We start from the raw sequence: 55705 nt of genomic DNA, 5'->3' as shown, positions 1-55705 counted from the left end.
CACGCATGTGCTCGTTGTTTCATAATTCACCTAAATTCAATCACTAAACGGATGCTGACGGGCATCCAAAGGGGCGCCCCCTGCAAAAGGGCGCGTTGTTGTGCTGTACCGGAATTAATGCGTGTATTGAATCGAGGGGGTAAGGCAGAGAGCATGATCCCGGCCGAATAGCCATTCATTAGGCTTGGAAGCGCTGCTACGAATGCGGCGCATAGGCGGGATTTTTAACAGGGAAAGGCTGCCACTCAAAAAAGAGGCATAGGAACACTGCCTGGCGAGACACCAGTCGAACACATAGCGTTGACGTGTACGGAGATGGGTATGCATGGGCGGTGATTAAAAAATAAACAATAAAGGATGAGGGCGCGCGGCATTCTAGAACAAGCGGACAAGAAATAGAAGCGCTGCACAGCTAAAAGAGCGGAAAAAGCCGCTGCAATCATTGGTATCTGAGTTACAATAGCGCGCTTGGCAGGATAGGGTGCCGCTGCGATTTCAGTGGGCGGACTACCTGGTTAGCAACCCAGCAGAAGAATGAAGGCTATGAAACCTCTGGTTGGCATCATTATGGGCTCCAAGTCCGATTGGGAGACCATGTCAAACGCGGCATCGCTGCTTGAGCAACTGGGCGTGCCCCACGAAGTGCGGGTCGTATCCGCTCACCGTACTCCTGATCTGTTATTCGATTATGCCGCGAGTGCCAAAGAGCGCGGTATTGAAGTCATTATTGCGGGTGCCGGCGGCGCAGCGCACTTGCCGGGGATGGTAGCGGCCAAAACCGCATTGCCGGTGTTGGGGGTGCCTGTCCAGTCCAAAGCGCTGAGTGGGATGGACTCACTGTTGTCCATCGTACAGATGCCAGCGGGTATTCCGGTGGGAACCCTGGCCATTGGCAAGGCGGGGGCCAGCAATGCGGCTTTGCTTGCAGCCAGCATCCTGGGTAACAAGTACCCACAGTTCGCCGAGGCACTGGAACAATTCCGTCAGAATCAAACCGATACCGTCCTGGCTCAGCCAGACCCGCGGGAGGCAGTGTGAAGTTAGGTATTCTTGGTGGCGGCCAACTGGCCCGGATGTTGGCATTGGCGGGCTACCCGTTGGGACAGCGTTATGTGTTCTTTGATCCCAGTGCGGAAGCCTGTGCGGGGCAGGTGGGGGAGCTGTATTGTGCTTCCTATGATGATGAGCGTCAGTTAGAAGCCTTTGCCAATGCGGTGGATTGCGTCACCTTTGAATTTGAAAATGTGTCCTTGGATAGCGCACGCTTTTTAGAGCGTCATGTGCCGGTCTACCCCACGGCTGAAGCCTTGGCTGCTACTCAGGATCGCTTGACGGAAAAGAGTCTGTTTCAGCGTTTAGGTATCCAGACCCCTGGCTTTATGGCGGTGAGCTCGCTGGCGGATCTGCGCCAAGCCGTAGAGCAGTTGGGTTTGCCCCTGGTGCTGAAAACCCGCCGTTTTGGCTATGACGGTAAAGGTCAGTTTGTTGTTAAAGCGGTTGCTGATATTGATGCGGCCTGGAAAAGTTTGGGTGGTGTGCCTCTGATTGCGGAGGCTTTCGTGCCCTTTAGTCGTGAGGTTTCCGTGGTGGCGGTGCGGGGACGTGGCGGCGATGTGGCGTTTTACCCGCTGACTGAAAATGAACATCGGCAGGGGATTCTGCATCTTTCCCGGGCGCGGGCAGAGGATGTGATGACGGCCCAGGCGCAGGACTATGCCAAGCGCCTACTGGATGAGCTGAACTATGTCGGCGTATTGGCGCTGGAGCTGTTTCAGGTCGGCGATCAGTTGTTGGCCAATGAGTTTGCACCACGGGTGCACAACTCAGGGCACTGGACAATTGAAGGGGCTGAAACCAGTCAGTTTGAGAACCATGTACGGGCAGTGAGCGGATTACCGTTGGGCAGTACCCGGGTGCTGGGGCCGGTGGCCATGCTGAACATTATTGGGACTTTCCCGCAACGTGATGAGGTGTTGCAGGTGGCGGGCGCTCATTGGCATGACTACGGTAAGGCACCCCGTGAGGGACGTAAAATCGGCCACATTACCTTGACTGCGCCAACAGAGGCGGAGTTGGAGGCCAACATTGCTCAGGTGGCAGCATTGCTGAGCTAAGGCTTGGGCAGAAACAAAAACGGCAGCTTCGGCTGCCGTTTTTGTTGTGGTCTATTGCAGGTTGAGAGTCTGCACCATGGTGAGGCTGTCAACCGGGTTGCCGCCTGCATCCTGGCGCGGGAAGCTGGGAGGGTCAAAGGCCATGTCGCCGTCTTGGCGTGGTGTGCCGTCGGCGATCAGATTGGCAAAGTCAAAGAGTTTGGTGTCGGCCAAGTGGGAGGGCACCACATGACACATGGCGCGGAAAATGTTCTCAATCCGGCCAGGGAAGCGTTTGTCCCAGTCCTGCAACATTTCTTTGGTGGCCTGACGTTGCAGGTTGTCCTGGGAGCCGCAGAGGTTACAGGGAATAATGGGAAACTCTTTTAGCTTGGCAAACTTGCTGATGTCTTTTTCACGGCAGTATGCCAGGGGGCGAATCACCATTTGCTGGCCATCATCACTTACCAGCTTAGGGGGCATGCCTTTCATCTTGCCGCCAAAGAACATATTGAGGAACAGGGTTTCAATAATGTCGTCGCGATGGTGGCCCAGGGCGATTTTGGTGGCACCCAGCTCGGTGGCAGTGCGGTAAAGAATGCCACGGCGCAAGCGTGAACAGAGCGAACAGGTGGTTTTTCCTTCGGGGATTTTTTCTTTAACGATACTGTAGGTGTCTTCTTCAACAATGCGGTATTGGATACCCAGCCCACTGAGGTAGTCGGGGAGGATGTGCTCGGGAAAGCCGGGCTGTTTTTGATCCAGGTTGACCGCGATCAGTTCGTACTTAATCGGCGCATACTTTTGCAGGGTTAGCAGCAGCTCTAGCAGGGTGTAGCTGTCTTTACCGCCAGACAGGCAAACCATGATGCGGTCGCCATCTTCAATCATATTGAAGTCATGGATGGCTTGACCCATCGAGCGCAGCAGACGCTTTTGTAGTTTGTTGAGGTTGGTGATTTGGGATTTGCTGAGGTCCATGGTGGCCGCTCGGTGGTTCATAACAAAATAAAGGCGGGCATTATAGCGGGGCTTGGCCCCAGAAAAAACCAAACCGCCCGAAGGCGGTCTGGTGGCAGCGCAATATCAGTCAAGATATTGGCGTGGCATTACTTTTTCGGATAGTCGCGCTGGGTAGCGCCGGTGTACAGCTGACGCGGACGGCCGATGCGATTTGGAGAAGAGTGATGCTCGTGCCAATGGGCGATCCAGCCAATAGTGCGTGACAGGGCGAAAATCACGGTAAACATATTGGTGGGAATGCCGATCGCTTTCAGGATGATGCCGGAATAGAAATCGACGTTGGGGTAGAGTTTGCGCTCAGCGAAGTAGGGGTCTTCGATGGCGATCTGCTCCAAGCGTTTGGCGATTTTCAGTAAGGGATCATCTTGTTTGCCGAGCTGGGACAGTACTTCGTCACAGGTCTGCTTCATTACCTTGGCGCGCGGATCGAAGTTCTTGTAAACCCGGTGACCAAAGCCCATCAGGCGGAAGGGATCGTCTTTATCTTTGGCGCGGTCAATAAACTCGGGAATACGGGATTCGTCACCGATTTCTTCCAGCATGCTCAATACGGCTTCGTTAGCACCACCGTGTGCCGGTCCCCACAGGGCTGCAATACCAGAGGCAATACAGGCGAAGGGGTTGGCACCGGAAGAGCCAGCCAGGCGAACGGTAGAAGTGGAAGCGTTCTGCTCGTGATCGGCATGGAGCAGGAAGATGCGATCCATTGCCTTGGAGAAGACTGGGTTGGGTTTATATTCCTCGCAAGGAGTAGCGAACATCATATGCAGGAAGTTTTCCGCATAGTTCAGATCGTTGCGGGGGAACATAAAGGGCTGGCCAGTGGAGTACTTGTAACACATGGCGGCCAGGGTCGGCATCTTGGAAATCAAGCGGAAAGCTGCGATTTCACGGTGAGTCGGATCGTTGATATCCAATGAGTCGTGGTAGAAGGCGGATAGGGCGCCGACTACGCCACACATGATGGCCATCGGGTGAGCGTCACGGCGGAAACCGCGATAGAAGAAGCTCAGCTGCTCGTGCACCATGGTGTGCTTTTTAACAGTGGCAATAAAGTCAGCTTTCTGTTCGGCATTGGGTAGTTCGCCGTACATCAGCAGGTAGCAGACTTCCATATAGTCGGAATGCTCAGCCAGCTGATCAATTGGATAGCCGCGGTGCAGCAATACGCCTTTGTCGCCATCGATGTAGGTAATTTGCGATTCGCAGGAGGCAGTCGACATGAAGCCAGGGTCGTAGGTGAACAACCCTTGCGCAGTTAAGCCCCGTACATCGACGACATCTGGCCCCATAGTGCCGGCAAGAACAGGCAATTCTATGGTTTCATCCAGACCATCGATTTTTAGATACGCTTTTTTGTCAGCCATCGGTGGCTCCTATCTATTATGTTGGACTCATCACCGGCGGAGTGCACTATAAAGGTGCGGGCCGGTTGCATTGTCTGAGCGGCCCTGATGCTAAGGACGTCCCCACTATATTGGCAAAAAAACCTTTGTCAATTGTCAGCAGTCTTAGACAAAAGCTATATGGACGCTCAGGACAGAGCGAGTATTAATCCTTTATTAGTGTGGCTTGGATTGAGTTTCAATATGAGTTGTATGGATTTTGATCAGCTCTTGTGTCGACAATTTTTGTGCCCATAAAGTCATGCTAAATGCTGCGCGAAGCCTCATGGATACTTGGCCTGATAACACTATTGGATAATGGGTAGCAGCTATGGTTGCGTTGTCAAGGGAGGGGCAACTGACTATACTGTCCCGCCGAAAACTCCAGGTTGTGCAAGTGCGCAATGCCGCATAATCAGTTTTCGTATCAAGTGCTTAGCGCTTCCCTTAATAATCCTGCCGGAAAGGCAGTCATAAGGTGTAGAGAGCCGTGAACAAAAAACGACCAGTCAACCTTGATCTGACGACCATCAAGCTTCCCTTGCCTGCCGTATCGTCGATCCTGCACCGAGTAACAGGCGTAGGTCTGTTCTTGGGGTTGGTGTTCATGATGTATGCGTTCGATGTATCGCTGGAATCAGAACAGGGGTTTAACGATATCTCCGCTATTTTGCGTGACAGCTTTTTCGCCAAGCTGATTGCTTGGGGTCTGTTGGCCGCACTCTTTTATCACTGTGCCGCGGGCATCAAACACTTGCTGCAGGATTTCGGCTACGCCGAAGAGCTGGAGTCTGGCACCTTGGCCGCTAAGGTCACTTTGGGTGCGGGTGTGGTGTTGGCTTTGATCGCGGGGATTTGGATATGGTAACGACTATTACAAGTTTTGGTCGTAGCGGCCTTTATGACTGGATGATGCAGCGTATTACTGCGGTAGTGCTGCTGTCTTACACCCTTTTTATTGTTGGTTACCTGATGTTGAATCCGGAGCTGACTTTTGCCCAGTGGCAGGCTTTCTTTGCTCAAACTTGGGTGCGCATTTATAGCCTGTTAGCCCTGCTCTCAATTGGTGCTCATGCCTGGATTGGTATGTGGCAGGTTTCCACGGACTACATCAAGCCCACTGGTATCCGCTTTTTGTTTCAGGCGGTATGCGGCACCCTGATGTTTGTTTATGTGGTTTGGGGTATTCAGGTACTGTGGGGTCTGTAAGCGATGACAAATCTACGTACTATCAATTTTGATGCAATTGTAGTTGGTGGTGGCGGTGCCGGTATGCGTGCGGCGCTGCAACTGACCCAGTCGGGCTTGAAGACTGCCTGTGTGACTAAGGTGTTTCCGACCCGTTCTCATACGGTATCTGCTCAGGGTGGTATTACCTGCGCTATCGCGAGTGCTGATCCGAATGATGATTGGCGCTGGCACATGTATGACACCGTTAAGGGGTCTGACTATATCGGTGACCAGGACGCGATTGAGTATATGTGCTCTGTAGGTCCTCAGGCAGTTTTTGAATTGGATCATATGGGACTGCCGTTCTCCCGTACTGAGACAGGTCGTATTTATCAGCGTCCTTTTGGTGGTCAGTCCAAAGACTTTGGACGTGGCGGCCAGGCTGCGCGTACTTGTGCGGCAGCTGACCGTACTGGACATGCGCTGTTGCATACTCTTTATCAGGCTAACCTGAAGGGTGGTACGACTTTCTTTAACGAGTGGTATGCGGTAGATCTGGTGACTAACCAGAAAGGCGCGGTAGTGGGTGTCATCGCTATCTGCATCGAGACCGGTGAAGTCGTTTACATTAAAGCGTTGGCAACCGTATTGGCGACTGGTGGTGCGGGTCGCATCTATCAATCCACTACCAATGCACACATTAATACCGGCGATGGTGTGGGTATGGCGCTGCGCCTGGGCCTGCCTATGCAGGATATGGAAATGTGGCAGTTCCACCCCACTGGTATCGCTGGAGCGGGGGTGTTGGTGACCGAGGGTTGCCGTGGTGAAGGTGGTTATCTGGTAAACAAGGACGGTGAGCGCTTTATGGAGCGTTATGCTCCTAACGCCAAAGACCTGGCTTCCCGCGATGTGGTGGCTCGCTCCATGGTAATGGAGATTCTGGAAGGTCGTGGTTGTGGTCCCAATGGTGATCACGTTTATCTGAAGCTGGATCACCTGGGCGAAGAGGTACTGCATAGCCGTCTGCCAGGTATCTGTGAACTGTCCAAGACCTTTGCTCACGCTGACCCGGTGAAAGAGCCGGTTCCTGTTGTGCCGACTTGTCACTATATGATGGGTGGTGTGCCCACCAATGTGGGTGGTCAGGCGATTACTCAGGATGCCAACGGTCAGGACGTGTTTGTTGATGGCCTGTTTGCCTGTGGTGAAGTGGCTTGCGTATCTGTTCACGGTGCTAACCGCTTGGGTGGTAACTCTCTGCTTGACCTGGTGGTATTTGGTCGTGCGGCGGGTCTGCACATCGAGCGTCTGGTAGCGGACGGTTATGATGCTGATGCTGCTAGTGAGTCTGATATTGAGCGTGCAATGGCACGTTTGAACCGCCTGAATAACTCTACTTCTGGTGAGAGCGCGGTTGAAGTTCGTAATGAATTGCAGCGCATCATGCAGTTGTACTTCGGTGTGTTCCGCGATGGCGAGAATATGCAGAAGGGCTTGAAGATGCTCGAAGATCTGCGTGAGCGCGTAAACAACGTGCATCTGTCAGATAAGAGCAATGCCTTCAATACTGCTCGTATTGAAGCTCTGGAGTTGGAAAACCTCTACGAGGTCGCTATTGCTACTGCTTATGCAGCCGAAGCGCGTAAGGAAAGCCGTGGCGCCCATGCACGTTATGACTACCCTGAGCGGGATGACGAGAACTGGTTGAAGCACTCGTTGTTCTTCCCGGTAGACAAGCGTGTTGGTAAGCGTGACGTAAACTTCGCGCCTAAGACCGTTGAGGCCTTCCCGCCCAAAGCTAGAACATATTGAGGTATTGCTCATGACTATGCTGCAAGTCAGTGTATATCGCTACAATCCGGAAACGGACGATGCGCCCTATATGCAGGAAGTTCAAGTTAACACCGGCGGGCGTGATTTGATGGTGTTGGATGTGTTGCACCTGATGAAAGAGCAGGATGCGACTCTGGCATTCCGCCGCTCCTGCCGCGAGGGTGTGTGTGGTTCTGATGGTTTGAATATCAATGGCAAAAACGGTTTGGCTTGTATCACTCCGTTGTCAGCCTGCGTAGAAAATAACCGTCTGGTACTGCGTCCTCTGCCTGGTTTGCCGGTTATCCGTGACCTGGTGGTGGATATGTCGCAGTTCTATCAGCAGTACGAAAAGATCAAGCCTTACTTGATCAACAATACTCCTGCTCCTGCTATTGAACGTTTGCAGTCCCCTGAAGAGCGGGAGAAGTTGGATGGCCTGTACGAGTGTATTCTCTGTGCTTGCTGCTCAACCTCTTGCCCATCTTTCTGGTGGAATCCAGACAAGTTTATCGGTCCTTCCGGTTTGTTGCAGGCCTATCGCTTCCTGGTTGATAGCCGTGATACGGCTACTCGTGAGCGTCTGGCAGAACTGGATGATCCGTTCAGTGTATTCCGTTGCCATGGCATCATGAATTGCGTCAATGTCTGTCCGAAGGGACTTAATCCCACTAAGGCAATAGGCAAAATTCGCACCATGTTGCTGCAACAGGCCACCTAAGAGCCTGCTGGTGTTCGCCGACCGGAAAATTCCGGTCGGTTTTACATAAAAAGCTTATGAAGTGGCGCAAAATTCAGTAGAATATCGCGTCGCCTAATAAGGCGTAGTGATTACCTCTTTAGTTCTAATAGGTAGTTGCTATAAAAGAATCAGGCTCAAGCCTGGCAAGCACAAGCTAATACTGGTAACCACCAAGCTAAGGGGAATGGGGCAAACCCTCTATCGACTCTCGGTTCAGCGGGCGTAGAGTCATTAAAGAACCAGGAGCCAGGTAGATCCCCGCATACAGGGTGATCTAGATGCACGAAAGCATAATGGAGCTGATGTGGCGCACTTCCCATTTGTCGGGGGGGAACGTGTCCTACGTCGAGCAGATGTACGAAGACTATCTTCGTGACCCGAATTCTGTGCCAGATCAATGGCGGCAGGAGTTCGATCGCTTACCGCGACATACCGAGCATGTCAGCCAAGACATTCCGCACTCCGCAATCCGTGACCATTTCCTGTTACTCTCGAAGAATCGCAAGCGTGCTATTCCTGTTGCTACCAGCACAGTTAGTACCGAGCATGAGCGTAAGCAGGTACGGGTTCTTAAGCTGATCGAAGCCTATCGCATGCGTGGCCATCAGGTTGCCAATCTCGATCCCCTGGGATTGCAGCAGCGGAAGCCCGTGCCCGATCTGGACTTGCGTTACCATGAATTGTCCGAAGCGGATCTGGATACTGTATTCCAGATTGGTTCGCTGTTCTTCGGTAAGGCCGAAGCCCCTCTGAAAGAAATCATTGCTGATCTCAAGCAAACTTACTGCAGCACTGTTGGTGCAGAGTATATGCACATTGTCGACACCAAAGAGCGTCTGTGGTTACAGCAACGCTTGGAGTCTGTGCGTAGCCGTCCTAAGTATGAGCCTGAGTTCCGCAAGCATATCCTTGAGCGTTTGACAGCAGCGGAAGGCCTGGAGAAATATTTGGGCTCGCGCTATGCCGGTGCTAAGCGCTTTGGTCTGGAAGGTGGTGAATCCCTGATTGCCCTGATGGATGAGCTGATTCAGCGTTCAGGTAAGTTAGGTGCCAAGGAGCTGGTTATAGGGATGGCCCACCGTGGTCGTCTTAACTGCCTGATTAATATTCTGGGTAAGAATCCTTCTGAACTCTTCCAAGAGTTTGATGGTAAGCGTTCTCTGAGTGGTTCGGGTGATGTTAAATATCACCAGGGCTTCTCCTCTAACGTGATGACTCCTGGTGGCGAAGTTCACCTGGCCATGGCCTTTAACCCATCTCACCTGGAAATTGTTAGCCCAGTGGTTGAGGGATCGGTACGAGCTCGTCAGGATCGTCGTGGCGATAGCCGTGGTGAACAGGTTGTGCCTGTTGCTATCCACGGTGATGCAGCTTTCGCCGGTCAGGGTGTGGTCATGGAAACCTTCCAGATGTCCCAGACCCGTGCTTACCGTACTGGTGGTACTGTTCACATTATCATCAACAACCAGGTTGGCTTCACCACCAGTAACCCGCTGGACTCTCGCTCCACTGAGTACTGCACCGATGTTGCCAAGATTGTTGAAGCCCCGATTTTCCACGTTAATGGTGATGACCCCGAAGCTGTGGCTTTTGTGACTCAGGTGGCGGTGGACTACCGCAATGAGTTTGGTCGTGATGTGGTGATTGACTTGGTTTGCTACCGCCGTCGTGGTCATAACGAAGCGGACGAGCCCAGTGCTACTCAGCCGTTGATGTACGAAAAAATTCGTAAGCATCCCACTACCCGTGAAATTTACGCCAAGCGCTTGATTCTGGAAGGGGTGATTGACGAAGCTCAGAGCCGCCAGATGGAAGACGAGTACCGTGATGCGCTAGACAATGGCCGTCATGTGGTGAAGTCACTGGTGCTTGAGCCTAATACTGCACTCTTTGTCGACTGGAAACCTTATCTGGGCCATGAATGGACCGCTAAGTGTGATACCCGTGTTGACATTAAGTTGCTGCAAGAGCTCGGTGAAAAACTGTGCCAGGTGCCGGAAAACTTTGTAGTGCAGCGCCAAGTCGGTAAGGTGTTGGATGACCGCCGTCTGATGAGTGCAGGCGCAATGCCGGTCAACTGGGGCCATGCTGAACTCTTAGCTTATGCATCCTCTCTGCATCAAGGGCATCCTATTCGTTTGACCGGTCAGGATGTGGGACGTGGTACTTTCTCCCACCGTCATGCGGTGCTACATAATCAGAAAGATGGGTCTACCTATGTAGCCCTGCAAAACCTTTCTGATAATCAGCCACGCTTTACTATTCATGACTCTTTATTGTCAGAAGAAGCGGTACTGGCCTTCGAGTACGGTTATTCCACTACCATGCCTAACGTGCTGGTGATCTGGGAAGCCCAGTTTGGTGATTTCGCCAACGGTGCCCAGGTGGTAATCGACCAGTTTATTACCAGTGGTGAGACCAAGTGGGGCCGCCTCTGTGGCCTGACAATGTTGCTGCCTCATGGTTATGAAGGGCAGGGGCCTGAGCATTCTTCTGCGCGTTTGGAGCGTTTCCTGCAGTTGTGTGCTGAGCACAATATTCAGGTTTGCGTACCTACTACGCCGGCCCAGGTATTCCATATGCTGCGCCGTCAGGTGATTCGTCCGCTGCGTAAGCCGCTGGTAGTTATGTCACCGAAGAGTCTGCTGCGTCATAAGCAGGCGGTATCCTCCTTGGAAGAATTGGCCAATGGCAGCTTCCAGACAGTCATTCCTGAAGTGGCTGAGCAGGATAAGAGCAAGGTTAAGCGTCTGGTCATGTGTTCCGGTAAGGTCTACTACGATCTGCTGAACAAGCGTGATGCGGAAGGTCGTGATGATGTTGCCATCATCCGTATTGAGCAGCTCTATCCCTTCCCCGAAGATGATTTGGGTGAAGTGATGGGCCAATACCCTAACCTGGAGTCCATCGTATGGTGCCAGGAAGAGCCTATGAACCAAGGGGCTTGGTATTGCTCACAGCATCACATGCGTAATGTGATTCGTCGCCTCTTCCCAGGTCAGGACCTGATTGGTGTAGGACGTCCTCACTCCGCTTCGCCGGCAGTAGGCTACACTTCAGTGCACCTGGAAGAGCAAGAAAAATTAGTTAACGACGCCATCAATGGGTAACAGGCAGTGTGCCTGCTGTAAAACATAGAAAGGAACAGCCATGACTATCGATATCAAGGCACCCACTTTTCCGGAATCCGTTGCTGACGGTACTGTAGCCACTTGGCACAAGAAGCCCGGCGAAGCCGTAGCTCGTGATGAGCTGATCGTGGACATCGAGACCGACAAAGTCGTTCTGGAAGTAGTGGCACCTGCTGATGGTGTGATTAAAGAAATTGTCAAAAACGAAGGCGATACTGTTCTGAGCGAAGAGGTGATTGCCGTTTTTGAAGCTGGCGCTGCTGCAACTGCCGCTGCTCCTGCTGCTGAGGCCGCTCCGGCTGCTGCTGCCGCAGAAGAAGAGAGCAGTGATGACGCTGCTTTTGGTCCTGCAGTGCGCAAGCTGTTGGATGAAAACAACCTCTCTGCCTCTGCCGTTAAGGGTACTGGTAAGGGTGGTCGCATTACCAAAGAAGACGTGCTGAATCACCTCAAGAACAAGCCTGCTGCAGCTCCTGCCGCTGCCGCGGCGCCTGTTGCTGCTGTTGAAGTAGCCGCTGGTGAGCGGGTTGAGAAGCGTGTTCCCATGACTCGTCTGCGCGCTACCATCGCTAAGCGTTTGGTGGAAGCGCAGCAGAGTGCTGCCATGTTGACTACCTATAACGAAGTCAACATGAAGCCTGTTATGGAGCTGCGTAGCCGTTACAAGGATCTGTTCGAGAAGAGCCATAACGGTGTTCGCCTGGGCTTTATGTCCTTCTTCGTGAAGGCAGCAACAGAAGCGCTGAAGCGTTTCCCTGCGGTGAATGCTTCTATTGATGGCAACGATATTGTTTACCACGGCTATCAGGATATCGGTGTAGCCGTATCCACCGAGCGTGGTCTGGTCGTACCCGTGCTGCGTGATACTGACAGCATGGGCTTGGCGGATGTTGAGCGTACTATTAACGATTTCGCTAAGCGTGGCCGTGAAGGCAAGCTGGGCATGGAAGATATGCAGGGTGGTACCTTTACTATCACCAACGGTGGTGTGTTTGGTTCACTGATGTCTACCCCCATCCTGAACCCCCCGCAGACTGCTATCCTGGGTATGCACAAAATTCAGGAGCGTCCGATGGCGGTTAATGGTCAGGTAGTGATTCTGCCCATGATGTATCTGGCTCTGTCCTACGATCACCGTTTGATCGATGGTAAAGAGGCTGTACAGTTCCTGGTCACCATCAAGGATCTGCTGGAAGACCCGGCTCGCATGCTGTTGGATATCTAACGCGAGCACCCATAACGACTAGACAAACAGGAATGAGAAGATGTCAGAGAAGTTTGACGTAATCGTCATCGGTGCCGGTCCCGGCGGATATGTAGCGGCTATTCGTGCTGCGCAGCTGGGTCTGAAAACTGCCTGCGTGGAAAAGTGGGTCAGTGATGAGGGTAAGCCTGTACTGGGTGGTACCTGTCTGAACGTGGGCTGTATTCCTTCCAAGGCCCTGTTGGACTCCACTCATAAGTATGAAGAAGCCAAGCACGCCTTTGATGTGCATGGTATTTCTGTAGGGGAGGTCAATATCGACGTTCCCACTATGGTGAAGCGTAAGAATAACATCGTTAAAAACCTGACTCAGGGCGTTGCAGGTCTGTTCAAGGGTAACGGTGTGACCCTGCTGCAGGGAACCGGCAAGTTACTGGCTGGTAAGAAAGTCGAAGTGACAGATAAAGATGGCAAGGTTAGTGTGCATGAAGCAGCTAACGTGATCCTGGCCTCTGGTTCTGTCGCGGTGAATATCCCGCCTGCTCCTGTCAACGGTGACACCATCGTCGACAACATTGGTGCACTGGATTTCACTGAAACGCCTAAGCGTTTGGGTGTGATCGGGGCTGGTGTTATCGGTCTTGAGCTGGGTTCTGTATGGCGTCGCTTGGGTTCTGAAGTCGTTGTGTTGGAAGCGATGAATGACTTCCTGTCACTGTGCGATGTCGACGTGAGCAAAGAAGCCCTGAAGATTATGAAAAAGCAGGGTCTGGACGTGCGTCTGGGTGCTCGTGTGACTGGTACTGAAATTAACGGTAAAGAAGTGACCGTTAAGTACACTGACAGCAATGGTGAGCAGAGCCTGGTAGTCGACAAGCTGGTTGTTGCGGTTGGTCGTCGCCCCTACACCGAAGGTCTGTTGGCCGGTGATGCAGGTGTGGTGATTGATGAGCGTGGTTTCATCAAAGTTGATGACCAGTGCCGTACCAGTGTGCCTGGTGTTTATGCTATCGGTGACATCGTGCGTGGACCGATGCTGGCACACAAAGCCTCTGAAGAGGGTGTGATGGTGGCTGACATCATCCAGGGCCACAAGGCGCAAATGAGCTATGATTTGATTCCCTCAGTTATTTACACCCATCCTGAACTGGCTTGGGTTGGTAAAACTGAGCAGCAGCTGAAAGCCCAGGGCGTGAAGTACAAAGTGGGTAAATTCCCCTTCGCTGCTTCTGGTCGTGCTATGGCTGCTAACGATACCGAAGGTTTCGTAAAAATTATTGCGGACGAAGCAACTGATCGTATTCTGGGATGCCATATCGTTGGCGGCCATGCCGCTGACCTGATTGCCCAGGCGGTTATTGCAATGGAGTTTGGTTCCAGCGCGGAAGATATCGCTCTGACTGTCTTTGCTCACCCGACAGTGAGTGAGGCGGTTCACGAGGCGGCGCTGGCAGTGGACAACCACGCCATCCATATCGTCAATCGCAAGCGCTAATCGCGCCTTTCGGCCGCCGCGAGGCGGCCGAACGCAGAGCCTGCTCTGCAAATCCAGGTAGTAGACATTAGTCTGCTGTATCTAGGACAGTGCACAACAACGGTAGCAAGCATGAATCTTCACGAGTACCAGGCAAAACAATTGTTTGCCGAATACGGTCTGCCGGTGTCCAAGGGTTTTGCCGTGGATACCCCGGAGGAGGCTGCAGAAGCCTGTCAAAAAATTGGTGGTGACAAGTGGGTGGTCAAAGCCCAGGTGCACGCCGGTGGCCGTGGTAAGGCCGGTGGTGTAAAGCTGGTCGATTCTCCTGCCGCTGCTAAAGAATTCGCCGCAAATTGGCTGGGTAAAAATCTGGTGACTTACCAGACTGATGAGAAAGGCCAGCCTGTCTCTAAAATTCTGGTGGAAAACTGCACCGATATCGCTAAGGAACTGTACCTGGGCGCGGTAGTAGATCGTTCCAGCCGCCGTATCGTTTTCATGGCCTCCACTGAGGGTGGCGTGGAAATCGAGAAAGTAGCCCATGAAACCCCGGAAAAGATCCTGAAAGCCACCATCGATCCCCTGACTGGCGCTCAGCCTTACCAGGCGCGTGAGTTGGCTTTCAAACTGGGTCTGCAGGGTGACCAGATCAAGCAGTTCACCAAGGTGTTCCTGGGTCTGGCGAAAATGTTCCAGGACTACGACTTCGCGCTGCTGGAAATCAACCCCCTGGTTATCACCGAGCAAGGCAACCTGCATTGCTTGGATGGTAAGATCAACATCGACTCGAACGCTATGTACCGTCAGCCCAAGCTGCAGGCGATGCACGATCCTTCTCAGGAAGATGCGCGTGAAGCCCATGCGGCCGAGTGGCAGCTGAACTATGTTGCCCTGGAAGGTAACATCGGTTGCATGGTAAACGGTGCGGGTCTGGCCATGGGTACCATGGACATCGTTAAGCTGCACGGTGGTGCACCTGCCAACTTCCTCGACGTAGGTGGTGGTGCAACTAAAGAGCGCGTAACTGAAGCATTCAAAATCATTCTGTCCGACGACAATGTTAAAGCTGTTCTGGTTAACATTTTCGGCGGTATCGTTCGCTGCGACCTGATCGCCGACGGTATCATCGCTGCTGTCAAAGAAGTAGGGGTGAAAATTCCGGTTGTCGTGCGTCTGGAAGGTAACAACGCTGAACTGGGCGCGCAAAAGCTGGCGGAAAGTGGCATGAACATCATCGCTGCAACCAGCCTGACCGATGCTGCTCAGCAGGTAGTTAAAGCGGCGGAGGGTAAATAATGAGCGTTTTGATTAATAAAGACACCAAAGTCATCTGCCAGGGTTTCACCGGTAGCCAGGGTACTTTCCACTCTGAGCAGGCGCTTGCCTACGGTACCAAGATGGTAGGTGGTGTTACCCCCGGTAAAGGTGGTCAGACTCACCTGGGTCTGCCGGTATTTGATACCGTTGCCGATGCCGTTGCTGCTACTGGCGCTGAAGCCTCTGTGATTTATGTTCCTGCACCTTTCTGCAAGGACTCTATCCTGGAAGCGGCCCATGCCGGTATCAAGCTGATCGTTTGTATCACTGAAGGTATTCCTACCCTGGACATGCTGGAAGTGAAAGTGAAGTGCGACGAGCTGGGTGTACGTCTGATCGGCCCTAACTGTCCTGGCGTGATCACTCCCGGAGAGTGCAAAATCGGTATTATGCCTGGCCATATTCATATGCCTGGTAAAGTCGGTATCGTATCCCGTTCCGGCACCCTGACTTATGAAGCGGTTAAGCAGACTACTGATGCTGGCTTCGGTCAGTCTACCTGCGTAGGTATCGGTGGTGACCCCATTCCCGGTTCTAACTTCATTGATATCCTGCAGCTGTTCCAGAACGATCCCCAGACTGAAGCGATCGTGATGATCGGTGAAATCGGTGGTAGCGCTGAGGAAGAAGCAGCAGCCTTTATCAAGGCTAATGTGACCAAGCCTGTGGTGTCTTACATTGCAGGTGTAACTGCACCTCCCGGTAAGCGTATGGGCCATGCAGGAGCCATCATCTCCGGCGGTAAAGGAACTGCAGACGAGAAGTTTGCTGCTCTGCAGGACGCTGGTGTGAAGACTGTTCGTTCTCTGGCTGATATCGGTAAGGCCTTGGCCGAACTGACTGGCTGGGAAATGAAAGGCCAGTAAGTCTGGCAGAAAAAGGGAGCTTCGGCTCCCTTTTTTATTTTGGCGTAATGATGGGCTCAAACGAACTGGCATCTGGCCGATTAAGGCTTAGGCTTAACAGGCTGGTCAGCAGCGCATTAGTGTAGAGGGGGAAGCATGGCTACCTATCAGGTAGAGCAGCGAGTGGGTAATGAGTGGGCGCCATTATGGGTAATGGATGCCAGCTTTTTACCCCGTACCTTTGCTACCGCTGAAGCGGCGGAAGACGCGCTGTTTCGACTGCGGCGCCAGCGCTTCTATACTCCTGCCCCCCTAGGCCACTACCGTATCGTAGCGCGTCAGCAACAGCACTGGATGCTGGATTATTTACGTTTATATAGCCGCCTGCAGGCTCCTGGTTTGCATCCCCGTCATATTAGTCGTCCTGCCACCCTGGACTATGGCCGTAATCTTCTGCGCTTACACCTGATTCGTTTGCATCAGGAAGCGGGGCGGGAAATAGGCTGGGATGAGGTACAGGCCTATTTCGCTAAGCAGCAGGAAGCGCTAGTATCTCCGCCGCCACAAGCATTGGCAGGATAAACGCTTTGTTCTGAGTTGGATGTCATGCAGGACTACCTCAATTATTTGATGCTCCAGGTGAACTGGCATAATTTGCTGGCATTCGTCTGGTTTATGTTGTGTTTTCGCGGTTATACCCTGTTTGCGATTAAGCGTTCGCGGACAACACCGAGTTTGGCCAGTGTGCTGCATCTTTATCGTTTAGATTGGATGACGCGCATGCTGGAGCGGGAAAATCGTATCGCCGATACCAGTGCGATAGCTAATTTAGAGCGTAGTGTGGCGTTCTTTGCTTCTTCTACCATGCTAATTCTCGCTGGTGTGATCACTTTACTCGGCACTTCAGAGAAGGCGGTGTTGTTACTGTCAGATCTGCCAATTGTTGAGCCTTCGACAAAAGCGGAGGTCGAACTGAAGCTGGTAGTGCTGATCTGTTTGTTTGTTTATGCCTTTTTCAAGTTCACCTGGTCGTTGCGCCAATACGGTTTTTGTTCGGTATTGGTAGGGGGAGCCCCCTTGCCAGATGACCCTAAGGTTTCGGCTAAGGAGCGGCAAATTTTGGCTGCTCGCTGTGCCAAGGTGTGCTCAATGGCGGCGAATAACTTCAATTTTGGCCTGCGCTCTTATTACTTTGGTTTGGCGTTACTGGGGTGGTTTATCAGTCCCTGGGTGTTAATTACTTCTTCGACTATCGTGGTTTATGTGCTGTACCGACGTGAGTTTAAGTCATCCACCTTACGGGAATTAATGAGCAGTAACCCCGGCTAACCCTTGAAAGTCATGCACTTGTCCCCATTTTCGTTGCAGCTTTGGCTGAAACCTATTGATGGAGCAGTGCATGACTACAGACACCCAAGCCCAAACCCTGGGATTTCAGACGGAAGTAAAACAGCTTCTGCACCTTATGATTCACTCCTTGTATTCCAACAAGGAGATTTTCCTCCGTGAGCTGATTTCCAACGCTTCTGATGCCTGCGACAAACTGCGTTTTGCTGCCCTGGATAATCAAGATCTGTATGAGCAAAACCCTGAGCTGCGCATTCGTCTTGAATTTAACGAAGAAGCCAAGACCCTCAGTATTATCGATACTGGCATTGGCATGAGTCGTCAGGAGGTGATTGATAACCTGGGAACGATTGCCAAATCTGGCACCTCCGAGTTTTTAAAATCACTTAGCGGCGATCAGCGTAAGGATGCCAATCTGATTGGTCAGTTTGGGGTCGGCTTCTATTCCGCTTTTATCGTGGCTGATCAGGTCGATGTGTATACCCGTCGTGCTGGTGTAAGTGCAGAAGAAGGGGTGCACTGGAGTTCGAAAGGAGAAGGCGAGTTCAGTATTGCACCTTGCCTGCTACCTGAGCGTGGTACCCGCATTACCCTGCATCTGAAAGAGGGAGAGGGTGACTTTGCTAATGGTTGGCGTTTGCGCAATCTGGTGACCAAGTATTCAGACCATATTTCTGTACCTGTGCAGATGCTGCAGGAGCAGTATGGCGAGGAAGATAAAGACAAGACCCCAGAGTGGGAGACTGTCAACAAGGCAACTGCCCTTTGGGCACGTCCTCGTCAGGAAGTGAAAGATGAGGAGTACAAGGAGTTCTATAAGCATATTGCCCATGACTTCAGCGATCCTCTGACCTGGAGTCACAATAAGGTTGAGGGCAAGCTGGAGTACACAAGTTTGCTGTATGTACCTGGGCGTGCTCCCTTTGATTTGTGGAACCGTGAGGCACCCAAGGGCTTGAAGCTCTATATCCAGCGGGTGTTTATCATGGATCAGGCTGATCAGTTCCTGCCTCTCTATCTGCGCTTCATTAAAGGGGTGGTGGATTCGAACGATCTGTCCCTTAACGTTTCCCGTGAAATTTTGCAGAAAGATCCTGCCATTGACAGCATGAAGAGTGCGCTAACCAAGCGTGCCCTGGATATGCTGGAAAAATTGGCGAAAAACGAACCTGAGCGTTATCAGGAGTTTTGGAAGACCTTTGGCCAAGTGCTTAAAGAGGGGCCGGCAGAGGACCATAGCAACCGTGAGAAGATCGCAGGTCTACTGCGGTTTGCCTCTACTCATCAGGGTAGTGAAGAGCAGAACGTTGCTCTGGACGCTTACCTGGAGCGGATGCAGGAAAAGCAGGATGCTATCTACTATCTCTGCGGCGAGCGCTTCAGCCAAGTGAAGAACAGCCCCCATCTGGAAGTATTCCGCAAGAAAGGCATCGAGGTACTGCTGCTTACCGATCGCATCGATGAGTGGATGATGAGCTACCTGACCGAGTACAAAGACAAGAAGTTTGTCGATGTGACTCGTGGTGATCTGGACTTGGGTGAGTTGGATAGTTCAGAGGACAAAGCTGCTCAGGAGGAAGAAGCCAAAGCCAAGGAAGACCTACTCAAGCGTATCCAAGATGTGCTGAGTGAACAGGTGCAAGAGGTGAAAGTATCGCACCGTTTAACGGACTCTCCTGCTGTACTGGTAATAGGTGAGCATGACATGGGGCTGCAGATGCGTCGCATTCTGGAGGCCAGTGGTCAGAGCATGCCCGAATCCAAGCCTATTTTCGAAGTGAATCCCAAGCATCCGCTGCTGGAGCGTTTGGATCAAGAAGCTGACGAGGATCGTTTTGCCGATTTGACTCATATCCTCTTTGACCAAGCGGCGCTGGCTGCCGGTGAGAGTCTGAAAGATCCGGGTGCTTATGTGGCTCGGTTGAATAAATTGCTGCTGGAGCTCAGCCACTAAACATTGTGGTTGATTGGCAGGATGAAAGGGCAGGTTTTCCTGCCCTTTTCTATTTCCTTGGGTAGCGATGCCTGCTTTTTAGCAGGCGCTTTTTAATGGGCTGTGGTGAATCAGAGGGCAAAAGACGCTCATCAGGGCGGGATCGAATTTAGTGCCGGTTTCCTCCTCCATAATTGCCATAATGTGGAGGTGGCTGCGTGCGGGATGATAAGCGCGGGTCACTGCCATGGCATCGTAGCTGTCGGCAATAGTAAGAATGCGTGCCAATAAGGGAATCTGTTGTCCTTGCAACCGATCAGGATAACCGCTGCCATCGAAGTGCTCATGATGATGACGCACACATTGGGCGACCTGCTCGGCGCGGGGAAAGGCGGTTACTTTAATGATTTCTGCACCGATGGCGGAGTGTTGCTGCATTAGTGCCCATTCTTCGGTATTCAGTGCACCAGGTTTTTGCAAGATCGCATCAGCAATACCGATTTTGCCTAAGTCGTGCAGTTGGGCGGCGAGCAGCAAGATGTTGATTTCTGTTTGGCTCAGTTGGCAGTGATGCGCTAAAGCGTCACAGAGCAACACTACTCTGTCAGCATGGGCACGGGTTAAGGCATCGCGATAGCCGAGGGAAAGGGCCAAGGCATGACAAATCGAGGCGGGTGACATCCAGCGCATCCTGCATGGGGAAACTAAATCATCTCTGGGGTTAATTGATCTAAACCCCAAGCAAGACTGAATTATTGGCGTACACTTTGCTGCAAGCTGGGCTAAGGGCCAGGCAGGTTACACGTGAGTGAGGATGAAGAGTGAGTACCAAGTATCTCAAAAGGTTTTTTAAGCCCAATTCGATTGTGGTGTTTGGTGCCAGTGAGGAGCCAGAAAACCTGGGTGGTATTGTCATTCGGAATCTACAAGATAGCGGCTTTGATGGGCGCTTGTATGCGGTCCTGCGTGATGGGAGCAGCGGTGTGTTCGGCGTGCCTTGCTATGCTGGCGTGGCTGACTTGCCAGAAATGCCTGATCTTGCGGTCATTTGCTCAAGGCCTGAGCGGGTACCGGAGCTGATTCGTAAGCTGGGTGCTAATCAGGTGCGGGCTGCCATTATCCTCAGTGGTGGTCATATTGCCCAGGGTGAACAGAGTCAGCCTCTGCGTGAAGCAGTGAAGGAGGCCGCTCGTCCCTATGGTATTCGTATCATCGGGCCCGAGTGTCTCGGTATTCTGGTGCCTGGGCACAATATGAACGCCAGTTACAGCCATATCAATGTGCTAAAAGGAAAGGTGGCTTATGTCGGTCAGTCCGGCATTGTCGGTACCGCCATGATTGACTGGGCGACAGGGCAGGGGATTGGCTTCTCCCACTTTTTAACCCTGGGGGATTCGGTTGATGTCGACCTGCCTAGCATCATCGATTACCTTGCAGCCGACCCCTATACCCAGGCGATTGTGCTGCAGCTTAATAAGGTCTCCCGTGCCCGCCATTTCGTCTCAGCGGTGCGGGCGGCGGCACGGACAAAATTGGTCTTGGTGTTAAAGAGCGCTTTTTTGCATGAGCAAGGGCAACTGGAACAACACCAGGGCTTAGGTTTACCCAGTGAAGACCAGGTTTATGATGCAGTATTGCGACGTGCCGGGGTGGTGCGGGTCAGCACCTCGGACGAGGTTTTTAATGCTCTGGCCACCTTAAGCCGTAGTAAGTTGGTGCGCGGTGAGCGCTTAGCTCTGATTTGCAATGGCATGGGCCCAAACGCCTTGGCAATGGACATTTTGAAGCGCCGGGGTGGGCAACTTGCCCAATTAGCGGAGAGTACGCTGGATGCCTTGGCGGAAGTGATGCCGCCTTTTTGGAATCGTCAGCACCCATTGGACTTAAATGCGACAGCAACGCCACAGCATTTTGCTAAGGCCTTAGAGTGGGTGAGTAAAGACCCAGGGGTAGATGCGGTCTTGGTGATTCATGCTCCTACTCGTTTAGCGCCCTGCGTGGAAACCGCTGAGGCGGTTGTTCAGGTTGCTCGTCAATTAAAGACAACGGTATTGACCAGTTGGATGGGGCGTGCCAGTGCCATCGGCGCGCGTAATATTTTCAATGCCGCGCAAATTCCAACCTACATCACTCCGGAGAAGGCGGTAGAGGGCTTCCTGCATATGGTGGCCTATCGGCGTAATCAGGAGGTAATGCGCGAGACGCCCCCCAGCTTTGTATTACAAGAGCACTCCATTTACCGCATGCGTGCCAAGGCTTTAGTACAGCAGGCGCGGAGTGAAGGGCGTGATTATCTGCATCATGCCGAGGCAGCGGATTTGATTGCCAGCTATGGCTTGCCGGTTTCCACTTCATACTACGCCAAGGATGTGGCGGAGGTGATTAAAGTTGCCAAGCGGATTCAGAACACCATTGCAGTCAAAGCATTGCATCGGGATAACCGCTATCCCTTTTTCTATGATCAGGTGTCAACCAAGCGTTGGCACGACCTGGCTTTGGATCTCTACTCGGATCAGGAAGTGCGTCATCGTGTTACGCGCCTGGATTACCGTGTGCGTGAACGTTATGCCGATGAAGACCTGTATGGCTACGTTGTACAGGAAATGAAACGCGGCTTTCAGTCGATGCAGATGAACGTTGGTCTCTCGCGGCATCCGGTGTTCGGGCCGATGATTCTGTTTGGAGTAGGGGGCTACACCGTCGATGTGTTGGGGGATCGCCAGTTAGGGGTGCCGCCGCTTAATCTGGCCTTGGCGCGTACGCTGGTTCAGCAGACTCGTATTTACCGCATTCTGCAGGAACATAGTCATCAGGTGGAGCGTGACCTGCACTGGATTGCGCAGATGCTGGTCAAAATTTCGCAAATTGCGGTGGATTTGCCGGAAGTGAGTGCGCTGGAAATTAACCCCATGTTGCTCAATAAAACCGGCCTATTAGCAGTGGATGCGGCAGTGGCTTTAGCGGAACCTGCTGAGCTTTGCATTCCCCCCTATCCGGAGCATTTGCGCGAGTGGGCAACCTTATTGCGTTCGGGACGTGAGGTGGAGCTGCGGCCAATCCGTGGAGAGGATGAGCCCGCACACTTAGAGTTCTATCGTAGCCTTAGTCCAGAAACGGTACGGTTGCGCTATTTTTACAGCCGCTCGATTCCTAATCACCATGAACTGGCTAATTGGACCCAGATTGATTATGACCGGGAAATGGCTTTTATCGCCTCGGCCCCTAAGCAGGATGCAAGTAATGACTACGAAACCTTGGGGGTGGTGCGAGGAATTACCGATCCTGACAATGTGACCTGCGAATTCTCCATCGTTATTCGTGATGACTTACAGGGGGAAGGGCTAGGGCGGATGCTGATGACTAAATTAATTGATTATTGCCGCAGCCGTGGAACTTTGCAGATTATGGGCTCGACTTTACCGAATAATCTCAGTATGCAAAACCTTGCCTCAGCTTTGGGATTTCAGAATAGCTTCAATATGGAGGAAGAGGTGGTGGAAATGCGCTTGAGCTTACATCCTCCAACCGAGGATTGGCAGTTCCATCGCTTAGCCCAGCACTAACTGGGCGAGTGTGATGTTAGAGGCTGGGACAAAACAACTGATGCAGGGTATGGATCAGCTGGCGGGCACGATCATCTTTCAGGGAGTAGTAGATGGTTTGCGACTCGCGGCGGGTTTGTACCAAACCATCACGACGCAATACTGCCAAATGTTGCGACAGGGCAGACTGGCTCAAATCGAGTTGGCGATTCAGCTCTGTAACGGATAACTCTTTGCCATCCAGATAGCAGAGAATCAGCAGTCGGCTTTCATTACTCAATGCCTTGAGAAATTGGGCTGCATCGGCTGCATTTTCTTTCATCGCCGCCAGGGTTTCGGGGGGCAGTGTGGTGGTTGCGGGCACTGCATAAACTCCACTAAAGTCAACTTGGGTATGCTACTGCATCCCTTTATTCTCTTCAATTTTCCGCAGTTAAGCTTTTCATAGCGGCAGACTGATGTGCGTCAAATTGGCGTGATTATCAGGGTGGCGTTTGGCAATAAGTGAGCCTACCAGGTGGTAGTCAAAGGAGTGTGGTGTGCTTGCAGGATTTATTATCTTGTTGAGTTGTCAGCTGATAGGAGAGCTGATTGTCCGTGGTTTGGATTTACCGTTTCCCAGTCCCGTGGTGGGAATGGTGCTGCTGCTACTTGGGTTGATTGTTTATGGTCGCGTACCGGATGGTTTACGCCAGGTTAGCGAGGGGTTGCTGAAACACTTGGCTTTGCTGTTTGTGCCAGCTGGGGTGGGGCTGATGGTGCACTTTCAATTGATTGCACAGGATTGGTTAAGCATCCTCTTGGCATTGCTGCTGAGTTCGGTACTGGCAATATTAACCAGTGCTTGGATCATGCGCCGCCAGTTAGGTAGCCAGCAGGAGGAGCGTTAATGCCAGTCTTAACCGAACTCTGGCTGTATCTCGAGGCCAGCCCGCTACTCTGGTTAACCCTGACCCTGATCGTTTTTATGTTTAGCCTTTGGCTTAATCGCTTGCTGGGGAACTCTCCCTTGGTTCATCCGGTGTTGGTCTCGATGGCGATTATTATCAGTATCCTGCTGGTGGTGGGGGTGAGCTATGACCGTTACTTTGCCGGTGCGCAATTCGTTCACTTTTTGCTTGGACCGGCAACGGTGGCTCTGGCGGTGCCGCTGTTTGATCACCTAGCCAAAGTACGGGAAATTCTAAGATTGCTGATGGTGACCTGTATTACCGGTGCGTTGACGGCGGGGTTGAGTGCGGCCTGGGTGGCCAAGGTGATGGGAGCGCAGTTATCGACGGTGATGTCAGTCATGCCCAAATCAGTTACCTCGCCAATTGCGATGGGCATTGCGGAAAAAATTGGCGGTTATCCTTCACTCACAGCAGGTTTGGTACTGATTACCGGCGCCATTGGTTGTTTAGTCGCGCCGCTACTGTTTCGCTTACTGAAAATTGAAGATCATCGCATTCAGGGTTTTGTCCTGGGGGTGAGTTCCCATGGTTTTGGGACGGCGTTAGCGTTTGAAGTCAGTGCCCTTGCCGGGGCCTTTGCCGGTTTGGCGATTGGTTTAACCGGGGTGGTGAGTGCGTTCTTATTGCCTCTAATGGTGGGGCTCTTTCAGTAGGTTCGATCGCACAGTTGCAAGCAAAGCGCCCACAATGGTTGTGGGCGCGGGAGAGTGGTTTAGCTCTTAGTAAGCAATTAAGGAGAACACGGGAATACCGGCATCCTGCAGCTTGGCAGAGCCTTGTAGATCAGGCAGATCGATAATGGAGGCGACTTCTACCACCTGACCACCCAGTTTGTGGATCAGGCTGCTGGCGGCGAGCAGGGTGCCGCCTGTAGCAATCAAGTCATCAAATAGCAAAACCCGATCACCTTCGCTGCAGGCATCGGTTTGAATTTCCAATGTTGCACTACCGTATTCCAGGCTGTAGGACTCGCTGATAGTATCGCCGGGCAACTTGCCTTTTTTACGTACCAAGATCAGCGGCTTGTTCAGCTGGTGAGCAAGAATGGCGCTTACTAGAAAACCACGCGCATCGACACTGGCGATGTGGGTGATATCGCTGGTGACGTAACGCTCGATAAAGCCATCAGTCACGGTGCGCAGTGCCTTCGGGTCTTTTAAAATAGGCATGATGTCCCGGAAAGTGACCCCGGGCTCAGGCCAGTTGGGAATGGCTTTAATTACCGACTTTACGTAAAACTCATCAAATGCCATATCGCTACCTATCTCACAGCAAAAATCCTGCATAGTGCAGGATTCTTGCTTGTTATTAATAAATTAACCAAGGGTTAGCCGCGTTTTTGTACGGCACCCATGTGTTCAGGAGCAAACTCGCACTCGCCAGCAGCCTGATAGAGAAGGCTCATATCGAGTACTTCAATTTCCTTGCCGTCTACCCGAATGATTTCCTGTTTTTGGAAACGGGTGAAAATGCGGCTTACGGTTTCAACGGCCAAACCCAGGTAGTTACCAATCTCATTGCGGGACATGGATAAGCGGAACTGGCTGGCAGAAAAACCGCGCAGTTTGAAGCGTTGGGAAAGCTTGGTCAAGAAGGTGCCCACCCGCTCATCAGCATTCTTTTTACTGAGTAACAGCATCATTTGCTGTTCATCTTGAATCTCGCGACTCATGGTGCGTAGCAGGTTTTTACGCAGCTCTGGCAATTGGCCGGATAACTTATCCAGTTTCTCAAAGGGGATTTCGCAGACAGTAGTGGTTTCCAGCACTCGGGCAGAGACAGGGTAAACCTGATCATGGATACCACTTAAGCCCAGCAGCTCGCTAGGTAGGTAGAAGCCGGTAATTTGCTCTTCACCTTCATTAGTGAGGGTGTAAGTCTTAACGGCGCCAGCGCGGACGGCATAGACCGAACGGAAGGGCTCGCCTTGACGGAAAAGGTGATCCCCTTTTTTCAGCGGACGGCTTTTTTCGATAATGCCATCCAGGCGTTCCATCTCAGTGAAGCTCAAAGAGAGAGGTAAACAGAGAGAACTCAGACTGCAGTGCTGACAGTGAGCCTGCTTGATGTCTCTGACACTTCCTGCTTCAAGAGTGTGAATATGCGTCATCTGATTCCCTGCCTCTTATCCTTACGTGTACTGGGGGTTTGGAACCTGCTGGCATTATGAAGGATTTGCCGGCAGGGGTGAAGGCATTTGTTGCATCAGCACAAATACCTCCGCCAGGCAGTATAGGCCATCCTTGGCCAAGGGTAGGGGCAGCGTGAAGCTCATCACGGCTTAAGCTTAGATAATCCGCGAGAAGGTTCCGGCTGCTCCTTGTTGGCGATAGCGATCAAACTCCATGCATATATTGCGTATCAGGAGACGCCCCTGCGGCAGTATTTCAATACCACCTTGTTGCAGGAGTAGTAGGCCATCCTCGGCGCGGGATTGCAGGGCCGCAAGTTCACGGCTGAAATACTGCTCGAAATCGACGCCCCAGCAGCGGTTAAAGCTGGCGTAGTCGAGAGCAAAGTGGCAAATCAGTTGGTTGATGGCAGCGCGGCGGATTTTGTCATCCTGGCTGAGGGCCAGGCCACGCTTGAGGGCATAGCCCTGCTCTGCCACTTCACGCATCCAGGCGCCGACATCATGCTGATTTTGCAGGTAGGTATCGCCTATTTGGGCAATGGCGGAGGCGCCAAAGGCGAGAAGCTCACAATTACCGTGAGTGGTGTAGCCCTGAAAGTTGCGGTGCAATTTGCCTTGGCGCTGAGCAATAGCGAGTTCATCCTCTGGTTTGGCAAAGTGATCCATGCCGATGTATTGATAGCCTGCTTGATTGAGGCGGGTAATGCAGTGCTCAAGAATGGCTAGCTTAGTTGCGGGATCAGGTAAGTCAGCTGCCTGAATATGGCGCTGGGGGCGGAAGCGATCGGGTAAATGGGCGTAGTTAAATACCGATAAGCGATCTGGGCTGAGGGTAAGGATGGTCTCCAGCGTATTGGTAAAGCCTGACAGGCTTTGTTTGGGGAGGCCGTAAATCAAATCAAAGTTGATGGAGCGAAAACCCAGGTGGCGGGCTTCATCCAATAGCTCTTTAACTAGCTCGATAGGCTGCACCCGATTAACCGCCTCCTGCACCTGGGGATCAATATCCTGAATACCCAGGCTGATACGATTGAAGCCGATTTCACGCAAGAGTTGCAGGGTCTCCACGCTGGCCTCTCGGGGGTCAATCTCAATGCCGTAGTCCCCTTGATCATCTTCGCGCAGTTGGAAGTGTTGCTTGATCACTGCCATTAACTGGCGAATTTCCTCATGGCTGAGGAAAGTGGGGGTGCCGCCGCCCCAATGCAGCTGCTCCACCACACGCCCTTGACCAAAGCGCTTGGCGTAATAGGCAATTTCTTGGTACAGGCGTTCTAAATAGGGGGCTGCTTTGGCACGGTTACGGGTGATCACCTTATTGCAGGCGCAGTAGTAACAGACGTGCGCACAAAAGGGGATATGGACATAGAGTGAGAGTGGCTTGGTGGGATCACTGCTGGCAGCAGCAATATCGAGTAGAGTTTCGCCTTGCCCCAGGGCTTGGAATTCTACGGCGGTGGGGTAAGACGTATATCGCGGACCCGTGAGGTCATAGCGTTGGATAAGTTGAGGTGACCAAAGAGGTTGCGCTTGGTTCACGGTGGGCTCCTGACAGTACTTGGCGGCCCCAGTATAAAAAAAGCGGGGCAATCACAAGCTGATCTGCATCAAGTCAGTGCAGGTGGAGCAAAAAACGCAGGGAGTAGAGTCCCCAGGCAATAATGATGAGGCCGCTTAGGCGGCGTAGCCATGGGTTTTGCATCCACCCCTTCATCTGCTGGGCAAACCAGCCGGTGGCCAGCATGCTGGGCAGCGTGCCTAATCCAAACGCTCCCATAAGCAGAGCCCCTTCGACACTGGAGCCACTACTGAGGCTCCAGCTTAGCGTGGAGTAAACCAGACCACAGGGCAACCAGCCCCAGCAGATGCCGAGTAATAAGGCTTGGCCGTTATGGCGCACGGGGAGCAGCTTGCGGGTATAGGGACTGATATGGCGCCATAGTCGTTGCCCCCAACGCTCTAAATGGGTGAGTGCTGCCCACCAACCGGCGATATAGAGTCCCATCAGAATCAGCATGATGGCGGCAAACAAGCGTAAAAACTGCCAGCCATGGTTGCCGAGTAACGAGCCCAGGCCTGCTACCAGCGCACCGGCGAGCATGTAGCTGCTGATTCGTCCCAGGTTATAACTCAGCAGTAGGCTGGGGCGCCGCTGGGGGGATTGCAGGGCGACAGCGGTCATCAGCCCACCGCACATGCCCAGGCAGTGACTGCCACCCATTAGGCCAATCAACAGGGCAGCCCATAGGTCCATGCTGGCCATTAGCCCTTCTGCTCATCACTGGGGGGAGTGGTGGAAGAAGGCTCTTTGGGGATCAGTTTTTTATCGTCATCAAAGAGAATGCGATGGGCAGGGCTGTCGAGATCATCAAACTGACCACTTTTTACTGACCAGGAAAAGGCCCATACCATCAGCGCGACTAAAATCAGGGCGATGGGAATGAGTAAATACATGATGTCCATCAAAAATCTCCGGCTCAGAGGCGCGCTAAGCGCATAGCATTACCGACCACCAGGAGCGAGCTGGTGGCCATGCCCAGGGCTGCAAGGGAGGGTGGAATCCAACCCATTGCCGCCAATGGCAGAGCCAATAGATTGTACCCTAGTGACCAGGCCAGGTTTTCCGCAATGATGCGTCTTGTCTTTTTACTCAGGGTCAAAGCCTTGGCAAGTAGTAGCAGGTCAGGGCGCAGGAGCATCGCATCGGCGCTGTTTTTGGCCAGGTCAGTGGCTTGATTCATGGCGACCGACACCTGGGCTTTAGCCAGAACCGGAATGTCGTTAATGCCATCCCCTATCATGGTGACGGTATGCCCCAGTTGCTGCAGTTTTTCGATAAAGGTCAGTTTATCTTCTGGCAGGGCACCGGCCTGCCAGTGCTGGATGTGCAGTTGTTTAGCGACGTAGGCGACATTGGCTTCGGCATCGCCACTCAGCAGTGCCACCTGCAGGCCTTGTTGTTGCAGCTGGCTAATGAGCTGGGCGGCTTCAGGACGCAGGCTGTCTTGCAAACGGAACCAGGCTAGCGGTTGCTGCTCATCGGCCAATAACAACCATTGTCCCTGAGCGGCAGGAGGGGCAGGAGGGTTAACAGGACAGGCAAAGTCGGGGCGGCCGAGGCGATAGTGTTGCCCCGCAATTATCCCCTCAACCCCTTGGCCGATATGATTGTGAATATGCTCGGCCTGACCCTGGCTGAAGCCATCAAAGGCCTGGGCAATAGGGTGTTCAGAACCCTGCTCCAGACGGGCGGCTATATCCTGGCAGAGGTTAGCATCCAGGGGGCCAAGGGTTTGGGTTTCCACCAGTTGTAGCTGTCCGCTGGTCAGGGTGCCGGTTTTATCAAATACCACATAATCTGTTTTGCTGAGCGCTTCTAGCACATGGCCACGGGTGATCAAGAGGCCAAGCTGACGCAAGGTGCCGGTTGCCGCCGTAAGGGCGGTGGGGGTGGCCAGTGACAGGGCGCAAGGGCAGGTGACCACCAATACGGAGAGGGTGATCCAGAAGGCATCTTCGGGGCGAATCCAATACCAGCTAAAGGACACCAGGGCTGAGACAATTAACACGGCCAGGACGAAATGGCTGGCGACCTTGTCAGCCAGTACGGCGACCTTGGGTTTTTCACTCTGGGCTCGTTCCAGCAAGCGGGTAATAGCTGAAACACGAGAGGCTTGGCCGCTTTGGCTGACTTCGATGTCGAGCGGGCTTTCGACATTCAGGCTGCCGCCAATCACGCTATCACCCGGCTTCCGCATTACCGGTAGGGATTCGCCGGTGATGACGGATTCGTCCAGGCTGCTGCAGCCACGGCGGATAATGCCATCTGCGGGCAGAGCATGGCCGGGTTTTACCCGGATCAGGTCGCCACTCTGCAGCTGCCGTGCCGGCACTAGCTTTTCTTCACCCTTGATGAGCAGGGTGGCTCCGGTGGGTAGCAGGGATTGTAGTCGGTTACCGGCCTGTCCCATGCGATGACGGGCACGCATTTCCAGATAGCGGCCCAGTAAGAGCAGGAAGGCAAACATGGTGATGGACTCGAAATACACCTCACCGGTGCCTGTGTAGGTAGCATAAATGCCACCCAGATAAGCGATGATGATCGCAATGGAAACGGGCACATCCATGGTCAGATGGCGAGTCTGGAGGTCACGCCAGCTGGCTTTAAAAAAGGGAATACAGGAGTAGAACACCACAGGAGTGGTTAGAATCAGGCTCACCAGGCGTAAGTAGTCCTGATGAGCAGGATCAATGCCTGTATCGGCACCTGCCCAAAGGGAACCGGCATACATCATCACTTGCATCATGCCAATAAAAGCGACCCCGATGCGGATCAGGGCAGTACGCTGTTCTCTCTGTTGCAGCGCTTCTGCTTCGTCTGGCTGATAAGGGTAAGCCTTGTAACCCAATTGATAGAACAGGTTCAGAATACGGCTCAAGGGAAGCTGTTCAGCATCCCAGCTTAAACTGGCGCGATGGGTGGTCAGATTAAGACTGGCCATTTGCATGCCCGGCAGTTGTTGCAGACTTTGTTCCAGTAACCAGATACAGGCGGCGCAACTAATGCCTTCCACGATTAAGGTAACGTGCTTGCGGCCATCCTGATCAAGATGAACAAACTCCGCCTGCAGGCTGGGCTCATCGAATAAAAGCAGCTCTTGCCGTTGATCGGCATCCAGCAGTTGTGGTCGCAGTAGTTCAGGCAGGGCCTGCTGTGAGCGGTGCTGGTAGTAGTCTTCCAACCCGGCTTGCACAATGGTTTGCGCAACCGTTTGGCAGCCAGGGCAGCATAGCTGACGAGGCTCGCCCAGGATGCTTAGGACAAAGTCGGTCCCTTGTGGCACCGGTTGACCACAGTGAAAGCAGGAGAGTGCCATCTTAGTACAGACTTTCGCCAATCAAAGTGACGGGTTGGTCATAGGGAGGATAAGCGGTGCCCTGCACCCGCCATTCATCCGATTGAGGACGTAAAATCAGATAGCGCTTGCCACTTAATGGCTTAGGCAGATTGGCAGTATAGCTGCCGCGCCCCAGTGTGCTTAGTGCGACCTGCTCATCGCCGTGGACATCGGTAGGTTGGACTATTTCCAGCACCATTTTGCCTGGCAGTTCCTGATTGGTGGTAACCAGCAGGGTGCCAAGTTTGTTGTCGATAAGCACTTCAGCAGAAAGCTGCATCACTTTGGCCTGATCAAGCTTATCTGTCACCGCCACAATATCTTTGGCCTCTTTGCGATAGTCCTCGCGAACAGTGCCATCAAAAGTGACGTAAGACACCACCAAAAAGGATGTGCCTACCACCACGGAGGCCATAATAGGGACAAGAAGAAACCAGAGCCAGGGTTGGCGATACCAGGGTTTGGGGGTCATCTGCATAGTGCTGGGTTACCTAAATATTGGGGTGGGGCCGCGAGGGCCCCTATCTTACTCTAGCGGTTGCTGGGGCCGATGAAACGGTTTGTTTCTGTCAGGCTTAAGCTGCCATCGGAAGTCGTGAGGGTGAAATGCACATCAAAGCTGGCAGCAGGCAGTTGAGTCTTATCCATTTGCAGGCGCAGGTTATGAGTCAAAACTTCATTGGCTTGCAGTTGCAAATGTTGCCCGCCGATAACGGCTAGCCCGGGTGCGCCGCTGACACTGAGTTCATAGCTTTGTGGATGTTGGGTTTTGTTGGCAATGCGCAGGGTGTAGAGGTTTTCGACCTTGTTGTCCTGGACTTCAACATAGAGTTGTTGCCGATCACGCAGAATGTCCAGTTGTAAGGGGACACGGCTGCTGATGCCCCAGATAAAGGCACCAAACATAATCAATAGCACAACCCCATAGCCAATTAAGCGAGGACGCAGGATGTGGGTTTTTCCACCTTCCAGTGCTTCCTCAGTGGTGTAGCGGATCAAGCCTTTTTCATAGCCCATACGTTCCATGATGTCATCACACACATCAATACAGGCGGCACAGCCAATGCACTCATACTGGAGGCCATCACGAATATCGATACCGACTGGGCAAACATGCACACAGCTATCGCAGTCGATACAAGCGCCCAAGCCTTCTGCTTGGTAGTCTGCGCTCTTTTTACGTTTCCCCCGTGGTTCGCCCCGGGCAGTGTCGTAGGAAATAATCAGGGTGTCTTTATCAAACATAACGCTTTGGAAGCGTGCATAAGGACACATGTAGATGCATACCTGTTCCCGCAGCCAACCGGCGTTACCATAGGTGGCCAGGGTGAAGAAAAATAGCCACCACATCTCCCAAGGGCCTAAGTCCAGACTGGCAATGGCGGGAATCAGCTCACGAATAGGGGAGAAGTAACCAACAAAAGCCACGGCAGTCGCTGCGGCTATTAATAGCCATAGGCTATGTTTAAGCGCTTTTTTGCGAAATTTACCCGCGCTCATGGGTTGCTTATCCAGCTTCATGCGCTGGTTGCGATCCCCTTCAGTCACCTTTTCGACCCACATATAAATCCAGGTCCAGACGCTTTGTGGGCAGGTGTAGCCGCACCAGAGGCGACCGGCAAATACGGTGACGAAAAAGAGGGTGAAGGCGAGAATAATCAGCAACCAGGACAGCAGCATAAAATCCTGGGGAAAGAAGGTGGTGCCAAAGATATGAAACTGGCGATTGGGTAAATCAAAGAGTACGGCTTGCCGCCCCTCCCACTGTAACCAGGAGGTGCCAAAGAAGCCGACCAGCAGCAACCAACCGGTCAGCATCCGCAGATTGCGGAAAATGCCGGTAAAGGCCTTGGTGTAGATGTGTTCGCGCTTTTGGTACAGGTCATAGGTTTGTACCGCGGCATCCTTCGCCGGCTTGTTGCTCGGCACCTCTTTCAAGGGAATCCTGCTCATGCTAATCACCTGGTTCTAATGGGTAGCGTGATGTCCGAGGCCGGGGGAAGGGCATTAAAGACAACAACGAGGCAGTTTGACTGCTTCTTATGTAATGATTGTGTTTGGGTAGTAAAGCAAGGAGGCCGGTTGAACCGGCCTCCCCGATGACTTACTTGTCCAGTGACAAGCTCATCACATAGGCTGCCAGCAGGTGAATCTTCTCTTCAGAGAGCAGATTCTGCTGTGCAGGCATCACACCATTGCGGCCATTACGGATGCTATGGGCGATCTGCGCGGCTTCACCGCCATACAGCCAGATATCGTCGGTCAGGTTGGGGGCGCCCAGGGCATGTTGACCCTTGGCATCCGCACCGTGACAGGCGGCACAGAGTGCCTGGTAATTGCTCTGTCCACGGGCTGCCGCCTCCTGGTCAGTCGCTTTGCCAGACAGGCTCAGTACATATTGAGTCACATCTTGCACACCGTCTTCACCGAGGGCATCGCCCCAGGCAGGCATCGCACCGGCACGGCCGTTAGTGATGGAGGCTTTGATGGTTTCCGCCTCACCGCCATAGAGCCAGTCTTTGTCGGTCAGATTGGGGAAACCATGGCTACCGGTTGCCTGCGAACCATGACAGAGGGCGCAGTTGTCTGCGAACAGACGCTGACCCATTTGCACGGCGGTGGGGTTACGGGCAGCTTCTTCCAGCGGCAGAGAAGCATACTTCTCAAATACTGGACGGTAGTGCTCTTCGGCATAGGCCATTTCATCCTGCAGCTGCTTGGTTGAAGACCAACCCAGCAGGCCCTGGTAGTTACCCAGGCCAGGATAGAGGGCCAGATAGCCTAGTGAAAAAACAATAGTCAGCATGAAGAGGTTGAACCACCAGCGGGGCAGGGGGTTGTCGAACTCTTCGATACCGTCAAAGGAATGGCCAACGGTTTGGTCGGTGGCCTCTTTATAGGCTTCACCCTTACGGACGCTGAAGGTCAGCCAGGCGCAGCCAATGATCACTGCTAGGGTAATGACGGTTACCCAGGCGCTCCAAAAACTACTCATCGCTTGTTCTCCCGATCGTGGGAAGGTTCCACTCCGTCCTTTGGCTCTTGCTCATCTTCGGCAAAAGGCAAGTTAGCGGCTTCGTCGAAGTCCTTGCCCTTTTTGATGCCCCAGATCCAGATAAAGAGCCCGATAAAGGTGACCAGCATGATCACCGATATCCAGGGACGGAAAGCTATGAAAAATTCCATAAGCATCAGCGCTTGTTAGACTTCACGGTGCCCAGCTGTTGCAGGTAAGCAACCAGTGCATCGATTTCTTTCTTGCCACGGATCTCATCACGAGCAGTGGCAATCTGGTCATCGGTGTAGGGCACGCCTACGGTGCGCAGAGCACGCATTTTGTCTTCGACTTTGCGAGTATCCAGGTCGTTTTCGAACAACCAGGGATAGGCAGGCATGACCGACTCAGGCACTACATCACGAGGATTGTAGAGGTGAGCACGGTGCCAGTCGTCAGAGTAGCGCTGACCAACACGGGCCAAATCCGGGCCGGTACGTTTAGAACCCCACAGGAAGGGGTGGTCGTAAACGAACTCGGATGCTTCGGAGTAGGGTCCATAGCGTTCGGTCTCAGCACGCAGCGGACGAATCATCTGGGAGTGACAGACGTTACAGCCTTCACGGATGTAAATGTCACGACCTTCCATCTGCAGCGGAGTCAGAGGCTTCAGGCCAGCGATAGGCTGAGTGGTCTCTTTCAGGAAGAACAACGGAACGTTCTCTACCATGGTGCCGCCACTGATCACAATGATCACCAGCAGAGCCATGAGACCGATATTCTTTTCAATTTTTTCGTGCTTGATCATGGAATACTCCTCAGGCGGTCTGGGCCGCAGCAGACGCTACTGGGGCTTTGCTGCCCTTGCGCACGGTCTGCCATACGTTGTAAGCCATCAGCAGCATGCCCAGCAGGAAGAAGGCACCACCAATAGTACGTACCAGGTATCCCACATGGCTGGCAGCCACGGACTCAACGAAGGAGTAGGTCAGGGTGCCGTCTTCGTTGACCGCACGCCACATCAGACCCTGCATGATACCGTTTACCCACATCGCGCAGATGTAAAGTACGGTACCGACAGTCGCCAGCCAGAAGTGTGCGTTGATCAGACCGACGCTGTACATTTCAGACTTACCAAAGACTTTGGGGATCATGTGGTAGGTCGCGCCGATGGAGATCATGGCTACCCAGCCCAGGGCACCGGCGTGTACGTGACCAATGGTCCAGTCGGTGTAGTGGGACAGAGCATTAACAGTCTTGATAGACATCATCGGACCTTCGAAGGTGGACATACCATAGAAGGACAGCGATACCACCAGGAAGCGCAGGATGGGGTCAGTGCGCAGTTTGTGCCAGGCGCCAGACAGAGTCATCATGCCGTTGATCATACCGCCCCAAGAGGGAGCCAGCAGGATCAGGGACATCAGCATGGCAACGGACTGGGTCCAATCAGGCAGTGCGGTGTAGTGCAGGTGGTGACCGCCGGCCCAGATGTAGGTGGCAATCAGGGTCCAGAAGTGCACGATGGACAAGCGATAGGAGTAAATCGGACGCTCAGCTTGCTTGGGTACGAAGTAGTACATCATGCCCAGGAAGCCAGCAGTCAGGAAGAAGCCTACTGCGTTATGCCCATACCACCATTGCACCATGGCATCGATGGTGCCAGCGTAAACAGAGTAGGACTTCCACATGCCGACAGGGACAGCCATGCTGTTGACCACGTGCAGTACTGCAACGGTGATCATGAACGCCATGTAGAACCAGTTACCCACATAAATGTGGCTGGTCTTACGCTTGGCGACAGTACCCATGAAGACAATAATGTAAGACACCCACACGATGGTGATGGCGATGTCGATTGGCCACTCCAGCTCGGCGTATTCCTTTGAGGAGGTCAGGCCCAGCGGCAGAGTGATGGCGGCGGCAACGATAATGGCTTGCCAGCCCCAGAAAGTGAAAGCTGCCAGAGTGTCTGAGAACAGACGGGTTTGACAGGTACGTTGTACAACGTAGTAGGAGGTGGCAAACAAGGCCGAGCCCCCAAAGGCAAAGATAACCGCGTTGGTATGCAATGGACGCAGGCGACCAAAGCTAAACCAGGGGGTATCAAAGTTAAGTTGTGGCCAGACCAGTTGGGCGGCTATTAGCACACCCACTGCCATCCCGACGATTCCCCAAATAACCGTCATGATGGCAAACTGGCGCACTACTTTATAGTTGTACGTAGTGTGTTCAGTTGCTGTGTTCATGTCAGGCTCTCATCAGCAGCTTGATTGAAGGTTAAAAACCGGCGCCATTATCTGGTAACGAGTAAGGTTTTTCAAACAGTTACGGTGGCGTAAAGGCAGTAATTACGTCCATTGGAAAAGATTAAAAACTTATCTTGGGGCTATTTGCCCTTAATCCCAATTCTGTATCTATCACCTTGTTTTATATGGTTTTTTGCTAATTTTGTGGTGGTATTGCGGCTGTGTTTTACCGCCTGTCTCATTAATTAGGGTTATTTTTGCCTAATACTAATCGCTAGTCATTAGTGAACGTTGCCTTGACATGCGTCAAATTGTCACATGAGGGGGAGAGGGGGGCGCCGTGGTTAACTCTGAAGTGGATATAGTGTTGTTGCATGGCGCGGGAGCGGGGCATGGCTCTGCATTTTTGCAGCAGTTAGCCCGTGAATTATCTGCTTTCGCTGCGGTAGAGCCTCTGACCCTGGCGTATATGCAGGAGATGGAAGCGAGTGGGCGACGTCGGCCACCGCCACGCTTTGAGCGCTTGCAGGAGGAGCTGCAGGCTCGGTTGGATCAGCGTGCTCGTTCCTGCTGGCTGGTGGGGAAGTCAATGGGGGGACGCTTGGCCATGGCCTTACGCCCGCATCCGCGGGTGTGCGGCGCGGTGGCGCTAGGGTATCCTTTGCACCCGCCAGGAAAAAAGCAGCAATTGCGCTTGCCACCCTTGCAGTGCAGCGGCAAGCCGGGGTTGATTCTACAGGGGCAGCGGGATCCTTTTGGTCAACCGCAGGAATTTGTTGCCTTAGCCTTACCATCCCAGGTGCAGCTACAGGGGGTGGAGGGTGCAGATCATGATTGGCGCACACCAGTAGGTGGCATGAGCTTGGCGGCATTGTTACACCAAGCCAGTCTGGATATTGCCACCTTTATTAAGAACACCGATACAAAGTGATGTTGTCATGCAAACAGCCTTGACTCAGGTAGTGTTGTTTTGTCGCGCGGGTTTTGAGCGTGAGTGTGCAGGAGAGATGCAAGAGTTGGCGGCTAACCAGGGTGTGTATGGTTACCCGCAGTTTGAGCCAGCCAGTGGCTATGTGCTGTTTATTTGTACCGAGCCAGGGGGTGCTTATAAGTTGATCCATAGCCTGCCCTGGCAGCAGCCGGTCTTTACTCGTCAATGGGCTGCCTGTTTACCAACCTTGGGGGCAGTGCCCAAGCAGGATCGAGTGGGCTGGCTGGTGCAGGCAATGGCGGATTTTCCCCAGGGGGGGGAGGTATGGGTCGAAGCACCGGATAGTGAGCAAGGTGGGCAGTTACAGACTCTTTGTCGCAAACTGACGCCCCCTTTAGCCAGTGCTTTGCGTAAGGCTGGTAAGTTAAGCGAAAAACGTAACCTTAAGCAGCCCCGCTTGTATGTCGCCTGGTTGACCGAGCAGCAGGTTGTGGTGGGACTGGCCAAGCCTGCTAATGCAGCCCCTTGGCCCCAGGGGATTATGCGCTTGAAGTTTCCGGCTGGCGCACCTAGTCGCTCCACCTTAAAGCTGGATGAAGCCTGGCGTTTCTTTTTATCTGCCGAGGAGCAACAAAGCTGGCTGCAGCCGGGTATGACAGCGGTTGATTTGGGGGCCGCGCCAGGGGGCTGGACATGGCAGCTGGCCCATCAGCACTTCCGCGTGACGGCGGTGGATAACGGCCCAATGGATGAGGCGTTAATGGAATCGGGTTTGGTGAAGCACCGACAGGAGGATGGTTTTACCTATGTGCCTGAGCGCCCAGTAGACTGGATGGTCTGTGATATTGCCGATAAGCCGTCGCGTTCGATTGACTTGATGGCGCGTTGGTTTGAGCAGGGTTGGTGCCGTTTTAGTGTATTCAATTTAAAGCTGCCGATGCAGAAGCGTTTGGCGGCCTATCAGCAGTGTCGTGAAGTGTTTGAGAGCCGTATGCAGGCGGCGGGGCTGCAGGTCGAGATGCGCTGGCGTCAGCTTTACCATGACCGCGAGGAAATTACGGCCTTTGTGCGCTTGCTTGATTAAGGCGGACAGGCCGCCTTAATCCCACCACGTGATCGCAGTGCTTAGGCATGTTCGAGCAGGGTGACTTTTTCGGGTTCAAGCAATAGAGGGAGCAGCTGGCTCATGGCCTCCTGGCGTTCATTAGAGGCCTGCCAGCGCTGCCAGTCCAACTCGCTGCGATAGGTGGCAATGAGGATACGTTGCAAAGGGTTATCGACGTTTTTTAGTGCTTCACCGGAAATGAATCCTTCCCACTCCATAGCGGCGCGTAGGGTTTGTCTGGCGGCATAGTCGTAGGTGCTTTCCATATCGGGAGCAATCCGGCGTTCGATAAGGACTTTGATCATGGCACATCTCAGCTTTGGCTAATGTATCTATGCCCAGTGTAGAAAATCTATTTTGCTCTGGCCATTCTCTGTTGGTCGGCTATTCCGCTGCCCGCTTGCCGGCATCGCCCTTTCTCACAAGATTGACTACAATGCCGCCAGCATGAAGGAGAGTTGCACAGCTATGTCCGTTGATGTTGAGTATGATCGCCTGCTGGATACTAAGGGCTTGAATTGCCCTGAGCCCGTGATGCTGTTACACAAATGTGTGCGCTCAATGCAGGTGGGAGAAGTGGTGCGGGTGGAGGCAACAGATCCCTCTACCAGCCGTGATATTCCTAAGTTTTGTGAGTTTTTGGGTCATCAGTTATTGGCTCAGGCGCAACAGGATGCGCTTTACTGGTATTTGATTAAAAAAGGTGAATAAGGCGCCCGTCATGCAAATGGAAGGTTCACAGATTAATCTGGTGGAGTTGCTGGCTCAGTTGGAACAGCGTATTGAGCAGCAGTTGGCGGCATTGCAACAAGCGCAACAACAGATTCAACAGCTACGTGTAGAAAATGCGCTGCTCAAAGGGCAGCTGGCACAGGTTCAGCCGGGAGCTCAGTCACAACAGGAGCAGATTCAACCTGTTTCTGCTGCCAAGGTGCAGGCTGAGCCGAGCACGCAGCTGCCCCCCTCTCAGCCTCAGTCAGGGGTTGAGCAGGTTGCGCAAGAGCCTCTATCAGTATCTGAGCAAAGGTCGCAGCCGGTAGCTGACGAAGAAGCCTCAGGTGGTCGTAGCCGTGGCCACTCGCAGGATCGCAGCAAGCGTAAGAATAAAGCAGCCAACCATGCTGCGGTTGCTTGGTTGTGTGAGTTATTTCCCAAGGCTTTCAGCCGGGAGCAGCCTCAGGCTCTGCAGGTGGGGATTCAGGAGGAGCTGCTGGCAAAAATGCCTGAGCAGGGCTCAAAAATTAAGCGGGCTCTCGCCTCTTATACCCATGCGCCTTTTTATCTGCGGGCGATTAAAGCAGGCCAGCCGCGGGTGAATTTGCAGGGGCAAGCGGTAGGGGTAGTGACGGCTGAGGATGAAGCCTTTGCTCAAGAGCGTTATCAGCAGCAGTTTGGGCATAAAAAAGGCCAGCGAACGGCCAAGCCAGCCCAGGGGCGGGCTAATAAACCTAAACAGGGTGAGCAGCGCATGCAAAATAAGCTGCATCAACTGATGGACAAACTTAACTCCCACTAAGCTGCTCTTTTCTGGCAGCTTGGCGGATTAGGCAGGCTGCCAAAAATCCCCTTCGCACAACAGGAGAAGACTATGCCCCGTGCCCGGGTGACGGTTTACTGTGGCTCCCAATTTGGTACTCATCCAGCTTATGCGACGGCAGCGGATCAGTTAGCCGATGCACTCTGTCAGGCGGATTTGGGGCTGGTTTATGGTGGCTCACGGATAGGCTTGATGGGGCGTCTGGCTGATCGTGTGTTGCAGTTGGGGGGTGAAGTGATTGGCATCATGCCTACTCAACTGATTGAGCGGGAGTTGCAACATCCCGGTTTAAGCCGCTTTGAGCAGGTGGCGAATATGGCTGAACGCAAACAGCGCCTGCTTGATCTGGGGGATGCCCTGGTGGCAATGCCAGGCGGGCTAGGAACCTTTGAAGAGTGGTTTGAAGCTTGGTCCTGGGCCCGGATTGGTCTGCACACTAAGCCAATGGGGCTGCTGGATACGGAGGGGTATTATCAGCCGTTATGGCAGATGGCAGCCCATTCGGTCGCGCAGGGCTTCACCCATGAGAGCATGCTGGCGGGGATTAAAATTACTGCCGACCCGGTTGAGTTGCTGCAACAGCTGGGTATTTAGTCCGTCTGGCTGGCTTGGCCTGGTGCCAGTCCACAGCTATTAAGTAGCTGCTGCCACTGTTGTTGGTGCTGCTGAATGCGGGCTTGCCAGCGGCGCCAACTCCCATCCTCCGCTATCCATAGAGAGTGCAGATAATCTGCCACCACCTTGGGTGGGGGTAAAAGCTCCTGTAGGGTTAACCAACCCGCGCGCCAAGCTTCTCCCTGTCGCTGTAAGCGGCTCAGTTCCTGTTGTCCGCTTTGGGCGTAATAACGCAACAGAACATTGAAGAGAATGCGTCCCTCTTCACTCGCTTGCTGGTGATAACAAAGGGGGCGGCGGGTCATTCGTAATTGTAGCCAGAGGCTGGCCTGGGCCAGGCTGTTGCCGCTTAGCTGTAAGCTCTGCAGTAATTTGCTGCCAAAACGGCTGTGATAGAGGGCCGCCAGGTGTTGCTCTAGTTCGCTGAGTTGAAACAACGGCTGAGCTGGCGCGCCCCGGTGAATAGCTAAAACGGCGGGGGTAAGCTGCTGCAAAAAGGCTAAGGCCTGCAGACTGGCTTGGGCGCCGTCGTCTTCCAGGGGGAGTAGTGGAGTCTGTGCCAGGCTGAACTGGGCTTCACTCTCGGCGCTATTGTAAAGCAGGTTGGCAAGCAGTCGAGGTAACTGCTGGCGTTTATGCTGGCTGACTTGAGCAAGCAGCTGATAAAAGTTTTCTGTCTCCGCACGGCGCTGTGCCGGGGGACGGGACAGGCACTGGTCGGCCTGGGTTAGAAAGCGCAGCTCGTATGCCAGTTTCCAGGCGCTATCAGAAACCTTGGCGAGGCTGGAGTTACGTTCACTGATCAAGCCCAATAGATCGCATTCGGCGAAGTCTAGCGTGTCCAGTAAACCTTCACGCAGAGGCTGTTCTTCCAGCAGGCGCAGGCGCCGTTCAGGGTAACTGGGTAGCGGCAGAGTGGGTGGCTGCTGCTGTTGTTCACTCGTGCTTAAATTGAGTGGCCGCGGCAACCGCTCCAAATAGTCGGCCCAGAGTGCCTGGGCCGGATGTGGCGGTTCAAACAACCAAAGAACAATCAGCGCGGCGCTAAGCAGCAGACTGATGATGACGAATCGCCGCATAACTAATCCTCTGCATCCGCACAAAGAGTAGCAAAGCGGCAACGGTTAAACCGCTAATCAAGGCAATCCAGAAGCCTGGGGCCCCCATCGGCGCCCAGGGTAGGCTATCCCCCAGTGCCAGTTGCCAGCCCAGTGGCAGGCCAATACCCCAGTACGCCACGGCCACCAGTAACATCGGGGTGCGGGTATCTTTATAGCCGCGTAATACCCCAGCCACACTGACTTGCATCGCATCGGAAAACTGAAAGAGTCCCGCCAGCATGAGCAGCTCAGCGGCGACCAGAATGACGCCACCATCGGTGGAGTAAAAACCAGCCAGGGTCTCTGGCATAAAGCGCATCAGGCTAAAGGACAGGCAGGCAAACAGCAGATTAAGCTGAATGCCACTCAGGGCGCGGAAACGTGCCAGCTGTGGTTTGCCCGCTCCTAGCGCCTGACCAACGCGGATAGTAATCGCCATGGCAATGCTTAAGGGCACCATAAAGGTGACGGAAGAAAAGTTGAGGGCAATCTGATGGCCGGACACCACCGTTGCCCCCAGGGGCGCGAGCAGCAGGGCGATAATGGAGAACATGCTGGCCTCCATAAAAATCGCCAGACCAATGGGAATGCCGAGTTTGATAAGGTCCCAGATCACGCTCCATTGTGGACGCTGCCAGTCGTGCAACAGGCGGAAATGGCGGTAGAAGCGGCTGCGATCAAGGTATCCCGCCAGGCTCAGGCACATGATCCACATCACTATCCCGCTGGCCCAGCCACAGCCGGCCCCACCGAGCGCGGGGATGGGGCCAAAACCATAAATAAACAGATAATTGAGGGGAATATTGGCAGCTAGGCCAATAAAGGCGACATACATGGCCGGTCGGGTTTTACCCATGCCATCGCTGTAATAGCGCAGCACCTGATAACAGGCGATAGCAGGAAAACCCATGGCAACGCCATTGAGATAAATCTGTGTTTGCTCTCGTAAGGCAGCATCCTGCTCAATGAAATAAGCCAAGACAGGTTCAGCCTGCAATAAAAAGAGGGAACCCAGGCAGCCTAGTCCTAATCCTAACCACAGTGCCTGACGTACCAGAGGGGCGATATCTCCATGGCGTTCAGCGCCAAACAGCTGAGCAACATTAGGAGTGGTGGCCATCAGGGTGCCGATGATCAAAAGAAACAGGGGCACCCAAATGCTGGAGCCCAGTGCTACAGCGGCCAAATCCTGCGGACTGACAGCGCCCGCCATCAGGGTATCGACAAAGGCCATCCCCGTTTGGGCAACCTGCCCGGCAATAATCGGCAGTGCCAGTAGGAGCAGTTCCTTCAGCTCTTGGCGGCGTGGGGGTAAGACTTCGGAAACGGCAACAGCAGTCATAACCATCCTTGAGTGGCTGGGTAGCAGGCCCAGGCATGGGCAAAACGCTAAAAGGCCACTATTATAGCCGCCGCCCGGTAACGGGGAAGCAAAAGGATTGGAAATTGTATGCAATATTCCTGTCAGGAACTCATTAGCTGGTTTAATGACACCTTCGCCGTCAGTGATAACACCATTCTGGTGCGCGCTGAGGATGAGCCGATCTACTTACCGGCAGATGAGCGCTGTTCTCAGCAGCGGATTATTGTTGCCCATGCTTTTTTGCGTTGTCAGTTCGTATTAGGAAATGAATAAATGCGTGTATGCAGTACCGATGATGAATACTGTCAAAGTTTGATCCATGCCTTTGCGAACATTTTTCCCAACTTGATCATAAAAGGTGGCGCAGAAGAGCCGTTCTACCAAGCTCCGACAGCGAATAGCCCTGCCATCCTCTATTTCAGAAGTAACTATCCACGAAGCCTCTTACATGAGATGTCACACTATTGTTTAGCGGGTGAGCGTCGCAGGGGTTTGGACGATTTTGGTTACTGGTACGCCCCCTGTGGAAGAACAGCGGAAGAGCAGCAACGTTTTGAGGAAGTAGAAGCGAGGCCACAAGGATTAGAAAAAGCCATGTGTGAAGTTGTTGGCCTCAAGTTTTCACCCAGCCTTGACGATTTTTCAGGACGACCCGCCTCGGCAAGTTTTCTGCAAGCGCTAGAACTTGCCTATCAAGAGATGCAGGCAAATCCCCCCCCCACCGCCAATAAAGTCTTGTCTGGGTTGAAAGACTATTGGGATAGTAATGGTTTAACTCATCCGCTCCTGCTCAGCCAGGCTTGACATCTAACAGCGTAGATTTTTAGTTAGGCGTCAATCGAGGAGAGTGTGGGTTTGAATTTTTGCGTGTATCAATGATGATGCAAAAAAGCGAGTTGACAGATTTTTTGCTTGAAATCATTGTGATTGTTTCATCGTCAATGAAGTGATTTTTCGTGAAGCTAAGTGCAATAACAACCATCAATGCAGGCTATCCATATCGGGGCAAAATCTCTGAAGTGCCAGGCTCTGCTGTGGTCGCGGTTTAAATGAAGGATATCTCGCTAAATGAAGGGATTCGCTGGTCAGACTGTTTAGAAACCACGCTCCCCGGTAAACGTGAACCCGGCTACCTCGCCGCATGTGACATTTTAGTTAGTGGCCGCCCGAGGCAGCCATAACTACGCCGTGCTAGTAGATCAGTTGTACCTTCTGGGTATCGGCACAGATGGCGACGGTAGCGTATCGGTGGCCTTTGCATAGGGCAAACTCACCCATGATCAGCTCCGTACCTAGCTGAGATCCGGTGTGCTCAGCTCACGTGCAAGCGCTGATGGTCAATCACTTTCACCGTATGTCAGTGCAGCTCGAGCAACTGTGCCACCTGCGTGACCGGCAACAGAGACACCAAGGCCTCCACATGGCGGATCATGGCCTGAGTGAGCTCGCGGCGTCCGGGTAGCCAACTGATCTGCTCACGCCGGATACAGCACTGAGCGCAGCGTAGGCGACGCACAGGCACCTCCAGCCTCGAACAGGTCTCGCTCCCGTACCCGGCGTCTGTTGATATCATGAACCCGCTGAACGGCTTGGCCGCAGCTACCACAATGGGGCACATGCGAAGGGCGAGGCTTTAATCGAAGTAAGAGCGTGTTGGCGGTGGATACTTCGTAGCTTTCCAGCTCGAAGCCTTCCCAGAAAAGGCTCAGCAGATTAGCATCCATGGTGTCGGCAGTAGTTGGGTGTGGGTCGAGTTTTGGCGAACACAACCTTAACCCTTCTTACTGCCGCACTCCCACCTTCCCGCTAATCTGCGATGAATCAGGAAAAAGCCCTGATGCAGCAGCTGTTGACGGGTAAGCGCCGAGTAAAAGTTAACGAAATAGGAGATTCCAAATGATGGAGGATACTTGGGAAGAGCGCAGAAATTGGGAAGATAAACGTAAGCAGGATGTTCGCTCGGAATGGGAAAGAGACTATGCGCGCCTCATCCACTCCTCCGCATTTCGGCGTTTGCAATCTAAAACTCAGGTTCTGGGGTTAGGGGAAAGTGATTTCTATCGCACACGCCTTACCCACTCTATGGAAGTTGCTCAAATTGGTGTGGGTATCGTTCGCTGGTTAAAACAGAAGCACAGAGAAAATTCTGAAATTTTTAACGCACTGCCTTGCGATGCCTTGATCAGCTCTATTTGCTTGGCCCACGACATTGGTCATCCACCTTTTGGTCATGGTGGAGAAGTGGCGCTCAATGTGTGCATGCGAGATCACGGTGGTTTTGAAGGTAATGGGCAAACCCTGCGGATTTTGGCGAAGCTGGATAAGTACACCGAAAGTCACGGCATGAACCCAACTCGGCGGATGTTACTGGGGGGTTTGAAGTATCCGGCATCATACTCACAGACTGTCCTCAAAGAGGCATACGGCGAAGTGCCTGATCCTCGCTGGCTGTGCAAATCCGAAGAACAGCATCCACCCAAGTGTTATCTGGACGATGAACAAGAAGTCGTAGACTTCATTCTTGCCCCCTTTACTTCCGAAGAAAAAGCTGAGTTCACCAAGGCTTCTGAAAAACCAACTAGTAATGACAAAAAGAAACACAAAAAGCCCAAGTACAAAAGCTTGGACACTTCCATTATGGAGCTGGCCGACGATATATCCTACAGCCTGCATGATTTGGAAGATGTCATTGCTTTGGGAATGGTAAGCCAAAGGGACTGGGAAGAGCATTTTAAGCAATACAAAGAACTCTTTGTGAATTGTAATTTGAAATATGACGATATTACTAACGGGCTTTACGGGCGCAGCCATATGCGCAAAAAAACCATTGGCGGTCTGGTGCATGAGTTCATCATAAGCACCTATGTAAGCGCTTCCGGTGTCCATGGTGCAACAACGCCACTGATCAAGTGGAATGCGAAAATGGGAACGGAATCCGAGGCGTTAATGGAAAGCATCAAAAGTCTGGTGCTGAATAAGGTCATCAAAAGCCCGAATGTGCAGCAGTTGGAGTTTAAAGGCCAAAAGTTGGTGATGGAACTGTTTGCTGCGCTTAAATCCGACCCAATGCGCTTGCTGCCCGAAGACGCTCGAACCCGCTACAAGGATTCGAATAAAGAAGGGGACCAAATGCGTACCATCTGCGACTTTATCGCTGGGATGACAGACGAGTACGCCACCCGTTTTTACGAAAAACTGTACTACCCGCATAAGGGTTCGATTTTTGACCGGCTATAACGGGGAGTGAAGATGGACAACGACCTAATCCTCTATACAACTGATGATGGTGAATCCCAGCTCGTATTGCGCGAGCTGGGTGGTCAGGTTTGGCTTACCCAGCTGGAAATGGCTGAGCTCTACCAAACCAGCAAGCAAAACATCAGCAAGCATGTGAAAGCCGTATTATCAGATGGGGAGCTGGCCGAGGGGGCAGTTGTCAACTCAAAGTTTACAACTGCTGCGGATGGTAAAGAGTACCTGACCCTGCTGTATGCACTACCTATGATCATTGCCGTAGGCTACCGAGTACGTTCGACTCGTGGCACTCAATTCAGGCAATGGGCGACTCGCACGTTAGCAGAGTACCTGACTAAAGGCTTCGCTATGGATGATGAGCGCCTCAAAGACCCTAAATGGGATTATTTTGATGAGCTGCTTGAACGTATTCGTGACATACGTTCGTCCGAAAAGCGTTTCTATCAAAAAGTCCGCGATCTACTGGCGCTGTCTGAAGACTACCGAGCAAATGAAAAGGAAACTGGATTATTGTTTGCTGAGGTGCAGAACAAGCTTTTCTTTGCCGTGACTGGTCACACTGCCGCTGAACTGGTTATCGAGCGTTCAGATCCCTCTAAGCCAAACATGAACTTAACCAATTTTGCTGGTAATAAGGTTCGCAAGGCAGATGTGGTGATCGCTAAAAATTACCTACAAGCGGATGAGCTGGAAAGCCTGAATCGCTTGGTCAGCATGTTTTTCGAGTTTGCTGAGTTTAGGGCAAAAAACAAAACACATCTTCGTTTGCAAGATTGGCGCGAATACGTCGATAAGTTTATGGATTTTAATGAACAGCCATTACTCAATAATGCGGGGCAAATTAGCCGTAAACAGATGGAGCAGCTTGTTAACCAGCGCTATGAGCAATTTGATCAACAGCGGAAATTGGCAGATGCACAAGCGACAGATAAAGCTGAGCTAGAAGAGCTAGAAAAGCTGCAAGAACGACTGCAACAAAAACAAAAGGATAAAAAATGACCATCCAAGCGGCCCGTGGTGGCAAAGTCGATGAAGTGGCTTTACGCGAGGTGCTGCGCGGTGAGCTGCAAAAACGCACTTTTACCTTCCTTTACCTTTACCGGTAATAGCTATCCGCTGTCTGAAAAGACTATCGACAACCTGATTGCCGAGGAAGGCGCGTCTGGATGGGATGCTTTCGAGTATCCTTGGATTGATTTTGAAGATGTTTAAACAACGAGTGGAAGGACAGGTTAAAACCTATTTGGCGCAGGGTAACGGCGTTAATGAACCGCTACGGTAGCACAGCAGTGCTGCACCCAGCCGCGTTCGACTGGCGGCAGCACTGCGCCTAGTGAGCCATGTTAACGGCTGTGTTTAGTGACTGTGGCTGTGTTCAGCTTTGTTGATCTCTTTTACCGGTACCAGCACGCTTTGTTGGTCACCGCTGGCCCAGACCAGGGTGAATTCATACTGAGGCTGGCTAAGCGCCTCTTGCAAACCGATTAGCATCACATGCAATCCACCGGGTTGCAGGGTGACTTCGCCCTTGGCGGGGATTTCCAGTGCTTGTAGCTGGCGCATTTGCATGGTGCCATCTTGGATGCTGCTTTCATGCAGTTCGACACTTTTGACCGCCAACTGGCTGACTTTTACTTCGACTAATACCTGAGCCTGGTCGCCGTCATTGTGCAATGTCATAAAGGCGGCGGTATTGGGGGCACCGGGAGGAATGGCCCGCAGTGCGGCATCAGTGATATGGACTTCCGCCAGGGCGCTGGCACTGAGGAAGGCGGAGCACAGCAGGGCGGCGTTAAACAGGGGCTTGAGCATAATTTGCATCCTTGGTGAATCAAACATCCTTAAGAGCCTTGCAGACGCTGACGCAGTGCATCACGTATCTGTTCTGCACTGAGGCCATGTTGCAAAGTGCCGACCAGTTTGCCGGCGGGGTCAATCACATAGAGGCTGGAGGTATGGTCAACGGCATAGCCCAGGGCGGACTCTTGCATCGGGACTTGGCGATAGAAGGCGCCATAGGCCCGGGTGACCTGATTAATTTGTTCTTCGCTACCGGTGATGCCGAGCAGGCTGGGATGGAAGTAACTGGCATATTGCTTAAGCTTTTGCGGAGTATCCCGAGCCGGATCAACACTGATAAATAATCCCTGCAGTTGTGCCTGTTCCTCGGCCGAGAGTTGCTTCAAGGCCTGACCTAGCATCGCCAGGGAAGTGGGGCAAACATCCGGACAAGAGGTGTAGCCAAAAAACACCACCACCCATTTGCCACGGAAGTCAGCGAGTGCGACCTCTCCTTCACTACTGAGCAGGCTGAAATCTCCACCTAAACGGGCATAAGGCGAAGGGGCGTTGTCACGGCTGAGCTGATAGGCCACCAGTCCTGCGGCAAGGGCGACGAGCAGGGCAAGAATGGGCCAAAGAAGAGAGGGTTTGGTGGGTGCAGAGTTCATTGCCGGGTCTCAAACTGAAAGTGGGCCTGGTAGGGTTTGCCTTGGTAATAAAAGTTCACTTTGGCCAGCCAGTCCATGCGGTTACTGACACAACGACCCAAATGCAGCTCTCCCCGGTAGGAGCCGGGTGCCTGTTGTTGTGGTTGACTGCGGCTTAGGCCCATGTACATGGCGATACCTTCAACATCAAGCAGTGGTGAATCGATCTGGCCACCCGCCACCTCCAGCTGGTAAGCAAGGGGAGTCAGGCTGGAAAGCGGTGATTCAGTAAAACTCAGTGTTAGCTGCAGACCACGCCAGCTGAGTTGGCAGGATGGCTGCTGCTGTAGCTGACAGGGCTCACTATTGATCACTTCAGGAAGAGAAGAGGTGGCTGGCAACCAGCGCGGCAGTAGCAGGGTGAGTCCTACTGCTGCGGTGGCTGCCAGTCCTCCTAATATCGAAACAGTCCTATTCAGCTTCATCGTAGAATCCGCGTCTTTCCCCCGGCTGTCTCGACAGGGGCTTAGTTTAGTGAGCTCGCATGTAATGCCAATGTGGCAAATTGTCGCAGTGAAGCTAGAGCAGGCTTAAGCAGTCGTGCAGCGAAAATACCCGGCGTACGCCATGCGCTCCCTGATTCCAAGGGCGATCCATCAGCGCAAGATGGGTGACGTTAGCGGTTTTTTCCTGCACGTTGAGGATGTGGTTAAGGTGGTCGTCGACATAGAGATGGACTGGCCCCAAGCGTTTAATCCAGTCGGATTTACACTCGCTGGGGGTACAGACATGCAATTCATCAATAGCGAGCTGATGACGCTCAAAGTAGGCCCAGGTATGGGCCTCCGCCTGGGGGTGCCAGCCACGTGCGGTAAGGGTCGCTACTCGGTAACCTGCTTCTTTACAGCTGGCGATAAACTCGCGCGCCCCTTCTTCCAGATGCACTTCATTAATCAGGTCATGCTGATTAAAGGCATCCATTAGTTCTTCATGGCTGAGGCGGTAACGAGGGCGTAGATCGTACTCGTCCCAATGCTGCCAGTGAATATCAATACCTGTGGTGGCTAGCATGGCATGGTAGACCCGTTCTCGGGTTTGAGTGAGGACATCATCAATATCCAGCACAACAAGGGCACTCATAATTCTCTCTCGCTGGGGGCTAGGCCGAATGGGGAGCAGTTCGTTTCTTTGCTCACCGGCGTTATAGAGGAGGATGATGCCAAAAAAAGCGGCGGATGGGCATTGTTATCTCCTGTGTCGCGTCGGCTTCTTTGTTACCCTAATGGGGTTGTCACAAGGTGAGTGGTATGTGGTTGTCCCTGATTACAGCCAGTTTGGCTGCTGTTTTGAGTGCTGCAGCGCAGGCAGCAACGCCGGTTACCCTCTATGCGGGGGATACCATCGCTCCTTATTCCTATACCGAAGCTGGTGAGGTGAAGGGGCTGTATGTGGAGATTGTCCGTGCCGTTACCCAGCGTATGCCGGATTACCAAGTCAATATTGAGGCAGTGCCCTGGCGGCGGGGGCTGAGTTACGTCGAGTCAGGGCAGGGTTTTGCCATCTTCCCGCCTTATCATCGTAGTGCGATGCGTGCCAATCTTTGGCCTTACTCTTTGCCGATGCTGGCCGAGGAGGTGGTGGTCTTTTGTCGGCCTGAGGTGGTGGCCAAGGGCTTGCAGCGCTGGCCGGACGATTTCGGTGGTCTGGTGATTGGGCGTAATGCCGGTTTCGCCAGTGGTGGAGTGGCATTGGAGCAGGCGATTGAGCAGAAGCTGATTCAGATTGAGGAAGCCCCCAATGCTGAGCTGAATTTACTCAAGTTGGCCGGTGGCAGGCTTGATTGCTTTATTGATGACCGTCTTGCCACCCAATGGCAGTGGGGGCAGATGAAAAAACTGGGCACCTTACCCCTGAGTGCGCAGGACAGTTTACAGGAGGTGCAGGTGTTGTCCCGCGAGCAGGGTTTTCTCGCCTATACCAATCAGCATCTGGAGCGCTATCCCTTTAAAGAGGATTTTGTGCGCCAGTTTGATCAGCAGCTCTATGAGTTATATCGCAGTGGTGAGTTACAGCAGCTGGTGGATGCCTACCTACGCTAGCGCGGCAAGCTGAGTTATTATCCCCGCCTTCGCAGCGCGGGCGGACATGAGGACAGCATGGAACAATTTCGCAATGTAGGGTTAATCGGTCGTTTAGGTAGTCCGCAGGTGATCGACACCATCAAACGATTACTGCGTTTTCTGCATGACGAAGGCCTGACTCCGATTTTGGAGGAAAGCATTGCCTCGGTAATGCCAGGGCATAACCAGCAGGTGGCGACCTTGAAGCTGATGGGAGAGATCACGGATCTGGTGATCGTTGTCGGCGGTGATGGTTCTCTGCTCGGGGCGGCCCGTGCCCTGGCACCCTTTGGTGTCCCGGTAGTGGGGGTAAACCGGGGTCGTTTAGGCTTTTTGACAGATATCCGTCCGGATGAGGTCGAAGCCAAAATGCGCGAGGTGCTGTCGGGTAAATACAGCGTGGAAAATCGCTTTTTGATCGGCGCCACGGTTAAGCGTAAAGGTGAGCCGATTGGTGAGGGGCTGTGCCTGAATGATGTGATTCTGCACCCTGGTAAATCAACGCGGATGATTAGCTTCTCCCTCTACATTGAAGATCAGTTTGTTTATCAGCAGCGCTCTGATGGCTTGATTGTCTCGACACCGACGGGTTCGACGGCTTATTCCCTCTCCGGTGGTGGACCAATTATGCATCCCAAGCTGGATGCGTTGGTGTTAGTGCCGATGTTCCCCCATACCCTTAGCAGCCGTCCGATCGTGGTAGACGGCAATGCTGAACTGAAAATCGTCATCAGTGAGAAGAACGAGACTTACCCGCATATCAGTTGTGATGGTCAGACCCATATTCCCTGTGCGCCCGGTGACAGTATTCACATTCGCAAGCGACCCCATAAGCTGAAACTGATTCACCCGCTGAATTATGACTTCTATGAAACCTGTCGATCCAAGCTAGGCTGGACAGCAGACCAGGGGGCCTAAATGGACGCAGCAGGTTATGACCTCATCGGCGATGTGCATGGTTGCTCCCATACCCTTGAGCGTCTGCTGCGCAAGATGGGTTATCGCAAGTTGCGAGGGGTGTATCGACATCCCAGGCGCAAAGCTATTTTTCTTGGCGATATTGTGGATCGTGGCCCACGTATCCGCGAGGCACTTCACCTGGTGAAAGAGATGGTGGATGCAGGGCAGGCGTTAATGATTATGGGTAACCATGAATATAACGCGCTGTGCTATTGCACCCCGAGCCGGGCAGAGTCGAATCAGTTTTTGCGTGCCCATAATGCCCGTCATGAGCGGATTATCCGCGAGACCCTGGCGCAGTTTGCGCTCTATCCCCGTGAGTGGGAGGCTTTCTTGCAGTGGTTTATGGAGTTACCACTGTTTCTCGAGTTTGACCACTTTCGCGTGGTACATGCCTGCTGGGATGAGAGCCTGATCCGTGAATTTGCCCGCCAGTATCCCTCCCATTGTATGGATGCAGACTTTTTGCATCAGTCGGCCCAGGCTGGCAGTTTTGCCTATTTAGTGGCTGATCGTTTAATGCGTGGTACCAGTATGCACCTGCCGAATGGCAGCTTTATGGTGAGCAAGGATGGTTTCCATCGGCGGGTATTTCGCACCAGTTTCTGGAAAGAAAATCCGCAAACTTACGGTGATATTGTCTTTCAGCCGGACCCTTTGCCGGAAGATATCGCCGCCATGCCCCTCACCAGCGCGGAGCGTAAACAGTTGCTCTATTACGGCCCCGAGCAGCGCCCGCTGTTTATCGGCCACTATTGGCGTGAGGGTTTGCCTGCACCTATCACGGCCAACATCGCTTGCCTGGACTACAGCGCAGTCAAATACGGCAAGTTGGTGGCCTATCGGATGGGCAATGAGGCCCGCCTGCACCAGAGCAAATTTATCTGGAGTGAAGTACGGCGTCCGGAGTTACTGAGCCAAGCTTACATTGGCCCCGTATAAATGCTGGGTAACGGGTAAGGAGACGACATGGGTTTGATTTCCCCCTCAAGTTGGCAGGCAATGCGGCGCATTCCCGTCACGAGCCTGACCCTGGCCTTAGCCCTGCTGGTGGCGGCACTGACTCTTTTGGGTGATTACTTGCCCACCCTGGCCTGGTTTACCATTGTGCCCCTGGTCCAACAGGGGAACTATCTCTATGGCACGACCCTGGAGGCAACCCTGCAACAGGGGCAGTGGTGGCGGTTATTGAGCCCGGCTCTGATTCACTTTGGGGCATTGCACCTGGTGTTTAATGCCCTGTGGATTTGGGAAGGTGGGCGGCGGTTAGAGCGAATGTTTGGCAGTGGCTCGGTGTTGCCGCTGTTGCTGATGAGTGCGCTGGTGGCAAACCTGGCCCAATACTATGCCGGTAGTTTCCTGTTTGGCGGGTTGTCCGGTGTGGTGTATGCCTATTTGGCGGCACTGTGGCTATGGGATAGGTTGCGCCCCGCTCAGGCTTCTGGCCTGTCGCCGGCGCTCTTTGGGTTTATGTTGGTGTGGTTGGCTCTGGGATTTACCGAGATGACCGCTACCCTGGGTTTTGGCACAATGGCCAATGCCGCCCATGTGGCGGGGCTGCTAACAGGTTTAGTCTGGGCGCTGTGGTGGCATTGGCGAGTCCCAGCGAGGAGATAAGTATGGATTTTGCGACCCTGGCGCGCACCATGACGCCGGAAATCTATCAGAGCCTGAAGCAGGCTGTTGAGCTAGGTAAGTGGCCTAATGGTCAGCGCTTGACCGAGGAGCAACGCACCCTGTGTTTAGAGGCCATTATCACCTGGAGTGAAACCAATCTGCCGCCTGAGCAGCGTATTGGTTTTATCGACCGTAGTAAAAAAGATGGCAGCCAGCACGGTAAAGACCCTCTGGCGGCGGAAACCCTGAAGATTCTGAATCAACACTGATGTGGCAGCTTATCGGTCAGGGCGCGCTGGAGAAGATGGAGGCCAGCCAAGCTGACCAGGTTCAGTATCAGCTTGATCTTGGTCAGGGTGCCATCGCCTTAAACCTGCTGCTGGGCAAGCGTGTTCGTTTGCGTTATTGCGGCAGTATCCATTGTGTTCACTGTGGACGCTTGACCAAAAAGAGTTTCAATCAGGGATATTGCTACCCCTGTTTTACTCAGTTGGCGGCCTGTGATCCCTGTATGTTGGACCCGGTGCGCTGTCATTACGAGCAAGGCACCTGCCGCGAGCCTGAGTGGGGTGAGCAGGTGTGCATGCAGGATCACTTTGTCTACCTGGCCGATACCTCTGCCGCCAAAGTGGGCATCACCCGCTCCAGCCAGGTGCCACGGCGCTGGCTGGATCAGGGGGCGACCTCAGGTTTGTTGCTGATGCGGACCCGTACTCGCCAGCAGGCAGGTTTTGTTGAGGATCTGTTGCGTAGTCAGTTAAGTGACCGCACTGCCTGGCAGCGCATGCTAAAAGGGCAGAGTGAAGCGGTGGATTTACTGGCGCTGCGTGAGCAATTGCTACAGGACTTTGCCGAGCCCCTGACGGATTTAACTCAACGTTTTGGCATTCAGGCCATTCAGCCGCTGCTGGAGCAGCAGCCGCAGCATTTTGTCTATCCGGTGTTGCAGTATCCCAGCAAAGTTAAAGCCCATAATCTCGATAAAGATGCCGAAGTCAGCGGCCAATTGTTAGGTATCAAAGGTCAATACTGGATACTGGACACTGGTGTGATCAACATTCGCAAATATACGGCCTATCAAGTCGAACTAGCCATAGAGCACTGAGTCATGAGTCAACATACCCCCACCACCCAATACTTGAAGGATTATCGCCCCCCTGCATTCAAAGTGGTCAAGGTTGACCTGGTGTTTGAGCTGGGGGATGAGCAGACCCGGGTTAGCTCCCGTCTGTTACTGCAGCGCCAGCATCCTGGCGAGCTGATCTTAAACGGCGGTAAAGAGCTACAGATTGAGAGTTTGAAGCTGGATGGTCAGCTACTGCAGGCTGAGGACTATCAGCGGCAAGGGGAAGAATGGCGCTTACAGCCAGCGGATGAAGCCGTTTTAGAGTGCGTGACCCTGCTCAAGCCTCAGGATAATACCAGCCTGGAAGGCCTGTATCGTTCTGGCGGCATGTTCTGTACCCAGTGCGAAGCGGAAGGGTTCCGCCAGATTACGCTCTACCCGGATCGTCCGGACGTGATGAGTGTATTCACCACCACCCTGATTGCCGAGGCGGCGGCTTATCCGGTGTTGCTCTCTAACGGCAACCTGTTGGAGCAGGGGAGTTTGGAAGATGGGCGTCACTTCGCCCGCTGGCATGATCCCTTCCCCAAACCCTCCTACCTGTTTGCCATGGTGGCAGGGGATCTGGGCCATATCGAAGATAAGTTCACCACCTGCAGTGGCCGCCAGGTGACGCTGCGGTTGTACACCGAGCACCATAATCTCAGTAAGACCCCCTTTGCGATGGAAGCCCTCAAGCGCTCGATGCGTTGGGATGAAGAAGTCTATGGTCGCGAATATGACCTGGATATTTTTAATATCGTTGCCGTGGACGACTTCAACATGGGGGCGATGGAAAACAAAAGCCTCAATATCTTTAACTCCTCCTGTGTGCTGGCCCGCGCGGACACCACCACCGATGCCGGCTTTGCCCGCATTGAGGGGATCGTTGCCCATGAATACTTCCATAACTGGTCTGGTAATCGGGTGACCTGCCGTGACTGGTTCCAGTTGAGCCTGAAAGAAGGCTTTACCGTCTTCCGCGATGCCCAGTTTTCTGCCGATATGGGTTCCGCCGCGGTGAAGCGGATTGAGGATGTGACCCTGCTGCGCACGGCCCAGTTTGCCGAAGATGCTGGCCCGACGGCCCACCCGGTGCGGCCGGATAACTACATGGAAATTTCCAACTTCTATACCCTGACCGTCTATGAGAAAGGGGCAGAAGTGGTGCGGATGCTGCATACCTTGCTCGGTGCGGAATTATTCCGCCAGGGGTCTGACCTCTACTTCCAACGCTTCGATGGCCAGGCGGTGACCTGTGATGATTTTGTCGCTTGCATGGCGGAAGTGAGTGGGCGTGACCTGAGCCAGTTTA

At 53.1% G+C, this 55705-nt stretch carries 58 protein-coding genes (2 of these 58 cut by a window edge); 33 read left to right on the top strand and 25 right to left on the bottom strand.

Annotated elements, in window-relative coordinates; genetic code table 11:
- Positions 1 to 23: the 5' portion of a YitT family protein gene (locus Q334_RS18950; protein ID WP_051527749.1), read on the bottom strand. Its footprint begins 619 nt before the window's first position; the window shows 23 of its 642 coding nt (coding positions 1–23); its start codon is at positions 21 to 23; the stop codon falls past the left edge of the window.
- Between the two features lie 520 nt (positions 24 to 543).
- Between Q334_RS18950 and purE the strand changes: the two genes are divergently transcribed.
- Both purE and Q334_RS0111640 read left to right on the top strand, forming a co-directional pair.
- Positions 544 to 1038 carry a 5-(carboxyamino)imidazole ribonucleotide mutase gene (gene purE, locus Q334_RS0111645; RefSeq protein ID WP_027313364.1) on the top strand — a complete coding sequence of 165 codons (495 nt, stop codon included), beginning with the start codon at positions 544 to 546 and terminating at the stop codon, positions 1036 to 1038.
- The gene (locus Q334_RS0111640; RefSeq protein ID WP_027313363.1) at positions 1035 to 2114 is read left to right on the top strand and encodes a 5-(carboxyamino)imidazole ribonucleotide synthase; all 1080 of its coding nucleotides are present in this window, start codon (positions 1035 to 1037) and stop codon (positions 2112 to 2114) included. Before purE ends, Q334_RS0111640 begins: the two co-directional genes overlap by 4 nt.
- 51 nt (positions 2115 to 2165) lie before the next feature.
- Here the strand turns inward: Q334_RS0111640 and ttcA are convergent, their stop codons facing one another.
- Together ttcA and gltA are read right to left on the bottom strand one after the other, a co-directional pair.
- Positions 2166 to 3074 carry a tRNA 2-thiocytidine(32) synthetase TtcA gene (gene ttcA / locus Q334_RS0111635; RefSeq protein ID WP_035461368.1) on the bottom strand — a complete coding sequence of 303 codons (909 nt, stop codon included), beginning with the start codon at positions 3072 to 3074 and terminating at the stop codon, positions 2166 to 2168.
- Between the two features lie 128 nt (positions 3075 to 3202).
- On the bottom strand, positions 3203 to 4483 hold the full coding sequence (gltA, locus tag Q334_RS0111630) for a citrate synthase (protein WP_027313361.1): 1281 nt from the start codon (positions 4481 to 4483) through the stop codon (positions 3203 to 3205).
- Between the two features lie 508 nt (positions 4484 to 4991).
- On the opposite strand from gltA, the gene sdhC reads away from it, so the two are divergent.
- The 12 genes from sdhC to htpG all read left to right on the top strand — a co-directional run bounded on the left by sdhC (position 4992) and on the right by htpG (position 19503).
- Positions 4992 to 5369 (top strand): succinate dehydrogenase, cytochrome b556 subunit, encoded by a 378-nt coding sequence (sdhC, locus tag Q334_RS0111625; protein WP_027313360.1) that lies wholly within the window; start codon positions 4992 to 4994, stop codon positions 5367 to 5369.
- On the top strand, positions 5363 to 5710 hold the full coding sequence (gene sdhD / locus Q334_RS0111620; protein ID WP_027313359.1) for a succinate dehydrogenase, hydrophobic membrane anchor protein: 348 nt from the start codon (positions 5363 to 5365) through the stop codon (positions 5708 to 5710). The genes sdhC and sdhD overlap by 7 nt, the downstream gene beginning before the upstream one ends.
- A gap of 3 nt (positions 5711 to 5713) precedes the next feature.
- Entirely contained in the window at positions 5714 to 7486 is a 1773-nt protein-coding gene (gene sdhA / locus Q334_RS0111615; protein WP_027313358.1) for a succinate dehydrogenase flavoprotein subunit, read from the top strand.
- Positions 7487 to 7496: 10 nt separating this feature from the next.
- Positions 7497 to 8207: a succinate dehydrogenase iron-sulfur subunit gene (locus Q334_RS0111610; RefSeq protein ID WP_035461366.1), complete on the top strand. Its 711-nt coding sequence runs from the start codon at positions 7497 to 7499 to the stop codon at positions 8205 to 8207.
- Between the two features lie 299 nt (positions 8208 to 8506).
- Positions 8507 to 11338 (top strand): 2-oxoglutarate dehydrogenase E1 component, encoded by a 2832-nt coding sequence (locus Q334_RS0111605; RefSeq protein ID WP_027313356.1) that lies wholly within the window; start codon positions 8507 to 8509, stop codon positions 11336 to 11338.
- A gap of 40 nt (positions 11339 to 11378) precedes the next feature.
- Positions 11379 to 12584: a 2-oxoglutarate dehydrogenase complex dihydrolipoyllysine-residue succinyltransferase gene (odhB, locus tag Q334_RS0111600; RefSeq protein WP_027313355.1), complete on the top strand. Its 1206-nt coding sequence runs from the start codon at positions 11379 to 11381 to the stop codon at positions 12582 to 12584.
- A gap of 40 nt (positions 12585 to 12624) precedes the next feature.
- A complete protein-coding gene (gene lpdA / locus Q334_RS0111595) occupies positions 12625 to 14058 on the top strand; it encodes a dihydrolipoyl dehydrogenase (protein ID WP_027313354.1) in 1434 nt (477 codons plus the stop codon).
- Positions 14059 to 14169: 111 nt separating this feature from the next.
- Positions 14170 to 15336 (top strand): ADP-forming succinate--CoA ligase subunit beta, encoded by a 1167-nt coding sequence (gene sucC, locus Q334_RS0111590; protein ID WP_027313353.1) that lies wholly within the window; start codon positions 14170 to 14172, stop codon positions 15334 to 15336.
- Complete coding sequence (gene sucD / locus Q334_RS0111585) at positions 15336 to 16223, top strand: succinate--CoA ligase subunit alpha (protein ID WP_027313352.1); 888 nt, start codon at positions 15336 to 15338, stop codon at positions 16221 to 16223. Before sucC ends, sucD begins: the two co-directional genes overlap by 1 nt.
- A 135-nt stretch (positions 16224 to 16358) precedes the next feature.
- Positions 16359 to 16784 carry a hypothetical protein gene (locus Q334_RS0111580; protein WP_027313351.1) on the top strand — a complete coding sequence of 142 codons (426 nt, stop codon included), beginning with the start codon at positions 16359 to 16361 and terminating at the stop codon, positions 16782 to 16784.
- 24 nt (positions 16785 to 16808) lie between these two features.
- Positions 16809 to 17531, top strand: coding sequence for a DUF599 domain-containing protein (locus Q334_RS0111575; protein ID WP_027313350.1), 723 nt, complete (start codon positions 16809 to 16811; stop codon positions 17529 to 17531).
- 70 nt (positions 17532 to 17601) lie between these two features.
- Complete coding sequence (htpG, locus tag Q334_RS0111570) at positions 17602 to 19503, top strand: molecular chaperone HtpG (RefSeq protein WP_027313349.1); 1902 nt, start codon at positions 17602 to 17604, stop codon at positions 19501 to 19503.
- 78 nt (positions 19504 to 19581) lie between these two features.
- Here the strand turns inward: htpG and Q334_RS0111565 are convergent, their stop codons facing one another.
- The gene (locus Q334_RS0111565; RefSeq protein ID WP_027313348.1) at positions 19582 to 20163 is read right to left on the bottom strand and encodes an HD-GYP domain-containing protein; all 582 of its coding nucleotides are present in this window, start codon (positions 20161 to 20163) and stop codon (positions 19582 to 19584) included.
- 140 nt (positions 20164 to 20303) lie between these two features.
- Between Q334_RS0111565 and Q334_RS0111560 the strand changes: the two genes are divergently transcribed.
- A complete protein-coding gene (locus Q334_RS0111560; protein WP_027313347.1) occupies positions 20304 to 23045 on the top strand; it encodes a bifunctional acetate--CoA ligase family protein/GNAT family N-acetyltransferase in 2742 nt (913 codons plus the stop codon).
- Positions 23046 to 23061: 16 nt separating this feature from the next.
- Here Q334_RS0111560 and Q334_RS0111555 read toward each other — a convergent pair whose 3' ends face one another.
- Positions 23062 to 23346, bottom strand: coding sequence for an ArsR/SmtB family transcription factor (locus Q334_RS0111555; protein ID WP_035461522.1), 285 nt, complete (start codon positions 23344 to 23346; stop codon positions 23062 to 23064).
- Between the two features lie 217 nt (positions 23347 to 23563).
- On the opposite strand from Q334_RS0111555, the gene Q334_RS0111550 reads away from it, so the two are divergent.
- Complete coding sequence (locus Q334_RS0111550; RefSeq protein ID WP_027313345.1) at positions 23564 to 23914, top strand: CidA/LrgA family protein; 351 nt, start codon at positions 23564 to 23566, stop codon at positions 23912 to 23914.
- Positions 23914 to 24630, top strand: coding sequence for an LrgB family protein (locus tag Q334_RS0111545; protein ID WP_027313344.1), 717 nt, complete (start codon positions 23914 to 23916; stop codon positions 24628 to 24630). Before Q334_RS0111550 ends, Q334_RS0111545 begins: the two co-directional genes overlap by 1 nt.
- Positions 24631 to 24696: 66 nt before the next feature.
- Here Q334_RS0111545 and Q334_RS0111540 read toward each other — a convergent pair whose 3' ends face one another.
- The 12 genes from Q334_RS0111540 to ccoN all read right to left on the bottom strand — a co-directional run bounded on the left by Q334_RS0111540 (position 24697) and on the right by ccoN (position 36253).
- The gene (locus tag Q334_RS0111540; RefSeq protein ID WP_027313343.1) at positions 24697 to 25230 is read right to left on the bottom strand and encodes an adenine phosphoribosyltransferase; all 534 of its coding nucleotides are present in this window, start codon (positions 25228 to 25230) and stop codon (positions 24697 to 24699) included.
- A 74-nt stretch (positions 25231 to 25304) separates the two neighbouring features.
- Complete coding sequence (gene fnr / locus Q334_RS18945; RefSeq protein WP_035461364.1) at positions 25305 to 26087, bottom strand: fumarate/nitrate reduction transcriptional regulator Fnr; 783 nt, start codon at positions 26085 to 26087, stop codon at positions 25305 to 25307.
- A gap of 177 nt (positions 26088 to 26264) precedes the next feature.
- Positions 26265 to 27650, bottom strand: coding sequence for an oxygen-independent coproporphyrinogen III oxidase (hemN, locus tag Q334_RS0111525; protein ID WP_027313342.1), 1386 nt, complete (start codon positions 27648 to 27650; stop codon positions 26265 to 26267).
- 73 nt (positions 27651 to 27723) lie between these two features.
- Positions 27724 to 28374 (bottom strand): sulfite exporter TauE/SafE family protein, encoded by a 651-nt coding sequence (locus Q334_RS0111520; RefSeq protein WP_027313341.1) that lies wholly within the window; start codon positions 28372 to 28374, stop codon positions 27724 to 27726.
- Complete coding sequence (gene ccoS / locus Q334_RS0111515; protein ID WP_027313340.1) at positions 28374 to 28574, bottom strand: cbb3-type cytochrome oxidase assembly protein CcoS; 201 nt, start codon at positions 28572 to 28574, stop codon at positions 28374 to 28376. The genes Q334_RS0111520 and ccoS overlap by 1 nt, the downstream gene beginning before the upstream one ends.
- Positions 28575 to 28588: 14 nt before the next feature.
- Positions 28589 to 30988 (bottom strand): heavy metal translocating P-type ATPase, encoded by a 2400-nt coding sequence (locus Q334_RS0111510; protein ID WP_027313339.1) that lies wholly within the window; start codon positions 30986 to 30988, stop codon positions 28589 to 28591.
- A gap of 1 nt (position 30989) precedes the next feature.
- Positions 30990 to 31487, bottom strand: a complete 498-nt coding sequence (locus tag Q334_RS0111505) for a FixH family protein (RefSeq protein ID WP_027313338.1) — start codon at positions 31485 to 31487, stop codon at positions 30990 to 30992.
- A gap of 53 nt (positions 31488 to 31540) precedes the next feature.
- Positions 31541 to 32962, bottom strand: a complete 1422-nt coding sequence (ccoG, locus tag Q334_RS0111500; protein WP_027313337.1) for a cytochrome c oxidase accessory protein CcoG — start codon at positions 32960 to 32962, stop codon at positions 31541 to 31543.
- Positions 32963 to 33113: 151 nt separating this feature from the next.
- Positions 33114 to 34004 (bottom strand): cytochrome-c oxidase, cbb3-type subunit III, encoded by an 891-nt coding sequence (ccoP, locus tag Q334_RS0111495; RefSeq protein ID WP_027313336.1) that lies wholly within the window; start codon positions 34002 to 34004, stop codon positions 33114 to 33116.
- Positions 34001 to 34195, bottom strand: coding sequence for a CcoQ/FixQ family Cbb3-type cytochrome c oxidase assembly chaperone (locus Q334_RS0111490; RefSeq protein ID WP_027313335.1), 195 nt, complete (start codon positions 34193 to 34195; stop codon positions 34001 to 34003). The genes ccoP and Q334_RS0111490 overlap by 4 nt, the downstream gene beginning before the upstream one ends.
- A 5-nt stretch (positions 34196 to 34200) precedes the next feature.
- Complete coding sequence (gene ccoO / locus Q334_RS0111485; protein ID WP_211249542.1) at positions 34201 to 34809, bottom strand: cytochrome-c oxidase, cbb3-type subunit II; 609 nt, start codon at positions 34807 to 34809, stop codon at positions 34201 to 34203.
- Positions 34810 to 34822: 13 nt separating this feature from the next.
- On the bottom strand, positions 34823 to 36253 hold the full coding sequence (gene ccoN / locus Q334_RS0111480) for a cytochrome-c oxidase, cbb3-type subunit I (protein ID WP_027313333.1): 1431 nt from the start codon (positions 36251 to 36253) through the stop codon (positions 34823 to 34825).
- 340 nt (positions 36254 to 36593) lie between these two features.
- On the opposite strand from ccoN, the gene Q334_RS18940 reads away from it, so the two are divergent.
- Together Q334_RS18940 and rlmM are read left to right on the top strand one after the other, a co-directional pair.
- Positions 36594 to 37184, top strand: coding sequence for an alpha/beta fold hydrolase (locus Q334_RS18940; protein ID WP_035461362.1), 591 nt, complete (start codon positions 36594 to 36596; stop codon positions 37182 to 37184).
- Positions 37185 to 37191: 7 nt separating this feature from the next.
- Positions 37192 to 38268 (top strand): 23S rRNA (cytidine(2498)-2'-O)-methyltransferase RlmM, encoded by a 1077-nt coding sequence (gene rlmM, locus Q334_RS0111470; protein ID WP_027313332.1) that lies wholly within the window; start codon positions 37192 to 37194, stop codon positions 38266 to 38268.
- Positions 38269 to 38309: 41 nt separating this feature from the next.
- Here the strand turns inward: rlmM and Q334_RS0111465 are convergent, their stop codons facing one another.
- On the bottom strand, positions 38310 to 38594 hold the full coding sequence (locus Q334_RS0111465) for an antibiotic biosynthesis monooxygenase family protein (protein WP_027313331.1): 285 nt from the start codon (positions 38592 to 38594) through the stop codon (positions 38310 to 38312).
- Positions 38595 to 38757: 163 nt separating this feature from the next.
- Between Q334_RS0111465 and tusA the strand changes: the two genes are divergently transcribed.
- From tusA to Q334_RS18930, 3 genes are all read left to right on the top strand, one after another.
- A complete protein-coding gene (gene tusA / locus Q334_RS0111460; protein ID WP_027313330.1) occupies positions 38758 to 39000 on the top strand; it encodes a sulfurtransferase TusA in 243 nt (80 codons plus the stop codon).
- 10 nt (positions 39001 to 39010) lie between these two features.
- Positions 39011 to 39805, top strand: a complete 795-nt coding sequence (locus Q334_RS20070) for a ProQ/FINO family protein (RefSeq protein WP_051527747.1) — start codon at positions 39011 to 39013, stop codon at positions 39803 to 39805.
- 72 nt (positions 39806 to 39877) lie between these two features.
- Positions 39878 to 40420, top strand: a complete 543-nt coding sequence (locus Q334_RS18930) for an LOG family protein (protein ID WP_051527746.1) — start codon at positions 39878 to 39880, stop codon at positions 40418 to 40420.
- Here the strand turns inward: Q334_RS18930 and Q334_RS0111445 are convergent.
- Positions 40417 to 41520, bottom strand: a complete 1104-nt coding sequence (locus Q334_RS0111445) for a DUF3080 family protein (RefSeq protein WP_027313329.1) — start codon at positions 41518 to 41520, stop codon at positions 40417 to 40419. The genes Q334_RS18930 and Q334_RS0111445 overlap by 4 nt on opposite strands.
- Positions 41486 to 42883: an MATE family efflux transporter gene (locus Q334_RS0111440; protein WP_027313328.1), complete on the bottom strand. Its 1398-nt coding sequence runs from the start codon at positions 42881 to 42883 to the stop codon at positions 41486 to 41488. Before Q334_RS0111440 ends, Q334_RS0111445 begins: the two co-directional genes overlap by 35 nt.
- 108 nt (positions 42884 to 42991) lie before the next feature.
- Here Q334_RS0111440 and Q334_RS0111435 point away from each other — a divergent pair, with 108 nt between their 5' ends.
- Together Q334_RS0111435 and Q334_RS18925 are read left to right on the top strand one after the other, a co-directional pair.
- Positions 42992 to 43177, top strand: a complete 186-nt coding sequence (locus Q334_RS0111435; protein WP_027313327.1) for an elongation factor P hydroxylase — start codon at positions 42992 to 42994, stop codon at positions 43175 to 43177.
- The gene (locus Q334_RS18925) at positions 43178 to 43708 is read left to right on the top strand and encodes an elongation factor P hydroxylase (protein WP_051527745.1); all 531 of its coding nucleotides are present in this window, start codon (positions 43178 to 43180) and stop codon (positions 43706 to 43708) included.
- 553 nt (positions 43709 to 44261) lie between these two features.
- Here the strand turns inward: Q334_RS18925 and Q334_RS20425 are convergent.
- Complete coding sequence (locus tag Q334_RS20425; RefSeq protein ID WP_155888984.1) at positions 44262 to 44420, bottom strand: hypothetical protein; 159 nt, start codon at positions 44418 to 44420, stop codon at positions 44262 to 44264.
- A gap of 380 nt (positions 44421 to 44800) precedes the next feature.
- On the opposite strand from Q334_RS20425, the gene Q334_RS0111420 reads away from it, so the two are divergent.
- Together Q334_RS0111420 and Q334_RS0111415 are read left to right on the top strand one after the other, a co-directional pair.
- Positions 44801 to 46141 (top strand): anti-phage deoxyguanosine triphosphatase, encoded by a 1341-nt coding sequence (locus Q334_RS0111420; RefSeq protein WP_245593681.1) that lies wholly within the window; start codon positions 44801 to 44803, stop codon positions 46139 to 46141.
- Between the two features lie 12 nt (positions 46142 to 46153).
- Positions 46154 to 47158 carry a virulence RhuM family protein gene (locus Q334_RS0111415; protein ID WP_027313325.1) on the top strand — a complete coding sequence of 335 codons (1005 nt, stop codon included), beginning with the start codon at positions 46154 to 46156 and terminating at the stop codon, positions 47156 to 47158.
- A 357-nt stretch (positions 47159 to 47515) separates the two neighbouring features.
- Here Q334_RS0111415 and Q334_RS0111405 read toward each other — a convergent pair whose 3' ends face one another.
- The 4 genes from Q334_RS0111405 to Q334_RS0111390 form a co-directional block, all read right to left on the bottom strand.
- A complete protein-coding gene (locus Q334_RS0111405) occupies positions 47516 to 47971 on the bottom strand; it encodes a copper chaperone PCu(A)C (RefSeq protein ID WP_027313324.1) in 456 nt (151 codons plus the stop codon).
- Between the two features lie 29 nt (positions 47972 to 48000).
- Positions 48001 to 48609 carry an SCO family protein gene (locus Q334_RS0111400; RefSeq protein ID WP_027313323.1) on the bottom strand — a complete coding sequence of 203 codons (609 nt, stop codon included), beginning with the start codon at positions 48607 to 48609 and terminating at the stop codon, positions 48001 to 48003.
- Positions 48606 to 49073 carry a hypothetical protein gene (locus Q334_RS0111395; protein ID WP_027313322.1) on the bottom strand — a complete coding sequence of 156 codons (468 nt, stop codon included), beginning with the start codon at positions 49071 to 49073 and terminating at the stop codon, positions 48606 to 48608. The genes Q334_RS0111400 and Q334_RS0111395 overlap by 4 nt, the downstream gene beginning before the upstream one ends.
- A 94-nt stretch (positions 49074 to 49167) precedes the next feature.
- Positions 49168 to 49728 carry a DUF2608 domain-containing protein gene (locus Q334_RS0111390; RefSeq protein WP_027313321.1) on the bottom strand — a complete coding sequence of 187 codons (561 nt, stop codon included), beginning with the start codon at positions 49726 to 49728 and terminating at the stop codon, positions 49168 to 49170.
- A 167-nt stretch (positions 49729 to 49895) separates the two neighbouring features.
- Here Q334_RS0111390 and Q334_RS0111385 point away from each other — a divergent pair, with 167 nt between their 5' ends.
- The 7 genes in view from Q334_RS0111385 to pepN are tightly spaced (at most 57 nt apart) and all read left to right on the top strand, a layout consistent with a single transcriptional unit that may run on beyond the window.
- Positions 49896 to 50687 carry a substrate-binding periplasmic protein gene (locus Q334_RS0111385; RefSeq protein WP_051527744.1) on the top strand — a complete coding sequence of 264 codons (792 nt, stop codon included), beginning with the start codon at positions 49896 to 49898 and terminating at the stop codon, positions 50685 to 50687.
- Between the two features lie 57 nt (positions 50688 to 50744).
- Positions 50745 to 51626 carry an NAD(+) kinase gene (locus Q334_RS0111380; RefSeq protein ID WP_027313319.1) on the top strand — a complete coding sequence of 294 codons (882 nt, stop codon included), beginning with the start codon at positions 50745 to 50747 and terminating at the stop codon, positions 51624 to 51626.
- Positions 51627 to 52610 carry a metallophosphoesterase gene (locus Q334_RS0111375; protein WP_027313318.1) on the top strand — a complete coding sequence of 328 codons (984 nt, stop codon included), beginning with the start codon at positions 51627 to 51629 and terminating at the stop codon, positions 52608 to 52610.
- Between the two features lie 27 nt (positions 52611 to 52637).
- Positions 52638 to 53285: a rhomboid family intramembrane serine protease gene (locus Q334_RS18915; protein ID WP_051527743.1), complete on the top strand. Its 648-nt coding sequence runs from the start codon at positions 52638 to 52640 to the stop codon at positions 53283 to 53285.
- 2 nt (positions 53286 to 53287) lie between these two features.
- Positions 53288 to 53554, top strand: coding sequence for a YeaC family protein (locus Q334_RS0111365; RefSeq protein ID WP_027313317.1), 267 nt, complete (start codon positions 53288 to 53290; stop codon positions 53552 to 53554).
- Positions 53554 to 54390 carry a DUF2797 domain-containing protein gene (locus Q334_RS0111360; protein ID WP_027313316.1) on the top strand — a complete coding sequence of 279 codons (837 nt, stop codon included), beginning with the start codon at positions 53554 to 53556 and terminating at the stop codon, positions 54388 to 54390. Before Q334_RS0111365 ends, Q334_RS0111360 begins: the two co-directional genes overlap by 1 nt.
- 3 nt (positions 54391 to 54393) lie before the next feature.
- Positions 54394 to 55705: the 5' portion of an aminopeptidase N gene (gene pepN, locus Q334_RS0111355; protein ID WP_027313315.1), read on the top strand. It continues 1280 nt past the right edge of the window; 1312 of the gene's 2592 nt are visible here — the first part of the coding sequence; the start codon lies at positions 54394 to 54396; its stop codon lies beyond the right edge, outside the window.

It is taken from the genome of Balneatrix alpica DSM 16621 (genome assembly GCF_000619885.1).
Lineage (GTDB): Bacteria > Pseudomonadota > Gammaproteobacteria > Pseudomonadales > Balneatricaceae > Balneatrix > Balneatrix alpica.
The sequence above is the reverse complement of the archived record's forward strand: the minus strand, read 5'-3'. Positions and strand labels throughout refer to the sequence as shown.

Bases quoted from the DNA above. Each gene is read 5' to 3' on its own strand.
- htpG (WP_027313349.1), top strand. From the start codon at position 17,602: ATGACTACAGACACCCAAGCCCAAACCCTGGGATTTCAGACGGAAGTA.
- purE (WP_027313364.1), top strand. From the start codon at position 544: ATGAAACCTCTGGTTGGCATCATTATGGGCTCCAAGTCCGATTGGGAG.
- ccoS (WP_027313340.1), bottom strand. From the start codon at position 28,574: ATGGACATCATGTATTTACTCATTCCCATCGCCCTGATTTTAGTCGCG.
- gltA (WP_027313361.1), bottom strand. From the start codon at position 4,483: ATGGCTGACAAAAAAGCGTATCTAAAAATCGATGGTCTGGATGAAACC.
- Q334_RS0111580 (WP_027313351.1), top strand. From the start codon at position 16,359: ATGGCTACCTATCAGGTAGAGCAGCGAGTGGGTAATGAGTGGGCGCCA.
- Q334_RS0111510 (WP_027313339.1), bottom strand. From the start codon at position 30,988: ATGGCACTCTCCTGCTTTCACTGTGGTCAACCGGTGCCACAAGGGACC.
- Q334_RS0111555 (WP_035461522.1), bottom strand. From the start codon at position 23,346: ATGAAAGAAAATGCAGCCGATGCAGCCCAATTTCTCAAGGCATTGAGT.
- sdhD (WP_027313359.1), top strand. From the start codon at position 5,363: ATGGTAACGACTATTACAAGTTTTGGTCGTAGCGGCCTTTATGACTGG.
- rlmM (WP_027313332.1), top strand. From the start codon at position 37,192: ATGCAAACAGCCTTGACTCAGGTAGTGTTGTTTTGTCGCGCGGGTTTT.
- Q334_RS0111540 (WP_027313343.1), bottom strand. From the start codon at position 25,230: ATGGCATTTGATGAGTTTTACGTAAAGTCGGTAATTAAAGCCATTCCC.
- fnr (WP_035461364.1), bottom strand. From the start codon at position 26,087: ATGACGCATATTCACACTCTTGAAGCAGGAAGTGTCAGAGACATCAAG.
- Q334_RS18915 (WP_051527743.1), top strand. From the start codon at position 52,638: ATGGGTTTGATTTCCCCCTCAAGTTGGCAGGCAATGCGGCGCATTCCC.
- Q334_RS20070 (WP_051527747.1), top strand. From the start codon at position 39,011: ATGCAAATGGAAGGTTCACAGATTAATCTGGTGGAGTTGCTGGCTCAG.
- Q334_RS0111400 (WP_027313323.1), bottom strand. From the start codon at position 48,609: ATGAACTCTGCACCCACCAAACCCTCTCTTCTTTGGCCCATTCTTGCC.
- Q334_RS0111575 (WP_027313350.1), top strand. From the start codon at position 16,809: ATGCAGGACTACCTCAATTATTTGATGCTCCAGGTGAACTGGCATAAT.
- Q334_RS0111440 (WP_027313328.1), bottom strand. From the start codon at position 42,883: ATGACTGCTGTTGCCGTTTCCGAAGTCTTACCCCCACGCCGCCAAGAG.
- Q334_RS0111385 (WP_051527744.1), top strand. From the start codon at position 49,896: ATGTGGTTGTCCCTGATTACAGCCAGTTTGGCTGCTGTTTTGAGTGCT.
- Q334_RS0111610 (WP_035461366.1), top strand. From the start codon at position 7,497: ATGACTATGCTGCAAGTCAGTGTATATCGCTACAATCCGGAAACGGAC.
- ccoN (WP_027313333.1), bottom strand. From the start codon at position 36,253: ATGAACACAGCAACTGAACACACTACGTACAACTATAAAGTAGTGCGC.
- ccoG (WP_027313337.1), bottom strand. From the start codon at position 32,962: ATGAGCAGGATTCCCTTGAAAGAGGTGCCGAGCAACAAGCCGGCGAAG.
- Q334_RS0111445 (WP_027313329.1), bottom strand. From the start codon at position 41,520: ATGCGGCGATTCGTCATCATCAGTCTGCTGCTTAGCGCCGCGCTGATT.
- Q334_RS0111505 (WP_027313338.1), bottom strand. From the start codon at position 31,487: ATGCAGATGACCCCCAAACCCTGGTATCGCCAACCCTGGCTCTGGTTT.
- Q334_RS0111390 (WP_027313321.1), bottom strand. From the start codon at position 49,728: ATGAGTGCCCTTGTTGTGCTGGATATTGATGATGTCCTCACTCAAACC.
- Q334_RS0111380 (WP_027313319.1), top strand. From the start codon at position 50,745: ATGGAACAATTTCGCAATGTAGGGTTAATCGGTCGTTTAGGTAGTCCG.
- ccoP (WP_027313336.1), bottom strand. From the start codon at position 34,004: ATGAGTAGTTTTTGGAGCGCCTGGGTAACCGTCATTACCCTAGCAGTG.
- Q334_RS0111605 (WP_027313356.1), top strand. From the start codon at position 8,507: ATGCACGAAAGCATAATGGAGCTGATGTGGCGCACTTCCCATTTGTCG.
- Q334_RS0111420 (WP_245593681.1), top strand. From the start codon at position 44,801: ATGATGGAGGATACTTGGGAAGAGCGCAGAAATTGGGAAGATAAACGT.
- Q334_RS0111435 (WP_027313327.1), top strand. From the start codon at position 42,992: ATGCAATATTCCTGTCAGGAACTCATTAGCTGGTTTAATGACACCTTC.
- Q334_RS0111545 (WP_027313344.1), top strand. From the start codon at position 23,914: ATGCCAGTCTTAACCGAACTCTGGCTGTATCTCGAGGCCAGCCCGCTA.
- Q334_RS0111565 (WP_027313348.1), bottom strand. From the start codon at position 20,163: ATGTCACCCGCCTCGATTTGTCATGCCTTGGCCCTTTCCCTCGGCTAT.
- Q334_RS0111395 (WP_027313322.1), bottom strand. From the start codon at position 49,073: ATGAAGCTGAATAGGACTGTTTCGATATTAGGAGGACTGGCAGCCACC.
- Q334_RS0111365 (WP_027313317.1), top strand. From the start codon at position 53,288: ATGGATTTTGCGACCCTGGCGCGCACCATGACGCCGGAAATCTATCAG.
- odhB (WP_027313355.1), top strand. From the start codon at position 11,379: ATGACTATCGATATCAAGGCACCCACTTTTCCGGAATCCGTTGCTGAC.
- sdhA (WP_027313358.1), top strand. From the start codon at position 5,714: ATGACAAATCTACGTACTATCAATTTTGATGCAATTGTAGTTGGTGGT.
- Q334_RS18930 (WP_051527746.1), top strand. From the start codon at position 39,878: ATGCCCCGTGCCCGGGTGACGGTTTACTGTGGCTCCCAATTTGGTACT.
- Q334_RS0111520 (WP_027313341.1), bottom strand. From the start codon at position 28,374: ATGGCCAGCATGGACCTATGGGCTGCCCTGTTGATTGGCCTAATGGGT.
- Q334_RS0111375 (WP_027313318.1), top strand. From the start codon at position 51,627: ATGGACGCAGCAGGTTATGACCTCATCGGCGATGTGCATGGTTGCTCC.
- Q334_RS0111490 (WP_027313335.1), bottom strand. From the start codon at position 34,195: ATGGAATTTTTCATAGCTTTCCGTCCCTGGATATCGGTGATCATGCTG.
- Q334_RS18925 (WP_051527745.1), top strand. From the start codon at position 43,178: ATGCGTGTATGCAGTACCGATGATGAATACTGTCAAAGTTTGATCCAT.
- ttcA (WP_035461368.1), bottom strand. From the start codon at position 3,074: ATGGACCTCAGCAAATCCCAAATCACCAACCTCAACAAACTACAAAAG.
- lpdA (WP_027313354.1), top strand. From the start codon at position 12,625: ATGTCAGAGAAGTTTGACGTAATCGTCATCGGTGCCGGTCCCGGCGGA.
- sucC (WP_027313353.1), top strand. From the start codon at position 14,170: ATGAATCTTCACGAGTACCAGGCAAAACAATTGTTTGCCGAATACGGT.
- tusA (WP_027313330.1), top strand. From the start codon at position 38,758: ATGTCCGTTGATGTTGAGTATGATCGCCTGCTGGATACTAAGGGCTTG.
- sucD (WP_027313352.1), top strand. From the start codon at position 15,336: ATGAGCGTTTTGATTAATAAAGACACCAAAGTCATCTGCCAGGGTTTC.
- Q334_RS0111465 (WP_027313331.1), bottom strand. From the start codon at position 38,594: ATGATCAAAGTCCTTATCGAACGCCGGATTGCTCCCGATATGGAAAGC.
- Q334_RS0111415 (WP_027313325.1), top strand. From the start codon at position 46,154: ATGGACAACGACCTAATCCTCTATACAACTGATGATGGTGAATCCCAG.
- Q334_RS0111360 (WP_027313316.1), top strand. From the start codon at position 53,554: ATGTGGCAGCTTATCGGTCAGGGCGCGCTGGAGAAGATGGAGGCCAGC.
- Q334_RS0111405 (WP_027313324.1), bottom strand. From the start codon at position 47,971: ATGCTCAAGCCCCTGTTTAACGCCGCCCTGCTGTGCTCCGCCTTCCTC.